This window comes from Klebsiella sp. 141161, from assembly GCF_050600815.1.
Lineage (GTDB): Bacteria > Pseudomonadota > Gammaproteobacteria > Enterobacterales > Enterobacteriaceae > Klebsiella > Klebsiella aerogenes.
Genome location: NZ_JAQIRN010000013.1, coordinates 1 through 57,671, shown reverse-complemented (window position 1 = coordinate 57,671; position 57,671 = coordinate 1). Strand labels below are relative to the sequence as shown.

The following is a 57,671-nucleotide window of genomic DNA, read 5'->3' as shown; positions in this document are numbered from 1 at the left end:
CTATCTGAGATTTCTTCCTTGGCCCTGATTTGCGCAAACCACAACGCCAACACCACCGGCAGTACAACCACCAGTATGATGAAGAATATTCTTAACGCCTTATGCGGCGCGTTACGATTCATTTCCGCTTTTTATCCATGCGATACGCCTCAATCACGGTATAAGGACAAAAACCAGGCATTACCGACTGTTATAAAAAACAGCGAATTTCAGCAACGAACACGTTTATGTAAAAACCTCACACCTAATAATGATGAATCATACTTACTTATAGATGGATCGAGAAACATTCTCGTAATAATTAAGACACTAGCCACTTACTAATTCGGTTTCTCCGTACAATTACTCGTAATAAGTAACAAAACCCGTAGATCAATTATCGGCAGTCCAGGTCCGGTCCTTAACGGCGTCGAAAAACGGCCATCAGACAAGCTGGTACGCATTGCCGCACAATTAACCACATTCATAACATGGTTTTTAAATGTCAAAAAAGGTCATTTTTTGTCTGGTGAATAAATCAACAAATGTGATATAGTTCACACAAGTTGATGAAACAGAACTGTCGTTTCATCACTCCCTGAAGTGCCCCCAGATAGCCAGAGCGTCTCATTATTGATAATCGCGCCAGGTTGTCTAAGGCTCCCGAATTTCTTTGAGAGATAGGATAAGTTAATGGCTTCCATTACTACCAGTGTCGTACTTTTGCGCTGGCCCCTGGTGAGCGCGGTATTGATGTTCCTGGCCAGCTCGCTGAATATTCAATTACGTAAAAGCGACTATGCCGGCTTAGCGATTATTTGTAGCTGTCTGGGTCTGGCTGCCGCCTGCTGGTTTGCCACCGGCTTGTTAGGTATCACCATGGTGGATGTCGCCAAAATCTGGGGCAACATTAAAGATGTCATGGTTGAAGTCATGAGTCAGACGCCGCCAGAGTGGCCAATGATGATGACCTGATAAAAAAGCTTCCTGCGGGAAGCTTTTTTATTTTCAGCAACGATGATGTTCTTCTCTACCCAAGCTAATATTGTCCGCATAACATCGGCCGCAGACGCTCGTTCGGGCAGCGCTTAACCGCACAATACGATTGATAAAGACAAGATTCCGGCTCCGCGACCTCGAAATTATACGGACAGGTTGGCCGCTCTCTTAACGTTTCCCACTGTTTATCGTCATAACACGTGATGTTATAAATTTTTAATGAATGATATTGATCATTAATTAAAACTTTAGATGAATAAAGCTTCATGGTTTCGCCAGGAATTAATAAAAGATCGGCTTCATACCAGATAATAAACTTCAGAAACCGCAGCCCCGATATTGACGAGAATGCAACGCCGGTATGCGGGCAGATAAGGGTGTTAAGAATCGTCCATTTCATCTTCCATCCTTGTAAGTAAAATCTGTTACGGGAAATTTAGTGATAGCACTCCAGGCCGTTATCTGCAAGGTGGCTGATTAATATTGTGATATAGACCAAGCCTGATACATCTCGGCTATACCTCTCTTGAAGTAAGCAAACCCGGGCATTCTACGAATTATGTATTAATACTAAAAAAACAAAACCATGCAAAGACTATAACTAACCTTACAATATATTTTAAATAGCAGACAAAAATATCATTTTGATATTCAAGTGGGCGGAATAATCAATTAGCAATCGCAAAATGAAAATATTTTCTAGTATGAGAAGTGCCTCTGTCCTTTGAATTCTCGCAAACAGGCAAATACCACCTACGCCGAGCAGCACACGAGGGAGGTAGATAGAAAAAGGCACAGGGGCGCGTTTGCATTGACTAAAATATAACCATCCCCCTGCAGAGTGCCGCATCATGAACATCTTCGGTTTTCAACGTCGCCTGGCGATGGTTTCCTGCTGCCTTCTCGCCATACTGTTTGCCTTCTCCGCTTCAGCGGCTTCGACGAGTAAAGCGTCGCCGGCGCATAAGGATAAAGCTGAGCTGACCATCGATATGGATCATATCATGCAGCCACAAAAAGGCGATCTTCCCGATATGATCAATCGGCGGGCGATCCGGGTGCTGACGACCTACAGCAAAACGTTCTTTTTTATCGACAAGGGTACCCAACGCGGCGCCACCCACGATCTTTTCATCGCTTTAGAAAAAGATCTCAATAGCAAGCTGGCAAAAGAGAAGAAGCTGAAGCAGAAACACCTCAAAGTGCGGATCGTTTTTATCCCGGTGACGCGGGATAACCTGTTCAAGGCACTGAATGAAGGCAAAGGGGATATCGCCGCCGCCAATCTCACAATTACTTCATCGCGTCAGGAAAAGGTCGCCTTCACCACCCCGCTCTATAGTGATGTCAAAGAGCTATTAGTTTCGGGGCCATCATCGCCCGAGGTAAAAAGCCTGGAGCAGCTTTCCGGTAAAACCGTGTTTGTTCGACGCTCATCCAGCTATTACGAAAGTTTGCAGGCGCTTAACGCCCGCTTTGCCAAAGCAGCGCTGCCGCCGGTCATTTTGCAGGAAGCACCAGAAGCGCTCGAGGATGAGGATCTTCTCGAAATGCTCAATGCCGATCTGATACCCCTGATCGTGGTGGATCGCCATAAAGCGATTTTCTGGAAACAGGTGTTTCCAAAAATTCAGGTGCATGACGACATTGTGTTACGAGATGGCGGCGACATCGCCTGGGCGGTCCGCAAAGACAACCCGCAGCTTCTCGCGGTGCTGAATAATTTCGTGAAGAATAATCGTCAAGGCAGCACCCTGGGAAACACGATTCTGCTGCGCTACCTGAAAAGCGCGACCTACGTTAAAAACGCCGCAGCCAACAGAGAGCGCGCTAAGTTTTTGCAGATGGTGGAAATTTTTAGAAAATATGGCGAACGCTATGATGTCGACTGGCTGCTGATGGCCGCCCAGGGATATCAGGAATCGCGGCTCAATCAATCAGTACGCAGCCACGTTGGCGCAATCGGCGTGATGCAGGTCATGCCCGCAACCGGCAAGGAACTAAAAGTTGGCGATATTAAGAAAATCGATCCCAACATTCATGCCGGCGTGAAGTATATGCGCTGGATGATTGATCATTACTATGGCGATCAGCCAATGACGCCGCTTAATAAAGCGCTGTTTTCGTTCGCGTCCTACAATGCGGGCCCGGCGCGTATCGCGCGTCTACGTACGGAAACCCAAAAACGCGGTTTTGATCCGAACATCTGGTTTGGCAACGTTGAGAATCTCGCGGCGGAAAAAATCGGCGCTGAGACGGTGACCTATGTCAGCAATATCTATAAATACTACATTGCCTATCGACTGATAATGGATGATATCGCCCGTAAACAAAAAGCGACCGCCACCCCGCTACCCGAGCCAGGAACAGGTAAGCTTCAACCAGACGCGGCTCCGCCAACCGCTCCTGAAGCTTCGGCCCCGGCAGCCTGAGAGCCTGAAATGAAAAAAGCCCCGAACAATCGGGGCTTTTTGTTGGTTTACTGCACAGGCAGTACGTAATAAGGAAAACCTTAGAACGGGATGTCGTCGTCGAAGTCCATCGGCGGTTCGTTAGATGGCGCTGCCGGGGCCTGCTGCTGCGGACGAGACTGCGCGCCGCCGCTGAACTGGTTGCCGCCCTGCGGCTGCTGAGGCTGACCCCAACCGCCCTGCTGCTGGCCGCCGCCTGCCGGTGCGCCGCCGCCCTGACGGCCGCCCAGCATCTGCATGGTGCCGCCGACGTTTACCACGATTTCAGTGGTGTACTTGTCCTGGCCTGACTGATCGGTCCATTTACGGGTACGCAGCTGGCCTTCGATATAAACCTGAGAACCTTTACGCAGGTATTCGCCCGCGACTTCCGCCAGTTTGCCGAACAGCACAACGCGGTGCCATTCAGTCTGCTCTTTCATTTCGCCGGTTTGCTTATCGCGCCAGGATTCGGAAGTTGCCAGCGTGAAGTTGGCGACAGCGCCGCCACTTGGCATGTAGCGTACTTCCGGGTCCTGCCCCAGATTACCGACGAGAATCACCTTGTTTACGCCTCTGCTGGCCATGATCGAATCTCCTGAATAATACGTTTTGTATAAGTGTAAACCGGGAATTCTAACACCACAAAGGGGCAATTTGATAGCTGCGAAGCCAATTCCAGAAAACATGCCGCTGCTATGCAAATTTTCACCCTCTTACTGCAGCGCCATTCCAATACTGTATATCCAGACAGGTTAAATTGTGTCATAATTAGCCGTTTCTGCCGTTTGTCCTTTAAGCAAACCAGGCAATCCGTGTATCTACCTACCGGGAAAGGTGAATGGATAAGATCGAAGTTCGGGGCGCCCGCACCCATAATCTCAAAAACATCAACCTCGTCATTCCGCGCGACAAACTTATTGTCGTCACCGGGCTTTCTGGGTCTGGCAAATCCTCACTCGCTTTCGACACCCTGTACGCCGAAGGCCAGCGTCGCTACGTCGAATCGCTCTCCGCCTACGCGCGACAGTTCCTGTCGCTGATGGAGAAACCGGACGTCGATCATATCGAAGGGCTGTCGCCGGCGATTTCTATCGAACAGAAATCGACCTCCCACAACCCGCGTTCGACGGTAGGTACGATTACTGAAATCCATGACTATCTGCGCCTGCTGTACGCCCGCGTCGGTGAACCGCGCTGTCCGGACCACGACGTGCCCCTGGCCGCGCAGACCGTCAGCCAGATGGTCGATAACGTGCTCTCTCAGCCGGAAGGTCAGCGCCTGATGCTGCTGGCGCCCATCATTAAAGAACGTAAAGGCGAGCACACCAAAACGCTGGAGAACCTTGCCAGTCAGGGCTACATCCGCGCGCGGATCGATGGCGAAGTCTGCGATCTTTCGGATCCGCCGAAATTAGAGCTGCAAAAGAAACACACGATCGAAGTGGTTATCGACCGCTTTAAAGTGCGCGACGATCTGGCGCAGCGTCTGGCGGAGTCTTTCGAAACCGCACTGGAACTCTCCGGCGGTACCGCCATTGTTTCCAACATGGATGACAGTAAAGCGGAAGAACTGCTGTTCTCGGCCAACTTCGCTTGCCCGATTTGCGGCTATAGCATGCGCGAGCTGGAGCCGCGTCTGTTCTCCTTCAACAACCCGGCAGGGGCCTGTCCAACCTGCGACGGCCTTGGCGTTCAACAGTATTTCGATCCCGATCGAGTGATTCAGAATCCGGAGCTCTCGCTGGCTGGCGGCGCCATCCGCGGCTGGGATCGCCGCAACTTCTACTACTTCCAGATGCTGAAGTCGCTGGCCGATCACTATAAGTTTGATGTTGAAGCGCCATGGGGCACCCTCAGCGCTAATGTGCATAAAGTCGTGTTGTACGGTTCTGGTAAAGAGAATATTGAATTCAAATACATGAACGACCGCGGCGACACGTCAGTACGCCGCCATCCGTTCGAAGGCGTGCTGCACAACATGGAGCGCCGTTACAAAGAGACGGAATCCAGCGCGGTGCGCGAAGAGCTGGCGAAATTCATCAGCAACCGTCCGTGCGCCAGCTGTGAAGGCACGCGTCTGCGTCGCGAAGCGCGCCATGTATTTGTGGAAAACACGCCGCTGCCAACCATTTCCGATATGAGCATCGGCCACGCGATGGACTTCTTCAATAACCTGAAGCTGTCTGGCCAGCGGGCGCAAATCGCCGAGAAAGTGCTGAAAGAGATTGGCGATCGCCTGAAGTTCCTCGTCAACGTCGGCCTGAACTACCTGACGCTCTCTCGTTCGGCGGAGACGCTCTCCGGCGGTGAAGCGCAGCGTATTCGTCTGGCGAGCCAGATTGGCGCGGGGCTGGTTGGCGTGATGTACGTGCTGGATGAGCCCTCCATCGGCCTGCACCAGCGTGATAACGAACGCCTGCTCGGTACGCTTATCCACCTGCGTAATCTGGGCAACACGGTCATTGTCGTTGAACATGACGAAGACGCCATTCGCGCCGCCGACCATGTTATCGACATCGGCCCCGGCGCTGGCGTGCACGGCGGCCAGGTGGTGGCCGAAGGGCCGCTGGACGCCATTATGGCGGTACCAGAATCCCTCACCGGGCAGTACATGAGCGGTAAACGCAAAATAGAAGTGCCGAAACAGCGCGTCGCCGCCGATCCGGAAAAAGTGCTGAAGCTCACTGGCGCGCGCGGCAACAACCTCAAGGATGTGACGCTGACGCTGCCTGTCGGCCTGTTTACCTGCATTACCGGCGTTTCCGGTTCCGGTAAATCAACGCTGATTAACGATACCCTGTTCCCCATCGCCCAGCGCCAGTTGAACGGCGCGACGATTGCCGAACCGGCGCCATATCGCGATGTCCAGGGGCTGGAGCACTTCGATAAAGTCATCGATATCGACCAGAGCCCGATTGGCCGCACGCCGCGCTCAAACCCTGCAACCTATACCGGCGTGTTCACGCCGGTGCGCGAACTGTTTGCCGGAGTGCCGGAATCACGTTCACGCGGCTATACACCGGGCCGCTTCAGTTTTAACGTCCGCGGCGGCCGCTGCGAAGCCTGTCAGGGCGACGGGGTGATCAAAGTTGAGATGCACTTCCTGCCGGATATCTACGTACCGTGCGACCAGTGCAAAGGCAAACGCTATAACCGCGAAACGCTGGAAATTAAGTACAAAGGCAAAACTATCCACGAAGTGCTGGATATGACCATCGAAGAAGCGCGCGAGTTCTTTGATGCCGTTCCGGCGCTGGCGCGTAAGCTGCAAACCCTGATGGATGTTGGCCTGACCTATATTCGTCTTGGCCAGTCGGCAACCACGCTCTCCGGCGGTGAAGCCCAGCGCGTGAAGCTGGCGCGCGAACTATCCAAGCGCGGTACCGGCCAGACGCTGTATATCCTTGATGAACCGACTACCGGTCTGCATTTCGCCGATATCCAGCAGCTGCTGGACGTGCTGCATCAGCTGCGCGATCAGGGCAATACCATCGTGGTCATTGAGCACAATCTCGACGTAATTAAAACCGCCGACTGGATTGTCGACCTCGGCCCGGAAGGCGGTAGCGGCGGCGGAGAGATTCTCGTTTCCGGCACGCCGGAAACCGTTGCCGAATGTGAAGCCTCGCACACGGCGCGCTTCCTGAAGCCCTTGCTGAAGTAATCTCTCAGGCCTCTTCCCGCAGTGGAAGAGGCCTCATTTCATCTCATTTCATCTCATTTTTTTACGCTGAGACTTCGTGATTTGCCCAGCGCCTCATTCTGGCGTCTGATAGCCGCTATCGCCCACCGATACCGGGAAAACTATGCGAGTACCACGCCTCATTCCGTTATTTATCATCGCCGCCGCGCTATGTGCGTTAAGCGCCTGCTCGTGGGTTGGCCGCTACAGCGATACGGCCTATCAGCATTTGCTCACACTCAAGCAGTTGCATTTGCAGTTCATCGCCACCGCAGCCACGGATGACAATCAACAATTGACTGATGAAGATGAACAGATTCGCCAGCAGTTTGTGCAGGCGATCGCCCAAAGCGACGCGCTGCGCCAGGAAAACTTCAGGCTACTTGAAGGTAACTATTTACGCGTTTACGCCCATCGCCAGATGCGGGGTGCGCCCTTTACCCCTGCCGAAGCGCAATATTTAACGCGGCAGACCCTTTATCTTTATCAACAGGCTATCGCTGGCGAATGTCAGCGAACAGGGAGGGAATAATGCCGACAACCATGGAAATTCGCACGCTGTTGTCCGCTTGCGCGATTGATAGCGCCGAATGGATGCCATTACTGAATAAAGTACTTGGCGATGAGCAGCGCGAAGTACGCGATAGCGCCATCTTTTTACTGCAGGCATTACAGCAAAAAGCTCAGGGCTGGCTGACCGAAGATGATCTACGGCTACTGCTGGAAGGTCAGCGCGATATTGCCCGCATTCGCGCCAACAACCAGAGCATCGCACGCCAGGCGCAGCTGCAGTCGACGTTATTAAAGCTGTTCGATATCGCGCTGCTGGCGCTGGCAGGCGGGCTATAAGCTACGCTAACTGCCGCCGCTTATCTTCCGGCAGCAGGTCGACCGCCTGCTGATAAGAGGCGTCCACCAGGTAGTAAATCTGCGAATCCGGCAGGGAGCCATCAAGGAAGACCGTGCTCCAGTGAGCTTTATTCAGATGCCTGCTGGGGCGAACATCGCGATGCTGTTCGCGCAGCAGTTCGGTAAGCTCGGGACTCGCTTTAAGCGCAACGGCCGGCCGCTTATCCTCCACTTCTTTCACCATGGCGAATAGCACGTCTGCGACCTTGATTTGCGTCGCTTTCCAGTCGCTATGAACGCTTTGTTCCGCGCCCGGCTTCGCCATGCAGTACTGTAGTAGATCCGATATGGTCATTTTTTATTCTCCCATAAGCGTTGCGACGATATGCCGCGAGCCGCCGTGAATACGATGCTCCCCCAGCCAGATCCCCTGCCAGGTCCCTAATATGACGTTGCCGTTCTGCACCGGCAACATCAGAGAAACGCCCAGCAGCGATGATTTAATGTGCGAGGGCATATCATCAGGACCTTCATAATCGTGTTCATACGGCGCGTTGTCTGGTACGGCGTTGAGAAAATGCTGTTCCATATCAAAACGGACCGTGGGATCGCAGTTCTCATTTAACGTCAGGGAAGCGGAAGTATGCTGGAGTAACAGATGCAGCAGGCCAACCTTGATATGCGAGAGTTCGCGAATTTGACCAATAATTTCATTGGTCACCAGATGGAAACCACGAGATTTCGGGCCTAATGTCAGGGTTTGCTGATGCCACATAAACGACTCCTGTAATGTGTGAATCCTTCTAAGTTTGCAGCAAGAAGCGAAAAGGTAAAACCTCAAACGCTGAAATTCGTACAAAAAAAAGACAGCCTGCGGCTGCCTTTTTCATGTTCAGAAGCGCCGTGTTCCGCACGCCTTAATATTCTGAATTCACAATCACCTCTTCCCCTTGCGAGCCGGCCATCGGCAGCGGTTTGTAGGAGGAGTTTGCCGCGCGCAGCACGCGAATTCCGCGCGCATCGGCGTCGCGGGCCGCCGAGATGTCGTTGTCAGAGTCACCGTAGAAGACTTTGATATTCTTCTCCCGTAACCACTGGGTTTTGGTGTTCTGGCCTGGCTTATCGCCGGCAAAAATCACCGGGTTCATGTTAGCGCCGGGGATGAGGAAATCATCCTGCAGGGTTTTAGAGACGGTCTCAGTTTTGGTCTGGCTGCGGCCGGTCACGAAGTAAATGCTGTCGCCGCGCTTAATATGCATCGCGATCAGCTGGCGGCCCACTTCTTTCGGCATACTGAACTCGTCCCAGCCGTTATTCATCTTTTCCCAGAACTCGGGGTTCTTCAGATAGGCTTCGCTGCCCGGAGAATAGGTTTTCTGCCCACGCCAGAAACCAGGGCTGGAGAACAGCACGGTATCATCGATATCGAACCCCACCGCCATCGGCGCGCGGCCAAGCAGGCTATTTTCGATTTGCGCTACGGATACCCAATGTATCGGCGCCTGTTCGGCAAGTTTCGCGACATTCGTCCCTTCCCAAATGGGCTGCGGGGTGGAAGCGCGCGCGACAACGGAGCTATTAAGAGCGAACAACAGACAGGTGGCGCTAATGGCCAAAGTTAACTTACGCATATTTATCCCTTCACCCGTCGTACACAGGGCGGCTGAACCTGCGTTACTCAGGATTGCAAATTCAATTCGTTGTTATTTTTAATAATGAGTGAGCTTATAAATGCACCAAGACCTTAACGCCTGCCCACACAGATAGAAAGGATTTTCTGCTCAGATGTCATATAAAAAGAGCATGATCACACTTCGGGGTATATTCCCCCTCGCCTTAACGCTGGCGAGGGAGATTTAGTAAGTGAGCACTTACATTACAGCAGCAAACGCCTGAGCCACGCGCTGGACGTTACGCGAGTTAAGTCCTGCCACGCACATCCGGCCGCTGGCAATCAGGTAGACGCCAAACTCTTCGCGTAGACGATCCACCTGTGCCGCGCTTAAACCGGTGTAACTAAACATACCGCGCTGCTTCAGCAGGTAGTCAAAGTTCTTGCCGGGAACGGCCTCTTTCAGCGCCTCTACCAGCGTCTGGCGCATCGCCAGGATGCGGGTACGCATCGCTTCCACTTCCGCCAGCCATGAGGCTTTCAGCGCCGCGTCGTTCAATACTGCCGCGACCACCTGCGCGCCAAAATTCGGCGGACTGGAGTAGTTACGACGCACCGTCGCTTTCAACTGGCCCAGCACGCGGCCTGCCGTTTCCGCATCATCGCAGACAATGGACAGACCGCCGACGCGTTCGCCATACAGGGAGAAGATTTTGGAAAACGAGTTGCTGACTAGCATCGGCAGGCCAGCGCTGGCAATCGCGCGGATAGCGTAGGCATCGTCTTCCATACCGGCGCCAAAGCCCTGATAGGCGATATCGAGGAAAGGAATTAAATTGCGTGCTTTCAACACCTTAACGACTTCATCCCACTGCGCGTTGCTCAGATCGGCGCCCGTCGGGTTGTGGCAACACGGATGCAGCAGCACGATATCGCGCTCAGGGAGCGTCTGTAGTTTGGCGAGGAAGGCTTCAAAACGCACGCCGTTGCTCTCATCATCGAACCAGGGGTAAGTACTTACTTCGAATCCAGCCCCTTCAAATATGGCGATGTGGTTTTCCCAGGTCGGGTCGCTAACCCATACGTGCGACTGCGGGAAGTAGCGCTTGAGGAAATCGGCACCAACCTTCAGCGCGCCGGAGCCACCCAGGGTTTGAATTGACGCTACGCGATTTTGTTTCAGCACCGGATGGTCGGCGCCAAATAACAGCGGCGCAATGGCGTGGCGGTAGCTATTGAGCCCTTCCATCGGCAGATACAGCGAAGCGCCGTGCGGCTGAGCATTGAGTTGTGCTTCGGCATCCGCCACGGCCTGTAGTTGCGGAATAATGCCGTCTTCGTTGTAGTACAAACCGATGCTGAGGTTCACTTTGTCACTACGCGGATCTTCTTTGAAACGCTCCATCAAGGAGAGAATGGGGTCGCCGGCGTAGGCGTCAACTTTTTGAAACACGAGATGTATCTCCAGGTTTACGAAAGCAGGTATTTACACAATAAACCGGAAGTTGGGGAAGGTCGAGGGGATGTTGGTAAGTTATCGGCAAAGATCGCTGCAAACATGGGCGACGCCGCGCGCCGCCCCTGCTCATTACCCCGATAAGCGTAGCGTAATCGGGGAAATATGCCACTGACCGTAGTTAGTCGAGGTAACGAATTGCCAGCCTGGAGGTCAGTCGGGTAATAAGTTCGTAAGCACTCACTTTCGTTATTTCCGCGATGCGCTCAACGGGGAGCCCTTCTCCCCATAACACAACCGGATCGCCGGATTTATCCTGCGCCTGAGGACCGAGATCGACGCAAATCATATCCATCGCCACGCGACCGACAATCGGCACTTCGCGGCCGTTGACCAGCACCGGCGTGCCGGAGGGCGCGGCGCGCGGATAACCGTCGCCATAACCCATCGCCACTACCCCAAGGCGAGTATCGCGCTCGCTAATCCAGGTGCCGCCATAGCCCACCGGCTCCCCGGCTTTATGCTCGCGCACCGCAATCAGGCTGGAGGTCAGCGACATCACCGGCAGGCAGCCGAAATCCTCACCGGTAGAGTGGTTCTCCAGCGGCGAAACGCCGTAGAGAATGATGCCCGGCCGCGCCCAGTCGAAATGCGACTGCGGCCACAGCAGGATCCCGCCCGAGGCGGCAATAGAACGCAGCCCTGGTTTCCCTTCGGTAAAGGTGGTGAAAATATCCAGCTGACGCTCGGTCGCGCCGCATTCCGGCTCATCGGCACGGGCGAAATGGCTGACGATATTCACCGGCTGGCGAACATTTTTGCACCGGCTTAGCCGCTGATAGAACGCTTCTGCCTGTTCCGGCAGAACGCCAAGGCGATGCATACCGGTATCCAGCTTCATCCAGACGGTAACCGGTTCGGCCAGTTCCGCTTGTTCGAGCGCCGCCAGCTGTTCCGGGCTATGTACCACGGTATGCAGTTGCTGCGCGGAAATCAGCGCCAGATCCGCCGCTTCAAAGAAGCCTTCCAGCAGTAATATCGGTTGGGTAATGCCCCCTTCACGCAGGCGCAGCGCCTCTTCCAGGCGGGCGACGCCGAAGGCGTCGGCGTCGGTCAGCGTTCGCGCGGTCTCAAGGAGGCCGTGTCCGTAGGCGTTCGCTTTCACCACCGCAACCAGTTTGCTGGCAGGAGCCAGTTCACGCAGGCGTTGCAGGTTGTGTCGCAGAGCGCGGCGGTTGATAACTACAGTTGCCGCTTGCATTTGAATTCCTTAAAAAAAGACAGACGGAGGTTTACTCATCGTCATACTGAGGGCCGGCATAATTATCGAAACGCGACCACTGGCCGTTAAAGGTCAGTCGTACCGTACCGATCGGGCCGTTACGTTGTTTACCAATGATAATTTCAGCAATACCTTTTAAGTCGCTGTTCTCGTGATAAACCTCATCACGGTAGATGAACATGATTAAGTCGGCATCCTGTTCAATAGAGCCGGATTCACGCAGGTCGGAGTTGACCGGACGTTTATCGGCGCGCTGTTCCAGAGAGCGGTTCAACTGCGACAGCGCCACCACCGGCACCTGCAGCTCTTTTGCCAGCGCCTTCAGCGAGCGGGAGATTTCGGCGATCTCCAGAGTACGGTTGTCGGAGAGCGACGGTACGCGCATCAGCTGCAGGTAGTCGATCATGATAAGACCGATACCGCCGTGCTCACGGGCGATACGGCGGGCGCGCGAACGCACTTCGGTCGGCGTCAGGCCGGAGGAGTCATCGATATAGATATTACGTTTTTCCAGCAAGATACCCATCGTGCCGGAGATCCGCGCCCAGTCTTCATCGTCCAGTTGACCGGTACGGATACGGGTTTGATCGACGCGCGATAGCGAGGCCAGAGAACGCATCATGATCTGCTCGGAGGGCATCTCCAGACTGAAGATCAATACCGGCTTATCTTGCAGCATCGCTGCGTTTTCCACGAGGTTCATCGCAAATGTCGTCTTACCCATCGATGGACGCGCGGCGACGATAATCAGATCCGAAGGCTGTAACCCAGCGGTCTTTTTATTGAGGTCGTCATAGCCGGTATTCACCCCGGTGACGCCATCATGCGGCTGTTGGAACAGCTGTTCAATACGGGCGACGGTGGCATCGAGCACATCGGCGATGTTCTTCGGCCCTTCGTCTTTATTGGCCCGGCTTTCGGCAATTTTAAATACCCGGGATTCCGCCAGATCCAACAGGTCCTCGCTGGTGCGCCCCTGGGGGTCGAAACCGGCTTCGGCGATCTCGTTGGCCACCGAAATCATTTCACGCACCACCGCGCGTTCGCGCACGATGTCGGCATACGCGCTGATGTTCGCCGCGCTTGGCGTATTTTTAGAGAGCTCGGCCAGGTAGGCGAAGCCGCCGACGCTATCCAGTTGCCCCTGACGCTCCAGCGACTCCGCGAGAGTGATCAGGTCAATCGGGCTGCCTGACTCTTGCAGGCGCGCCATCTCGGTAAAGATATGACGATGCGGACGGGTATAGAAATCTTCCGACACCACCCTTTCGGCGACGTCGTCCCAGCGCTCGTTATCCAGCATTAAACCGCCCAACACCGACTGTTCCGCTTCAATCGAGTGCGGCGGGACTTTCAACCCGGCGAGCTGCGGATCGCGTTCGCGAGGTTCTGTCTGTGGTTTGTTGAAGGGTTTATTTCCTGCCATAACTTAAGAATTCACCGATACGCAATTGAGCGTGACAGTATAGCGGCAAACGTGTTGCCGCAATAGAACTGCTGTTTTCGGAAAGAGGAATTGATGGATGAACGCTATCATCCATAATGGAAAGCCATCGTAACCAATAGCGCCATCGCCACACAGACAAAAATAAAAAATTTTCTGTGGTTATTGGACTTTAACGACAACAACATCAAACACACCATCGCTGCCGCTACCACTAACGTCATAACCATCAAGGTAATAATGTAGTCAAAATTATAATTCAGCATAAACGCTCCATGTCCTTCACTCCTGCGCCCGCACAACAGCCGCAAGCTATCCTTGTACGCCTCCTCAAATCCGCGGCAATAAAATCCCTCACCTGTGCAGCGGACTGTTAAGCTTATTCAATAACATCAGAACAGCACAGGAGCAAACATGGCAACACGAATTGAATTTCCCGCGCACGGAGGCCCCGAGGTTCTGCATGCGGTCGAGTTTACCCCTAACGATCCTGCCGAGCACGAAATCCAGGTAGAAAACAAAGCTATCGGTATCAACTATATCGACACCTACATCCGCAGCGGCTTGTATCCACCGCCCTCGCTGCCGAGCGGTTTGGGCACTGAAGCCGCCGGTATCGTTACTAAAATCGGCAGCGGCGTTAAACATATCAACGTTGGCGATCGGGTGGTGTATGCCCAGTCCGCGCTTGGCGCTTATAGTTCGGTGCATAACGTACATGCCGATAAAGCGGCGATTTTGCCGAATGCGATTTCCTTTGAGCAGGCCGCCGCCTCGTTTCTTAAAGGGCTGACCGTCTGGTATCTGCTGCGCAAAACCTATGAAATAAAAGCCAATGAAACCTTCTTGTTCCACGCGGCGGCGGGCGGCGTGGGGCTGATTGCCTGCCAGTGGGCGAAAGCGCTTGGGGCGAAACTTATCGGCACCGTCGGCAGCGAGCAAAAAGCGCAGCGCGCCCGGCAGGCCGGCGCCTGGGAAACCATTAACTATCGCGAAGAAAATATTGCCGAGCGCGTCAAAGCGCTAACCGGCGGTAAAAAAGTCGCCGTGGTTTACGATTCCGTGGGTAAAGATACCTGGGAAGCCTCGCTCGATTGTCTTCAGCGGCGTGGTCTGATGGTCAGCTTCGGCAATTCATCTGGCCCGGTAACCGGCGTGAATTTGGGTATCCTCAATCAGAAAGGCTCACTGTATGTGACCCGCCCTTCTCTGCAAGGCTACATCACCAACCGGGAAGAGCTGACGGAAGCCAGCAACGAGCTATTTTCGCTGATCGCCAGCGGCGTGATCAAAGTCGATGTGGCGGATAATCAGAAATACGCCCTGCGTGACGCCAGACGCGCGCATGAGATCCTGGAAAGCCGGGTGACCGAGGGATCGAGCCTGCTGCTACCGTAACGGGATGAGATCGCCGGAAAAGTTTAGGGCCTCCCGAAGGAGGCCCTGACTTTTTTTGTTCGGCTGTATGTAGGGTACAGCGCGATGAATTCGTTATCGCGCTAATAGTGACAGATTTAATACGCAATGCCTACGCTGTTTTATGCAAAATTACTCAGGTTGTGACACACCGCTCAATCCCCAAAATGATGGCTTAGTAGCGCCAGCGATCTTCGCGGCGATAGCGGGTTGTGGTCGGCGATTTTATCGCCCGAATGACCCATACGACGGCCACCGCCAGCAGCAACCAGGGTAGCAGCTTAAACATTAATGCGAACAGGCCGCCAAAGAACATCAGCGCGGTGGCGACGACCAGCGCGGCAATAATGCCAAGCAGCGAGATGCCGGTGACCAGCAACATGACAAAAAAGCCAATAACAAATAAGAGTTCCAGCATGGTCTTCTCCCGAAATAAATAACCAGATAGCTGATTGGCTATTTCAAGAATCGTGCCAGATATAACTCATTGAATTAAAACAAAACGCCCCACAGCAGTGCTGTAGGGCGTGGCGAAATAGACCAGTTTTTAGCGAAAAGTTTAACGCTTATCGGCAACCAGCTTCAGCGCGTGCTCCAGCACGTTAATATCGGCGCCCGCTTTGTGGGCGTTTTCGCTGAGATAGCGGCGCCACTGACGCGCGCCGGGGATCCCCTGGAACAATCCCAGCATATGGCGGGTGATATGGCCAAGATAGGTACCGCTGCTGAGCTCTCGCTCGATATAGGGATACATTGCGCGCACCACCGCCACCGGATCGGCATCCGCGCCGTCGACGCCGAAAATTTCGCGATCCACAGAAGCCAGAATGCCCGGGTTTTGATAGGCTTCGCGCCCCACCATCACGCCGTCCATATGCTCAAGCTGCTGTTTAGCCTCTGCCAGAGATTTAATTCCGCCGTTAATCGCCATCGTCAGATGCGGAAAATCACGTTTCAGTTGCCAGACGCGCGGATAATCCAGCGGCGGGATTTCGCGGTTCTCTTTCGGACTCAGGCCGGAAAGCCAGGCTTTACGCGCGTGAATGATGAACATTTCACACTCGCCTTTGCCGGAAACGGTCTCTATGAAATCGCAGAGGAATTCATAGCTATCCCGATCGTCAATCCCGATACGGGTTTTTACCGTAACCGGAATCGACACCACGTCGCGCATCGCTTTGATGCAGTCCGCCACCAGCGCGGCATTGCCCATCAGACAAGCGCCAAACATCCCGTTTTGCACGCGGTCAGAGGGGCAACCTACATTGAGGTTAATCTCATCATAGCCGCGCGCCTCGGCGAGCTTCGCGCATTGCGCTAACGCCGCAGGATCGCTACCGCCCAACTGCAGCGCTACCGGATGTTCTTCTTCGCTATAGGCCAAGTAGTCGCCTTTACCGTGAATTATCGCGCCGGTGGTGACCATTTCGGTGTACAGCAGAGTATGGCGCGACAGCAGACGCAGGAAGTAGCGGCAATGTCTGTCGGTCCAATCGAGCATGGGCGCGATAGAAAAACGGTGGGCGGCAAAAGCGGTAGACGTGGATTCTGGCATCATGGCGAATAAATAAGCATCCGGGTAAAAAGGGGCGCTACTATAGCACAAACACAAACCACGGCGCATAGCGTCGAACGCCACGCACCATGGTGAAAATGTGGCCTATATTTTACGCGGTTTACCGTCGTGCGGGCCAAAGAACTGCGGAGGGTGATCTACCCAGCGGTCCTGGCGAGTCGCGGCATAACCCGGGTTCAACGGATAGTAGATACGGTTGTGCTTTTTATTCGCTTCGCCAACGACCAGCAGCCGCACCTCCTGCTCGGTATTATTCAGGAAGGTATGACATACGCCAGTTCCCGCCGGAAAACCAACGCTATCGCCCGGCTCCAGCTTCCATAGATAGCCATTGATCCAGACTTCCGGAAAACCTTCCAGCACATAGATAAACTCTTCTTCATCGCTTTCCGCATGCGGATAAGAGGTTCTTCGTCCCGGCGGTAAGCGTTCATGATGGATGCCCAGCCGATTTAGCCGTAGGCCGCGGGCAAGAGGCGCGCCAATAGAAAAAAGCTCGTGACTATCGGGGTAGGTGGAATCATCCGCACCTTCCAGTTCGCGCCAATGTCGAATGCAATCAGGTCGTTTCATCGTTTTCTCCCGAAAATGAGATACATCAGGTATAGCAAAGCTTGCAGGATCTCGGCGTTTTACCTGGTTCGTGATAAAGTAACAGTTTCAACATCACGCAACCAGAGGATGCTCATGGATAACACCACTTCGCAAGAAATGTTAGCGCAGGCTGAAAAGCTTTGCGTGCAACGTGGCGTACGCCTGACCCCGCAGCGTCTGGAAGTGTTGCGTCTGATGAGCCTGCAGCAAGGGGCGATTAGCGCCTACGATCTGCTGGATCTGCTGCGAGAAAAAGAGCCGCAGGCGAAGCCGCCGACGGTCTATCGCGCGCTGGAGTTTCTGCTGGAGCAAGGTTTTGTGCACAAAGTGGAATCGACCAACAGCTATGTGCTGTGCCACCTTTTCGATCAGCCCACCCACAGTTCGGCGATGTTTATCTGCGATCGCTGCGGCGTGGTCAAAGAAGAGTGTGCGGAAGGCGTAGAAGATATCATGCATACGCTGGCGGCCAGAATGGGCTTTGCTCTACGGCATAATGTGATTGAAGCGCATGGGTTGTGCGCGGCCTGCGTGGAAGTCGAAGCCTGCAGCGCCCGCGAACACTGCCATCACGATCATACTATCCAGATTAAAAAGAAAGCCCGCTGAGTCGGGCGACGTCAGCGGGAAGCTACGGCATATCGCTATGCCGTTAGACAGGCATAAACAGGGGGTCAAAACAGAATTCGCTACCAGCGCGTATCGTTCTTACGCTCCCAGTCAGACACCTCTTTTTCGGCCTGATCTTTCGCATAGCCGTAGCGTTCCTGAATTTTACCGACTAGCTGATCGCGCTTCCCTTCAATGACCGTCATATCGTCATCGGTCAGTTTACCCCACTGTTCCTTGGCTTTACCTTTCAACTGTTTCCAGTTACCGCTGATTTCGTCTTTATTCATCATTACGTCCTCATGATTCGGTGGGTTAACAGCCCGTTTTGTTCCGGACATGGTAATAACTATAGATGACAATGCTGACGCCGATTAGTTATTCGGAATTTTTAACCATCATGCCGATTGAAAACGCTGGGGGAATTTTCCCGGCTCGCGCTGCGCTCAGCCGGGATACTTACTTTCAGGAGGGTGAATTAAACCAGGTGCCACGCTGCCAGTGGCGGCGCCAGATGAGCGCCAGCGAAAGCCCGCGCAGCGCGAGGAACACCGCCAGCGCCAGCCATAGGCCGTGGTTGCCGAGCATGGGCACAGAGAGCAACGTTACCGCAAACCCCGCGGCGGCTACCGCCATGCTATTACGCATCTCCGCGCCGCGCGTCGCGCCAATAAACATGCCATCCAGCAGATAACACCAGACGCCAATCACCGGCAGGATCATCTGCCAGAACAGATAGCGGTCTGCCAGCTGCTGCAATGATGGGATAGAGGTCAATAGCGCGACGATATGCTCACCCGCCACGCTATAGATCAGCGCGAACGCCAGCGCGACCATTCCCGATTGCCGGCAGGCCGCGCGCCAGACTTCCAGCAGTTGGCTACCGTCACGCGCGCCGTAGGCCTGCCCGGAATGGGCTTCGACGGCATAGGCAAAACCGTCCAGCGCGTAAGCGGTAAAGGTCAGCATGGTCATCAGTACCGCATTGACCGCCACCACGTCGCTGCCAAGACGGGCGCCGAAGACGGTGATAGCGCCAAAACAGAGCTGCAGCAGCAGCGAACGCAGCATGATGTCGCGGTTAAGCGCCAGCAGGCGCCGCATATTGCCGCGCCACGCCTCTTTCAACATGGCAAACGTCACGCCGCGTAGCGCCAGCACCCGTTTCGCCATTAGCAGGCCGATGATAAAGGTGGCGTATTCCGACAGCGCCGTCGCCAATGCCGCCCCCTGCACGTTCATATGCAGCCCCATCACCAGCCACAGATCGAGCACGATATTCAGCAAATTACCGACCACCAGCAGGATGACCGGGGCGCGAGCGTACTGGACGCCAAGCAACCACCCTAACAGCACCAGGTTGGCCAACGACGCCGGGGCGCTGAGCCAGCGGATTTCAAGGAACCGCCTGGCCTGTTCCAGTACCGCCTCGCTGCCGCCGACGATATGCAGCGCGAAGTCAATGAGCGGCATGCGGAACAGAACGATGAGCAGCCCGGCGGCCAGCGCCAGGATCAGCGGTTGTACCAGCGCGCGCGCCAGCCGCTGCGGATCTTTGGCCCCATAGGCCTGAGCGGTTAAGCCAGTGGTGCTCATTCGCAGGAACAGCAGCAGCATAAAGAGGAAACTGGTCGCCGTCGCGCCGACGGCGACGCCGCCAAGATAGACGGGACTATCGAGATGGCCGACAACGGCAGTATCGACCAGCCCAAGCAGCGGAACGGTAATGTTAGAGAAAATCATCGGTAGCGCGAGGCGCCACAGTGCTTTATCGGCGGCGTTGAGCAGCATGAAGAGGGACCAGACAGAGGAGGAACATCGCAGCGTCATGCATCATGATGACGCTGCGTTAGGACGGGAGTTACAGCCACTCACCGTTACGGATCACGCCGACGGCCAGACCTTCAATGGTGAAGCTCTGCTGGCGCAGATCGACGACGATTGGGGAAAACTCGCTGTTTTCCGGCAGCAGTTCAACGACGTTGCCCTGCTTTTTCAGACGTTTTACGGTGACTTCTTCATCGATACGCGCGACGACGACCTGGCCGTTACGCACGTCCTGAGTTTTATGCACCGCCAGCAGATCGCCGTCGAGGATACCGATGTCTTTCATCGACATCCCGCTAACGCGCAGCAGGAAGTCGGCATTCGGTTTAAACATCGCCGGATCAACCTGGTAGTGACCTTCAATATGCTGCTGCGCCAGCAGCGGCTCGCCCGCGGCGACGCGGCCAATCAGCGGCAGGCCATGTTCTTCTTCCGTCAGCAGACGAATGCCGCGTGAAGCGCCGGAGACGATTTCAATCGCGCCTTTACGCGCCAGCGCTTTGAGGTGTTCTTCCGCCGCGTTCGGGGAACGGAACCCCAAGCGCTGAGCAATTTCCGCACGCGTCGGCGGCATGCCCGTTTGGCTGATGTGATCCCGGATGAGATCAAACACCTCTTGCTGCCTGGTCGTTAACGCTTTCATTCCGCCCCCTGGGTGTATATACAGTTATGCTGTGAGTATATACAGCTAATGGTGATTTTGGAACCACATATCATATAAAAATCAGGAGATTCTTTGCGTTTTGCGAGCGTTGCCGACAAGACTTAGCGGTAATGCGACCACAAAAGCATGGTCCAGGTGATCAACGCGATGATTATCGCCAGCAGTACCGCCGCCGAACCCATATCCTTGGCGCGCCCGGAAAGCTCATGATGCTCAGGCCCGATTCGGTCAACCACCGCTTCAATCGCGCTGTTTAGAATTTCGACTATCATCACTAACAGGACCGAGCCAATGAGCAGGACTCGCGTAATGACATCGACATCCAGCCAGCAGGCTATCGCCACGGCCACAATAGCGGCGACGCCTTCCTGGCGGAAAGCGGCTTCGTTCATCCACGCCGCGCGGAAACCTTTCCAGGAATAACCTGCTGCTTTAATGATTCTGGTTAACCCAGTGGTATTATTGGCCATCAAAAAGAACCTTTTAATGTAAATGACGTCGCTGAGTGTACGTGTTTGCCGTGTGACAACGGAAATTTTGTACGCTTTCTGTTATTCTTGCCGCGCATTTGCATGATTAACCAGAGGCTTCACATCGTTTATGTCCGGCTGGCAACGAATTTACTATAAATTACTGAATTTACCATTACGGGTGCTGGTAAAAAGCAAGTCTATTCCGGCAGAACCTGCTCAGGAATTAGGGCTCGATACCTCGCGTCCGATAATGTACGTCTTGCCTTATAACTCCAAGGCGGACCTGCTTACCCTGCGCGCCCAGTGCCTGACGCATGATTTACCCGACCCTTTTGAACCGCTGGAAATCGACGGCACGCTGCTGCCGCGCTACGTTTTCATCCACGGCGGTCCGCGCGTGTTTACCTACTACACGCCGAAAGAAGAGTCCATCAAGCTGTTCCACGACTACCTGGATCTGCACCGTAACCATCCCGACCTCGACGTGCAAATGGTACCGGTGTCAGTCATGTTCGGCCGCGCGCCGGGTCGTGAAAAAGGCGAAGAGAATCCGCCGCTGCGGATGCTTAACGGTATTCAGAAATTCTTCGCCGTCTCCTGGCTTGGCCGCGATAGCTTCGTGCGTTTCTCGCCTTCTGTCTCTCTGCGCCGCATGGCGGATGAGCACGGGACCGATAAAATCATCGCCCAGAAGCTGGCCCGCGTGGCGCGTATGCACTTTGCCCGTCAACGTCTGGCCGCCGTCGGCCCGCGCCTCCCTGCCCGCCAGGATCTGTTCAACAAGCTGCTGGCATCGAAAGCTATCGCCCGCGCGGTAGAAGATGAAGCGCGCAGCAAGAAGATTTCTCACGAGAAGGCCCAGCAGAACGCCATCGCGCTGATGGAAGAGATTGCCGCTAACTTCTCTTATGAAATGATCCGCCTGACTGACCGTATTCTGGGCTTTACCTGGAACCGTCTGTATCAGGGGATTAACGTGCATAACGCCGAGCGCGTACGCCAGCTGGCGCATGATGGCCATGAGATTGTCTATGTGCCCTGTCACCGTAGCCATATGGACTACCTGCTGCTCTCTTATGTGCTTTATCATCAGGGGCTGGTGCCGCCGCATATCGCCGCCGGCATAAACCTCAACTTCTGGCCGGCCGGGCCGATTTTCCGCCGCCTGGGCGCTTTCTTTATTCGCCGTACCTTTAAGGGCAACAAGCTCTACTCCACGGTATTCCGCGAATATCTTGGCGAGCTGTTCAGCCGTGGTTATTCGGTGGAATACTTTGTCGAAGGCGGGCGTTCCCGTACCGGCCGCCTGCTGGATCCGAAAACCGGCACCCTGTCGATGACTATCCAGGCGATGCTGCGCGGCGGTAGTCGCCCCATCACCCTGGTACCGATTTATATCGGCTACGAGCACGTGATGGAAGTCGGTACCTACGCCAAAGAGCTGCGCGGCGCGACAAAAGAAAAAGAGAGCCTGCCGCAGATGGTGCGCGGCCTCAGCAAGCTGCGTAATCTCGGCCAGGGCTACGTTAACTTCGGCGAGCCGCTGCCGCTGATGACCTACCTCAATCAGCACGTGCCGGAATGGCGCGAAGCCATCGATCCTATAGAAGCCGTCCGCCCTTCCTGGCTGACGCCGACGGTGAATAATATCGCCGCCGATCTGATGGTGCGCATCAACAATGCCGGGGCGGCCAACGCCATGAACCTGTGCTGTACGGCGCTTCTGGCGTCGCGTCAGCGTTCTTTGACCCGTGAGCAGCTGACCCAGCAGTTGGATTGCTACCTCGACCTGCTGCGTAACGTGCCGTACTCCACCGATTCGACCGCGCCGACGGCTTCCGCCAGCGAGCTTATCGACCACGCGCTGCAGATGAACAAGTTCGAAGTCGAGAAAGACACCATCGGCGATATCATCATCCTGCCGCGCGAGCAGGCGGTGCTGATGACCTACTATCGCAACAACATCGCCCATATGCTGGTGATGCCGTCGCTGCTGGCCGCTATCGTGACCCAGCATCGCCGCATCTCCCGTAGCGAAGTGCTGCGTCATGTCGAGATGTTCTATCCGTTCCTGAAAGCCGAGCTGTTCCTGCGCTGGGAAAAAGCAGAACTGGCGGGCGTTATCGATGCGCTGATGGCGGAAATGCAGCGTCAGGGCCTGGTGGTACTGAATGGCGATGAGATGAGCGTCAACCCGGCGCACTCTCGTTCCCTGCAGCTATTGGCCGCCGGCGCGCGCGAGACGTTACAGCGCTACGCGATCACCTTCTGGCTGTTGAGCGCCAACCCGTCCATCAACCGCAGTACGCTGGAAAAAGAGAGCCGCACCATGGCGCAGCGTCTGTCGGTACTGCACGGTATCAACGCGCCGGAGTTCTTCGATAAGGCGGTGTTCAGTACCCTGGTGCTGACCCTGCGTGACGAAGGCTACATCAGCGATACCGGCGATGCCGAGCCGGCAGAGACCCTGAAGGTCTACCAGATGCTGGCGGATTTGATTACGTCAGATGTACGTTTGACGATTGAGAGCGCCGCTCAGGACGACGCATAATATTGCGGCTTCTGTTCCCCGGCTCGCGGCGCGAGTCGGGGAAAGAAGGATTTACTGCAGGTAACTCATCGCCAGACCGAGAAACAGCACCAGCCCAACGTAGTTATTATTCATAAACGCTTTGAAGCAGTTATCGCGTTCGCGCTTGAAGATAAGCTTCTGCTGCCAGACAAACAATCCTGCCGCAATAAACAGCGACCAGTAGAATTCCCAGTTCAGCCCATTCAGCCAGCCCACCGCACCCATCAATACCAGCACGGCAACCTGCAGAATACCGATAATCAAACGATCGTTTTCACCGAACAGGATCGCCGTCGACTTAATGCCAATTTTGACATCATCGTCGCGATCGACCATCGCATACTGGGTATCGTAAGCGACCGCCCACAGAATATTAGCGAGGAACATCAGCCAGCAGCTGAGCGGCAGCGCTTCACTCACCGCCGAGAAAGCCATCGGGATCGACCAGCCAAAGGCCGCGCCCAGCACCACCTGCGGCAGATGGGTATAGCGCTTCATAAAAGGATAGACCCAGGCTAGCGCCAGCGCCGCGACCGACAGCAGGATGGTCATGGTATTGAGCGTCAGCACCAGCAGGAAGGAGAGCCCTACCAGCACCGCGAATAATATCCGCGCTTCTTTTTCCGTGACCTCACCACTTGGTAGCGGGCGACGAGCCGTACGCTTAACGTGACCATCAAATTTACGGTCGGCATAGTCATTCACCACGCAGCCGGCGGCGCGCATCAACCAGACGCCAGCGACAAACACCGCCAGAATCCACAACGGCGGCACCCCGGGTGAAGCCACCCATAACGCCCACAGCGTCGGCCACAGCAGCAATAGCGCGCCGATTGGTTTGTCAGTACGCATCAGGCGGTGAAACGCCAACAGCTTATTCTGCGTCAGACTCCACTCCATTTTCTCTTCCTCTTAATACAATGGCGATGCAGGCAGAAAAAGCTCTGTCAGCAGCAGCGGTTTGCCGCTCAGCCGGAGACGGGAACGTCGCCCCCACAGCTGTGCACTACGACCAATCTCAATAAAATCACGGGTTAACGTCGACGATGTAAACAGATACCGGCCCAGCGGCGTCTGCCCCAGCTGCTGCAGGGCTAATTCCGGGCCGCATAGCGTCGATTCCGGCACGAGGGTACGACCGGCAAGCCAGGGTTCGCCATCGGCGCAAAGAATGATCTCCCGCAGCCAATAACGCGCTTCTTCCGGCAGCAGGGATTCTTCGCCAGCCAGCGCGTCGCGCCCGACGAAACCTTCGTTAATCATGGTCACGGTGACCTTTTTCCCTTGTTGCTCAAAGCGTTTGGTCATTGAGTCTTCCAGCAACAGCCAGTCGCGCAGCGGCGCGTCCAGCTCGGGTATGGCGGCAAAATAGCGCAGCGCACGCAGTTGCGTAAGCGCAGGATGTGGCATGCCTGATTCTCCGGTACAAAACGTGCAGGCATTGTATCGCAGAATAGCGTTTTGAGGGCGGGCAAACGTCAATATACGATCATCCGCGCAACAGGCATGCAACAGTTGCCGCTGCGCGATAAAAAAAAGTGCGTCCAGGCGGACGCACCTAAAGGCTGTGCCTAAACATCAGCATTGTGGGGAGACGGTCACCCCTTGCCTTTTACACTGCTGATAAAGGTGGAACGAGCAGATTTCGAGCCGAGGCGCTCAGCTTCGTTCATCAATTTCAGGGCTTTGTCGATATCGCCTTGTTTCACCGCTTTCTTGATACCGTTGTTGAAGTAGGTTTCGGTATCGTCAAGCATCGGTTCGCTTTTCGCCGCTGGGGCGGCAGCAGCCGGCGCGACAACAGGCGCAGCGGCCGGGGCGTTATAGACCGGCGCCGCGGTATTGCCGACGGTCACCGGGCCAGGACCGGAAGATCCAAACAGCGGGCCCACCAGCACGCTGGAACTCGAAGACGTTTTCACCTTCAGGCTCAAGGTGCCGTCAGTGGTATGTTTAGCGATCGGATCCGGAATGTCCGGCACCGCGTTACCGGTGCCTTTCGCGTAGGCTTTCGCCGGGTCGATTAATTTAGTGGTCTGCTGCAGATCCTGAGGAGTGGTAAACACCAGCACATAAATTTTCTGCTGTCCCAGCGCCGGCGTCAGGCGCATTACTCCTTCCAGGCGGTCGGCGCTCATTACGCCCGGCTCCAGATAGGTAAAATAGCTGCTCGGGAAGAAGGCGGACGGCGTCATGCTCTGATCGAGGATCAGCACGTTTGGCGCGTAGACGCTGGTCTGTTTGTCGACTTCGCTGGTCAGCGTCAGGGTTAACTCGCCGATATTGGCCGGTACGCTATAGGCCACCACCGGCCCGGCGATACCGGGGACATTCAACGTTTGTCCGGCGATCGCCACTTTGGAGGTTTGGGTTTTCGATTGATCGACCGGCGTCCAGGTCAACTGCTGCAGCGAGGAAGCCGGGATTGACGGCGCGGCAGAGGTATTCTGCGGCACGAAATTGACATCAGCAAAACTGACTGCGGGTACGCTGGCCAGCAGGCCGGCGGACAGGCAGAGGGCAACGAGACTTTTCTTCATATTCATTGTTATCACCTCAATTCCTATGGCCGAGCGTTAGCCAGGCAATAGCGCGCTGGGCCGAAAACAGAGGGGCTGCCGCCCCTCTTTACTCATCATGATGCGGATTGCATTACCACCAGATTTCCATCTGGGCGCCGAAGGTCCACTCATCGTTGTCGCCGCGGCTGGAAGTGTTGATGCCGGTACCAGAGGTATCGCGCATAGCAACACCGCTATCGGTGTAACCCCACTTCTCATCCCACTTCGCGTAGGTGGCGAACAGACGAATTGCCGGACGGGACCAGATGCTGTCGCCCGCCTGCCACTGTTGCGCCAGGGTGATTTTGTACTGGTTGTTGCTGTCGCCGGTTTTCTGCGATTTGACGTTATCGTAGCCGACTTCCAACAGGGTGCTCATGATCGGCGTCCATTTGTACATAGGACGTACGCCGACGGTCCACCATTTGGTACCGTTGTTGTTGTCCAGGTTGACGTCCTGGTACATGGCGACGTACATCATGTCCCAATCGTCCGCCAGAGAGACCGCGCCGTGGTCAAGCACACGCCACATGGAACCATCGTTATTGATGCTGCCGCCCTGCGGTACGCCTTTACCGTTGGAGGTCATGGCGTCGGTCGCGTACTGCAGAACAAATTTGTTGTAGCCTTTCAGGATGCTCTGGGTATGTTCAGCGGTGAACATCCAGCCATCTTTCGATGCATCCGGCTGCAGGTAGTAGTCATCCGGCACGTTGGTGTGACCATAGTCCACGCCCAGCTCCAGCGTACCGCCTGGGTTGGTTTCCATCTGCGCTAAACGCACATCGAAGACGTCGTTCGGTACCAGATGATCATAAACGCGTTCGCCAGTCAGCGGATCGCGGTCAGCATAGGTTGCCGAGCCGCCGGATTCAGAAGAACGAGTGGCGGCCAGAGAGAGTTTACCGAAGCCCAGATCGATGTTTTCGATACCGGCGCCAGGACCGGAGATATCCCAGTAGTAGAAGTCGATCATGTGAACGTCATGACGCTGATAGAAGCGCTTACCGGCCCACAGGGTTGATCCCGGCAGCCAGTCGATCAGGTTTTTACCCTGCACGTTAACTTCACGGAAGGCCGGGCTGGTAGATTCCCAGTCGTTCTGCTGCGATACCGAGTAGGCAACGTTGGTATCGAAGTAGAAGCTCTTATCGCCCTCTTTCCACACTTCCTGGCCCAGTTTCAGTTCAGCGTAAGTTTCACATTCGTTACCGAGACGGTATTTACTTTGAGCGCCGGTGGCCTGGAAGCACTGCTGTTCGCCGCCGCTGCCGGTCCAGCCAATACCGGAACGGGCGTAGCCGTGGAAATCGACAGCCAGCGCCTGGGCAGACATCACGCCCGCCGCAACGGCTACCGCCAGTGGAAGTTTGCGCAGAGTAATCATCATTCTATCTCCTGAGATCATTGCTTTTCTTTGAACACTTCCCCGTCGGCCGCCGCATGGTTGGCTGCGCGCTGGGTTCGCGTCTTCTTTTAATGGGGAACCTTATACGCCCGGCTCTTTATGCAACCGACGACAAGCGGTGCCATCCTCACGGAATAAATGGCAGCGCTCCGGCGGCAAACCGATGGCGAATGTGGCTCCCTCTTCTACCAACACCACGTCATTCTGGCGGTACACCAGGTTCTGACGGATGGCGGGGATCTGGATATGAATTTGCGTTTCGTGACCAAGCTGTTCGACCACCTGCACTTCGCCCTCGAGGGTGACATCGGCGATGTCGCTCGGCAGCAGGTGTTCAGGGCGGATACCCAAAGACATATTGGCGCCGACCTGAACGTGAGCGCTGTCTACCGGCAGCCAGACCTGCTGGCGGTTCGGTAGTTCGACCTGTACCTGTTCGATGGCGGTCGCGGTGACTTTGACCGGCAGGAAGTTCATCTTCGGCGAACCAATAAAGCCCGCGACAAAGCGGTCTGCCGGATAGTGATAGAGTTCCAGCGGTTTCCCGACCTGCGCGACGCGGCCGGCATCCAGCACCACGATTTTGTCGGCCAGGGTCATGGCTTCCACCTGATCGTGGGTGACGTAAATCATCGTGCGGCCAAGGCGCTTATGCAGACGGGAGATTTCGATACGCATCTGCACGCGCAGTGCGGCATCAAGGTTGGACAGGGGTTCATCAAGCAGGAAAACCCGCGGCTCGGCGACCAGGGTACGGCCAATGGCCACGCGCTGACGCTGGCCGCCGGAGAGCGCTTTCGGCTTACGCTCCAGCAGGTGCGCCAGCTGTAACACTTCGGCGACCTGAGTCACGCGCTGGTTAATCACCTCTTTTTTCGCCCCGGCCAGCTTCAGGCCAAAAGACATGTTTTCGGCAACGGAAAGGTGGGGATAGAGCGCATAAGACTGGAATACCATGCCGATACCGCGCTCGGCGGGCGGCACATCGTTCATTCGGGTATCGCCAATAAACAGATCGCCGCTGGTGACCGTTTCCAGTCCGGCAATCATACGCAGCAGGGTGGATTTGCCGCAGCCCGACGGTCCTACAAACACGACGAACTCCCCATCCTGGATCTCGAGATTGATATCTTTAGATACCACCACGTCGCCCCAGGCTTTCGTTACATTTCGTAGCTGTACGCTCGCCATGCCCTTCTCCCTTCGTTACAACCTGTCACTTAAAGACACATTCAAGATGGGCTGACTATGCGGCATTCATTGCGTTGGCAAATCCTCCACCCCCCGGGTTTTTGATGGGGGAGGAGACGGGAGGATGAGAAATTTCCTCTCGCCGCCGGAAGTTCCCGGCAAAGGGTCATTTCGTGATCGAAGCGACAAAAACGGTGGCTTTTTTATGTGCTCCAGGGCCCATTACCGGCATTTCTGCAATGCGGATCACATAAACAGCGGGCGGGGCGTAGACATAGGGAGGATGGAAAGAGGTTGTTAAAAAAGGAAACTCATCAGCGTTAAACCACTCAAGTGTATCCACGAGCACATCACCAAATAGGACGGGTATATGAAAATCAAAACTGGCGCTCGCATCCTCGCGCTGTCTGCATTGACGACGATGATGTTTTCCGCCTCTGCCCTCGCAAAAATTGAAGAAGGTAAGCTGGTTATCTGGATTAACGGCGATAAAGGCTATAACGGCCTCGCTGAAGTGGGTAAAAAGTTCGAAAAAGATACCGGCATTAAAGTTTCCGTAGAACATCCGGATAAGCTGGAAGAGAAGTTTCCGCAGGTTGCGGCGACCGGCGACGGCCCGGATATCATCTTCTGGGCGCATGACCGTTTTGGCGGCTACGCGCAGTCCGGTCTGCTGGCGGAAATCACCCCGGATAAAGCGTTCCAGGACAAACTCTATCCGTTCACCTGGGATGCCGTACGCTACAACGGCAAACTGATCGCTTACCCGGTGGCAGTGGAAGCCCTGTCGCTGATTTATAACAAAGACCTGGTCCCGAACCCGCCGAAAACCTGGGAAGAGATCCCTGCGCTGGATAAAGAGCTGAAGGCGAAAGGTAAGAGCGCGCTGATGTTCAACCTGCAAGAACCGTACTTCACCTGGCCGCTGATTGCCGCCGATGGCGGATACGCGTTTAAGTTTGAAAACGGCAAATACGACGTGAAAAACGTCGGCGTCGATAGCGCCGGGGCAAAAGCCGGTCTGACCTTCCTGGTCGACCTCATCAAGAATAAACACATGAATGCCGACACCGACTACTCCATCGCGGAAGCGGCGTTCAACAAAGGCGAAACCGCGATGACCATCAACGGTCCGTGGGCGTGGTCGAACATCGACAAAGGTAAGGTTAACTACGGCGTTACTCTGCTGCCGACCTTCAAAGGCAAACCGTCTAAACCATTCGTTGGCGTACTGAGCGCCGGGATTAACGCCGCCAGCCCGAATAAAGAACTGGCGAAAGAGTTTCTTGAAAACTACCTGATGACCGATCAGGGCCTGGAATCGGTGAACAACGATAAACCGCTGGGCGCCGTGGCGCTGAAATCCTTCCAGGAGAAGCTGGAAAAAGACCCGCGTATCGCCGCCACCATGGCTAACGCGCAGAAAGGCGAAATCATGCCGAACATTCCGCAGATGTCTGCATTCTGGTATGCCGTCCGTACCGCGGTTATCAACGCCGCAAGCGGCCGTCAGACCGTCGATGCCGCACTGAAGGATGCACAGGGCCGTATCACCAAGTAATACCGTCGCACACGTGCCGGATGGCGGCATCAATGCCTTATCCGGCCTACGCACCCAGTAGGTCTGATAAGCGCAGCGCCATCAGGCACTTTTGTCGACAGATATTTAACGTTGTAGAGGATGATCCCCATGGATGCCGTTAAAAAGAAACACTGGTGGCAAAGCCCGCAACTCACATGGTCTGTGATTGGTTTGCTGTGCCTGCTGGTGGGTTACCTTGTTGTTTTAATGTACGCCCAGGGGGAGTACCTGTTCGCCATCATGACGCTGATTTTAAGCTCGGTTGGCCTGTATATTTTTTCTAATCGCAAGGCTTACGCCTGGCGCTATGTTTATCCGGGTCTCGCCGGGATGGGGCTGTTTGTTCTGTTTCCGCTGATCTGTACCATTGCCATCGCCTTCACTAACTACAGCAGCACCAACCAGCTCACCTTCGAACGCGCCCAGCAGGTACTGATGGACCGTTCTTTCCAGGCCGGCAAAGCCTATAACTTCTCACTCTACCCGGCGGGCGATGAGTGGCAGCTGGCGCTGACGGACGGTGAAAGCGGTAAAAATTATCTCTCCGAAGCCTTTAAATTTGGCGGCGAGCAGAAGCTGGCGTTAAAAGAAGCCGATGTCCTGCCGCAAGGCGAACGCGCGAATTTACGCGTAATCACCCAGAACCGCGCCGCGCTGAACCAACTGACCGCCGTGCTGCCGGATGAAAGCAAAGTGATTATGAGTTCACTGCGCCAGTTCTCCGGTACCCAACCGCTGTACGCGCTGGCCAACGACGGCACGCTCACTAACAACCAAAGCGGCGTAAAATATCGCCCTAACGCCGACATCGGCTTTTATCAATCCATCAATGCCGATGGCAGCTGGGGCAATGAGAAGCTGAGCCCGGGTTATACCGTTACCATCGGCTGGGATAACTTCACCCGCGTTTTCCAGGATGAAGGGATCCAGAAACCGTTCTTCGCCATTTTCGTCTGGACCGTGGTGTTCTCGGTGCTGACGGTGATTTTGACCGTCGCCGTGGGAATGGTGCTGGCCTGCCTGGTGCAGTGGGAAGCGTTGAAGGGCAAAGCGATTTACCGCGTGTTGTTGATTCTGCCGTATGCAGTGCCGTCATTTATCTCAATACTGATTTTCAAAGGGCTGTTTAACCAGAGCTTTGGTGAAATCAACATGATGCTGAGCGCGCTGTTCGGCATTAAACCAGCCTGGTTTAGCGACCCAACCACCGCACGCACGATGATCATCATCGTCAACACCTGGCTGGGCTACCCGTACATGATGATTCTGTGCATGGGGCTGCTGAAGGCGATTCCGGACGATCTGTACGAGGCGTCGGCGATGGATGGCGCGGGCCCGTTCCAGAACTTCTTTAAAATTACGCTACCGCTGCTGATCAAACCGCTCACGCCGCTGATGATTGCCAGCTTCGCCTTTAACTTTAACAACTTCGTGCTGATTCAACTGTTAACCAACGGTGGCCCGGACCGTCTCGGCACCACCACGCCGGCCGGTTATACCGACCTGCTGGTGAGCTACACCTATCGTATCGCCTTTGAAGGCGGCGGCGGTCAGGACTTCGGCCTGGCGGCGGCTATCGCCACGCTTATCTTCCTGCTGGTTGGGGCGTTAGCGATTGTGAATCTGAAAGCCACGCGCATGAAGTTTGATTAAGGGAGATAACGACAATGGCTATGGTCCAACCCAAATCGCAGAAGCTACGTTTATTTACCACGCATCTCCTGCTACTGATTTTTATCGCCGCGATTATGTTTCCGCTGCTGATGGTTATCGCTATCTCGCTGCGCGAAGGCAACTTCGCGACCGGCAGTCTGATCCCGGATACCATCTCATGGGAGCACTGGCGTCTGGCATTAGGCTTCAGCGTCGAACACGCCGATGGCCGGGTAACGCCGCCGCCGTTCCCGGTACTGCTTTGGCTGTGGAACTCAATTAAGGTCGCCGGGATTACCGCGATCGGCATCGTCGCCCTCTCCACCACCTGCGCTTACGCTTTCGCCCGTATGCGCTTCCCGGGTAAAGCGACGCTGCTCAAAGGGATGCTGATTTTCCAGATGTTCCCGGCGGTGCTGTCGCTGGTGGCGCTGTATGCGTTGTTCGACCGCCTCGGTCAATATCTGCCTTTCGTCGGCCTCAACACTCACGGCGGGGTGATCTTCGCCTATATGGGCGGTATCGCGCTGCACGTCTGGACGATTAAGGGCTACTTCGAAACTATCGATGGTTCACTGGAAGAAGCGGCCGCGTTGGATGGCGCCACTCCATGGCAGGCTTTCCGCCTGGTGCTGCTGCCGCTGTCGGTACCGATTCTGGCGGTCGTGTTTATTCTGTCGTTCATCGCCGCGATTACCGAAGTGCCGGTGGCCTCGTTGCTGCTACGCGATGTAAACAGCTATACCCTGGCTGTCGGGATGCAGCAGTATCTCAATCCGCAGAACTACCTGTGGGGTGACTTCGCCGCCGCGGCAGTACTGTCGGCGATTCCGATTACCGTCGTCTTCCTGCTGGCTCAGCGCTGGTTGGTTAACGGCCTGACGGCGGGCGGGGTGAAAGGTTAAGTTTCATCATGTTAGTCCCTTGTTTTATCGCCCCAAATTTCAGAGAGGGTGGGATGTGGTACGCGACCCCAACCGGGTACGGCAGCCCACCTCTCCCTGAAAAAGTAGGGCAAATGCCACTGCAATCCTCTACTGGACCCTACATAAATTTCATTTGTGATTGTCGGTCAAGCGGCCCTGGAGGCCGCTTTTTTTATTCCCGTTTCAGACGGTTGGAATTACACAACCACAGGGTAATCACCAGGATAAGGATCGCCGCAGAGTAAATCAGCACCGCCATCGGCGACTCATGGTCGACGATAATAAGCCGCACAATCGCGGTAATACCGATATAGACGAAATAACGCAGCGGGAAGTGAAAACCGGACTCAAAGTATTTCACAATCAGCGCGATAAACTCGAAGTAGAGAAAATAGACCACCAGCCCTTCAACCAGCTTGTACTTACTCACCGGCTCCGGCGTAAACAGCACGTGCGCCAGATGCAGGGTCTCCTTTCCCAGGAACACCACCAGAATAATTCCCAGACACAGCAGCGCCAGGTTCAGCACGGCCTGCATGGCCTTCGCAACAAAATTAACCAGCGGACGATATACCGACGGCATAGTGACACCTCAAATGCATGAACGTTGTTGATCTGTATAGCGCAAAAGTGTGATCCAGATCTACTTCGCTTTGCGAGCAGCATCGGTCCTTCAACGCGGTAAATGCAACTAAGAGAAAATTTTACTTCCCGCAACGCTGTGAGCAAGTTAACCAAATCATCCGTTACGCTTAGGACACAACCAAATAACCAACTGAAATTTAAAACATTTACCATTTGAAACAGTTATATCTTAAAATCTGCCACAAGATAAAATTTTTCTCTAATCCGCATTATTTATATGGCTATTAGGGTAAGATTTTTCTCATCCTTTGTCTTAGCATTATCGCAGTTGAATAAAATTTAATTTTGGACATTAAATCATTATGAACTCCGATAACGCTTCCCTGTACGTAAAATGGCTCAAACAAGAAGTTGCCCCGGCTTTAGGTTGTACTGAACCTGTCGCTATTTCCTTCGCTGCCGCCTACGCCGCACAATATTTAGAAAACCCTTGTACTAACATTAGCGGTTTTATTTCCGCCAATCTCTATAAAAACGCGATGGGCGTCACTATTCCCGGCACCACCGTTTGCGGTGTAGCGCTGGCCGCCGCAATTGGCGCATTTGGCGGCAACCCGCAAAAGGGATTAAAAACGCTGGAAGATATCACCCCGCTACACGTCGAAATGGCGCAGAAACTGATCGCCAATCATGCCGTTGATATTGCCGTCGAAGAGACCCCGGACTTTATTCATCTGGATCTAACTCTCTCAGATCACGAGAATACCTGCCGCGTCGTGGTGAAAGGAACCCACACCAACGTGGTCGAGCTTTATATTAATGGCCAGCCGCAGCCACTAAGCGAAAAAAAGAATGCGCGCGCCCGGCACGAAACGCTGCCCACTTTTTCGCTACAGCAGGCTTACGAATTTATTAATAGCGCCGACTTTAATGATATTCGCTTTATTCTTGAAGCCGCGCGCTTAAACTCCGCGCTGGCGGCAGAAGGCAAAACCAAAAAATATGGCCTGAACATTAACGGTACCTTTTCTGACGCCGTGAAAAACGGCCTGATGAGCAACGATCTGTTAAGCAAGGTGATCATCAACACCGTCGCCGCTTCAGATGCCCGCATGGGCGGCGCGCCGGTGGTCGCAATGTCTAACTTCGGTTCGGGCAATCAGGGCATTACGGCAACCATGCCGGTAGTGGTGGTTGCAGAGCATCTCGGCGTCGATGAAGAGACCCTGGCGCGCGCTTTGTCTCTATCTCATCTCACCGCCATCTCAATTCATTCTCGTTATACGCGCTTATCTGCGCTATGCGCGGCCTCAACCGCCGCCATGGGCGCAGCTGCCGGGATGGCCTGGCTGTTTACCCGCGATATCAACACCATTAACACCGCGATTATTAATATGGTCAGCGATATTACCGGTATGATTTGTGATGGCGCCTCTAATAGCTGTGCGATGAAAGTCTCGTCCGTGGTATCCAGCGCGTTTAAGGCGGTACTGATGGCGATGCAAAATAGCTGCGCTGGCGCCAATGATGGTATTGTCTGCGCCGATGTCGAGCAGACTATTAATAACCTGTGCCGCCTGGTGATTAAACCAATGACCCTCACCGATAAAGAAATTATTAGCATTATGGTCGCTAAATAATAATATTTAACGGGCCTGAATATTCAGGCCCTGATTAACCTACCCTACCCACATTATTATTTATAAATTAGCAGGTATAGCAGATGAATAAAAAAGTCATCTTCCGTGGCGCCAGCGCCATTATGCCGCTGTGCATCGGCGACTTTCCATTTTCATTTATTGTCGGCGCATTAAGCGTCAGCGCCGGAATGAGCGTCTGGCAGAGTACGGCGTGGTCGGCGATTGTTATTGCCGGTTCCGCGCAAATGCTGGCATTAAATATGCTAAAAACCGGCGCCACGCTCGGGGTTATTATATTCACTACATTAATAATTAACCTACGTCACGTACTGTACAGCGCCTCTATTTCCGGTACCGTCCGTGAAGCATCGTTCTTTAAAAAATGCTTTATGTCCTACGCGCTGACCGATGAAGTGTACGCCACCACCGTCAAAGAGATGGAGGGCAATAAGCAGGATAAATATCTGTTTTATGGCTCGGCGATGATCACCTTCTGGGCGATTTGGGTACTGGCCGATTTCCTCGGCGCGCTGGTCGGCGCTTCCTTCCCGAATATTGAAAAGTATGGTCTGGATTTCGCCATGGTCGCCGCCTTTATCGCCATCGTGGTGCCGCAAATAAAAAGCCAGGCCTGTACCGTCGCCGCCGTGGTGGCCGCCGTCTCCGGCGTGCTGTTGGTCATCCTGCCCTACTCCCTGGGTATTGTCGTCGCCTCAGTACTTGGCGTGCTCGCCGGGCTGTGCGTCGACCTGGCTGAAGAACGTAAACAGGTAGCGATTGCCGAATCCGACATGCCGCTCGTGGAGGCGCTGGAACATGAATAATAGCTACTTTATCGCCCTGACTTTGGGTATGGCCGCCGTGACCTTCCTGATCCGATTTTCGTTTATCGGCCTGGCCGGAAAAATCCAGATGTCCGAACGGGTGACGAAAACGCTGCGCTTCGTCCCGGTCACCGTCCTGCCGGCCATTATCACCATTCAGATCCTGAGCGTGAATTCCAGCATGGAGTTTGACTTAAAGAATCCGAAGGTGATTGCCGCCATTATCTGCACGCTCGCCAGTTTCCGTTTAGGCCTGGTATGGGTGGTAGTGAGCGGCGTCGGCTCGCTGGTGCTGTTGAATTATTTTATGTAACCGTTTGAAGGATAAACCGTATGATTATTACCACCGCTGACGCGCCTGCCGCTATCGGCCCGTACGTGCAGGGCGTCAATCTCGGCGCGATGACCATCACCTCCGGTCAGCTGCCGATTAATCCGCTGGACGGCACCATGCCCAGCGATATCGCCGAACAGGCGCGGCAATCGCTGGAAAATGTGAAAGCCATCGTTGAAGCTGCCGGACTCACGGTGGGGCAGATTGTTAAAACCACGGTGTTTGTCAAAGACCTGCAGGATTTTGCCGCCATCAACGCCGCTTATGAGGCCTTCTTTACCAAGCATCAGGCCGCCTTCCCGGCGCGTTCCTGCGTGGAGGTCTCAAGGCTGCCGAAAGACGCCGGCGTCGAAATCGAAGCCATCGCCTTCGCTCGTTAATCACCCGGCTGGGGGAAACCTCCAGCCTCCTTCCCCACCGTTTTTCGCCGTTCCTCATTGCTCATTTTGCAGGCACTATACGATGAGATCCGAACGAGGAATGCAGCATGTCGAATGAGCCAAATATTCCCCCTTTTACGCTTCGCGATACCGGCGTTCGCAACGTCATCTGCGGCGAAAACGTGGTCATATACCAGCCCGCCAACCTCTATGATTGCCAGCTCGGCGATAACGTCTTCGTCGGGCCGTTCGTCGAGATTCAGGGGCATACGCGCATCGGCGCGGACAGCAAAATCCAGTCCCACAGTTTTATCTGCGAGTACGTCACCATCGGCCAACGCTGTTTTATCGGCCACGGCGTGATGTTCGCCAACGACATGTTCCGCGATGGCAAACCGAATGCCGACCGCGACAGTTGGGGGCGCATTGAAATCGGCAATGACGTGTCTATCGGCAGCGGCGCCACCATTCTGGCGGTGAGTATCTGCGATGGCGTGGTCATCGGCGCCGGGAGCGTGGTGACAAAATCCATCACCGAGAAAGGCATTTGGGCGGGCAACCCGGCGAGGCTGCTGCGGCGGCTATAAATAAAAATGCCGACCCGCGGGTCGGCATTCAGGCTTAATTGCGCAGCGCTTATGCGCGCCAGGCTTTATAGCGGTTAATCAGACCGTTGGTAGAGCTGTCGTGGCTGCTAACGTCCGCGCCATCTTTCAGTTCCGGCAGGATGCGGTTAGCCAGCTGTTTACCCAGCTCAACGCCCCACTGATCGAAGGTGAAGATGTTGAGGATCGCGCCCTGGGTGAAGATTTTGTGCTCATACAGCGCAATCAATGCGCCCAGGCTGAACGGGGTGATCTCACGCAGCAGGATCGAGTTGGTCGGACGGTTGCCTTCGAACACTTTGAACGGCACCACGTGCTCAAGCTGAGCCGGATCTTTACCCTGATCGCGATATTCCTGCTCAACCACTTCGCGGGATTTACCAAAGGCCAGCGCTTCGGTCTGAGCGAAGAAGTTAGACAGCAGTTTCTGATGGTGGTCAGACAGCGGGTTATGGGTGATAGCCGGGGCGATGAAATCGCACGGTACCATTTTGGTGCCCTGGTGGATCAGCTGATAGAACGCGTGCTGGCCGTTAGTCCCCGGCTCGCCCCAGATGATTGGGCCAGTCTGGTAATCCACAACGTTGCCGTTACGGTCAACGTACTTACCGTTGGATTCCATGTTGCCCTGCTGGAAGTAAGCGGCAAAGCGGTGCATGTACTGATCGTACGGCAGAATCGCTTCGGTTTCGGCGCCGAAGAAATTGTTGTACCAGATGCCAATCAGCGCCAGCAGTACCGGCAGGTTTTTCTCAGCCGGGGTGGTGGAGAAGTGTTTGTCCATGGCGTGGGCGCCGGACAGCAGCTGGACGAAGTTATCGAAGCCAACGGACAGAATGATAGACAGGCCGATGGCGGACCACAGGGAGTAACGACCGCCAACCCAGTCCCAGAATTCAAACATGTTAGCCGTATCGATGCCGAACTCGCCAACCGCTTTACCGTTGGTGGAGAGCGCCGCGAAGTGTTTCGCCACGTGTTTCTCGTCGCCCGCGGTCGCCAGGAACCAGTCACGCGCGCTGTGGGCGTTGGTCATGGTTTCCTGAGTGGTGAAGGTTTTGGAAGCCACCAGGAACAGCGTGGTTTCCGGATTCACCGCTTTCAGCACTTCGGCGATATGAGTGCCGTCAACGTTAGAAACGAAGTGCATGTTGAGATGGTTTTTATACGGGCGCAGCGCTTCGGTCACCATGAACGGGCCGAGGTCTGAACCGCCGATACCGATGTTCACCACGTCGGTGATCGGTTTACCGGTGTAGCCTTTCCAGCTACCGGAGATAATCGCTTCTGAGAAGGCTTTCATCTTCTCCAGCACCGCGTTGACTTCCGGCATGACATCTTTGCCATCAACCACAATCGGCGTATTGCTGCGGTTGCGCAGCGCGACGTGCAGTACCGCGCGGTCTTCGGTACGGTTAATTTTTTCACCGGAGAACATCGACTTGATAGCACCGGCCAGATCGGTCTCTTTCGCCAGATCCTGCAGCTTAGACAGCGTCTCTTCAGTGATGCGGTTCTTGGAGAAGTCCACCAGCATCAGATCGTCAAAAGTGGCGGAGAATTTAGAGAAACGATCGCTATCTTTGGCGAAAAGCTCGCTGATAGTGACGTCTTTCATTTCATCGAAGTGTTTCTGTAATGCCTGCCATGCAGCGGTCTGCGTTGGGTTGATATTTTTCATTAGCAATACTCTTCTGATTTGAAAAATGTGACTTCGGTCGATTGTAGCCTCAGCGGCGGAAAATTGTGATGATTTTTGTGTTATGCCGTTGACGGGGGTCAGAAATAGGGTAAAGAGCTCCCATATTATAGCGATCATTAGGCTTTTTTCTGTTATCCGCCGATGCATGAAAAATCCGCATAACCCTGTCGTTGACATACCCGTCCGGAAGCCTTTATATAGCTGAACTGCCTACGGAACCGTAGGTATGTATTGCTCGCGCATTTCACGCTACAGCGAAGAGTATCGTTGGGGGGTATAATGACCAGTCTCTCCCCAGGCATAGTGAAAGACGTCAGTAATTGCCAGAAGAGGTGCGTTGCCCAGGTAACCGTATTGGAGGAACCAGTCCGGGGAAAATACGTGAGGGGGAGCAACGCCGAGGCGCACAGGCATCTGGTTAAGTCTGTCGCCGGCCACAGGGGCTGAATCCCCTGGGTTGTCACCAGAAGCGTTCGCAGTCGGGCGTTTCATACTCGCGAACCGATGCGCGTCATCGGCGAACGGGTCTACAAGGTGGAGCACTTCTGGGTGACATCGTAGTTTGTTTATCGCTCTGCGCCCACCCTACTTTTCGCTCTTCCCTTGTGCCATGGCTGAGTTAATTTGGCCTGGCTTATTAAGACATTTTGTAGCGCTCCGGTTATTTCCAGCCCGAACCAGGAGCGGTTGTTCAGGAATCGTTTTAATAAGTCAGGCCCCCTGACACGAGGTTGTTATGACAGATTTAGTTGTTGCTAAGTTCGGCGGCACCAGCGTGGCCGATTTCGACGCGATGAATCGTAGCGTCGACGTCGCGCTGCTGGATGCGAATACCCGCGTAGTGGTGTTATCCGCATCGGCTGGCGTTACCAATATCTTAGTTGCTTTAGCGGCAGGGCTGGAACCCACCGAACGTTTCGCTAAGCTCGATGAAATGCGCCAAATCCAGTTCAATATTCTGGAGCGTTTACGTTATCCCAACGTTATTCGCGAAGAGATCGAGCGTCTGCTGGAAAACATTACTACCCTGGCGGAAGCCGCCTCGCTGGCCAGCTCGGAAGCCTTGACCGATGAACTGGTGAGCCACGGCGAACTGATGTCCACCTTACTGTTCGTTGAGATCCTACGCGAGCGTGGTATTGCGGCGCAGTGGTTCGACGTACGTAAAGTGATGCGCACCAACGATCGTTTCGGCCGCGCCGAACCAGATATCGCCGCGCTGGCGGAACTGACGCAGCAACAACTAACGCCACGGCTGGAAGAAGGCCTGGTGATTACCCAGGGCTTTATCGGCAGTGAAGCCAAAGGCCGCACCACCACCCTTGGCCGCGGCGGTAGCGACTACACCGCCGCGCTGCTCGGCGAAGCCTTAAACGCCAGCCGTGTCGATATCTGGACCGATGTCCCTGGGATCTACACAACCGATCCGCGCGTCGCGCCAGCGGCGAAACGCATCGATGTGATCGCTTTCGCTGAAGCCGCGGAGATGGCCACGTTCGGGGCCAAGGTATTGCATCCGGCCACCCTGCTGCCGGCCGTACGTAGCGATATCCCGGTATTCGTCGGCTCCAGCAAAGAACCTAAAGCCGGCGGCACGATGGTCTGTCATAAAACCGAAAATCCACCGCTGTTCCGCGCGCTGGCGCTGCGTCGTCGTCAAACGCTGCTGACCCTGCACAGCCTGCATATGCTGCACTCCCGCGGCTTCCTTGCAGAAGTGTTCGGTATTCTGGCGCGGCATAATATTTCCGTCGATCTGATCACCACCTCGGAAGTGAGTATTGCGCTGACCATGGACACCACCGGTTCAACCTCCGCTGGCGACACTCTGCTCACCCAGGCGCTGCTGACCGAGCTCTCTTCACTGTGCCGCGTCGAAGTGGAAGAAAATCTGGCGCTGGTCGCCCTGATCGGCAACGAGCTATCGAAAGCCTGCGGCGTCGGTAAAGAGGTGTTTGGCGTACTGGAACCATTCAATATCCGCATGATCTGTTACGGCGCATCCAGCCACAACCTGTGCTTCCTGGTGCCTGGCGACGACGCGGAGAAAGTGGTGCAGAAGCTGCATCATAATTTGTTTGAATAATATTCTTTTGCGCGATAAAAAATACCTATAGCCGGGCTCGAACCCGGCTTTTTTATAACAACACCAACACAACAAACGCTGTCGCAAGGAATACACTATGCTCGCCACGCTTACGCGGCTGTTCCCGTTATGGGCGCTGCTGCTCTCCGTATTGGCTTATTACACGCCAACCACTTTTACCCCTATCGGCCCGTGGGTCACCACGCTGCTGATGCTGATTATGTTCGGCATGGGCGTCCATTTGAAGTTGGACGATTTTAAGCGCGTGCTGTCACGACCGGCGCCGGTCGCAGCGGGAATTTTTCTGCATTACCTGGTGATGCCGCTCGCCGCCTGGGTACTGGCGCTGCTGTTCCACATGCCGCCAGAGCTCTCCGCCGGGATGGTGCTGGTCGGCAGCGTCGCCAGCGGAACCGCTTCCAACGTCATGATCTATCTGGCGAAAGGTGATGTCGCGCTGTCGGTAACTATCTCTTCCGTTTCTACGCTAGTTGGCGTGGTCGCCACGCCGCTTCTGACGCGCCTGTACGTTGATGCGCACATTCAGGTCGATGTGATGGGTATGCTGCTAAGCATCCTGCAAATCGTGGTGATCCCAATCGGCCTCGGTCTGATTGTTCATCACCTGTTGCCAAAAGTGGTGAAGGCGGTGGAGCCGTTCCTTCCCGCCTTCTCCATGCTGTGCATTCTGGCGATTATCAGCGCCGTGGTCGCCGGTTCGGCATCGCATATCGCCTCGGTTGGCCTGGTAGTCATCGTGGCGGTCATTCTGCATAACGCCATCGGCCTGCTCGGCGGGTACTGGGGCGGGCGCCTGTTCGGTTTTGATGAATCCACCTGCCGCACCCTGGCGATCGAAGTGGGTATGCAAAACTCCGGCCTCGCCGCGGCCCTCGGGAAAATCTACTTCGGCCCGCTGGCCGCCCTGCCCGGCGCGCTGTTCTCGGTATGGCATAACCTTTCCGGCTCGCTGCTGGCGGGTTACTGGTCCGGTAAGCCGACGACCAAAAAAGGCAACCAGCGCTAATCGGTATACGTCCGGGCCATATGCCCGGACGTGTCTTCCCTCCCCTTGCATTCTCGCAAGGGTAAGCTATCGGTAATTCACCTATTGCCGTACACTGGACTCTCTGGTCTGATTGAGGGCACCACCATGGCACTCCCCCGCATTACACAAAAAGAGATGACCGAGCGCGAACAGCGCGAATTGAAAACGCTGCTGGACCGCGCGCGTATCGCGCACGGCCGCCCGCTGAGCAATGCGGAAACGAACAGCGTAAAAAAGGAATATATCGATAAGCTGATGGCGCTGCGCGAAGCGGAAGCGAAGAAAGCCCGCCAGGCGAAAAAACAGCAGGCTTACAAAGTAGACAAAGAAGCGACATTTTCGTGGTCGGCGAATACGCCGACCCGCGGCAGGCGTTAGCGGCCTTTCTTTTTACGTCCCGGCTGAGCGAAACGTTTACCGTTCGAGGCCGGGCGGCCTTTATCGTTGGTTTTTTCCATCTTCACCACCGGGCGCTTGATCCCGGCGGTCGCCGCTTTGGCCTTCGGTTTAGCTTTTGGCTTCGCTTCGGAAGAGGAGTTTTCAATCAGCTTGAACAGGTCGATCAGCTCATCATCGGTTAAATCGCGCCACTCACCCAGCGGAATACCCGTCAGGCTAACGTTCATAATACGCGTCCGCTCCAGCTTCATGACTTCATAGCCGAAATGCTCGCACATACGACGGATCTGGCGGTTTAACCCCTGAACCAGCGTGATGCGGAAAACGAACGGCGCTTCTTTCCTGACCTTACATTTCTTGGTCACGGTACCGAGAATCGGTACGCCCGCTCCCATGCCCCGAATGAACTCATCGGTAACCGGCTTATCAACGGTAACCAGATACTCTTTTTCGTGGTCGTTGCCAGCGCGCAGGATTTTGTTCACCAGATCGCCGTGGTTGGTCAGGAAAATTAACCCCTGGGAGTCTTTATCGAGACGGCCAATCGGGAACACGCGTTTACTGTGGTTCACGAAGTCGACGATATTATCGCGCTCGCCATCTTCGGTGGTGCTGACAATACCTACCGGCTTATTCAGCGCAATCAACACCAAATCATCGGCTTCTCGCGGCTCAATCAGCTGACCGTTCACTTTCACCACATCGCCAGGCTTCACCTGATCGCCAATGGCGGCGCGCTTGCCGTTGATAAAGACGTTGCCTTGTTCAATAAAGCGGTCCGCTTCGCGGCGCGAGCAAATCCCGCTTTCGCTGATGTATTTGTTTAATCGAGTAGATGAGTCGGTCAGCATAGTTTCTCCTTTGACAGCGAAATATACCTCACCTTACTGGCGATAAAAAACAGGGATGGCGTTATTCATTACCCCATTGATTGAGGAAATTGGCGATATCGTCGATACGCTGTTCGGCAATGCCTGCTTCACGGGCCATCTCCTGCTGCGCTTCCTCGCTGATCTCATCGTTATTCATTAAGCGCGTAATCAGCAGTTGAAAGTAATGCGCCAGACAATCGCGCTCGGACTCTTTTACCGCTTCTGCGCACTCCGTCGAGTACTCATCCACGATGTCATAATATTTCAGCGGTATTTCATTGTTCATAGGTCGTCTCCGGGGGAGTTAGCGTCTGCGTTTTTCGGCCCCGATAATAACATTCAGCTTGCCTGCACCGTGAGCCATATCAGCGCCCCGACGCCGGGCCAATGATAGAATCTGCGTCAAATGACATGCTTACACAGGATGAAAAGATGGAACTGCTGTTACTGAGTAACTCTACGCTGCCGGGCAAAGCCTGGATGGAACATGCGCTGCCGCTGATTGCCGGCCAGGTCAAAGGCCGCCGTTCGGCGGTATTTATTCCCTTCGCCGGGGTGACGCAAAGCTGGGATGATTACACCGCCAAAGCCGCCGCAGTCATGGCGCCGATGGGCGTCAGCGTGACCGGTATCCACAGCGTCGCCGACCCTATCGCCGCCATTGAAAGTACCGAGATGGTCATCGTCGGCGGCGGAAACACCTTCCAGCTTCTGAAAGAGTGTCGCAGCCGCGGGCTGCTGGCGCCGATTGTCGATGTCGTCAAACGCGGGGCGTTGTATATCGGCTGGAGCGCGGGTTCTAACCTCGCCTGCCCGACCATTCGCACCACCAACGATATGCCAATTGTCGATCCTCAGGGGTTTGACGCGTTAGGGCTGTTCCCGCTGCAGATTAATCCACACTTCACCAACGCGCTGCCGACCGGGCATCAGGGTGAGACCCGTGAGCAACGTATTCGCGAATTGCTGGTCGTGGCGCCGGAATTAACGGTGATTGGCCTGCCGGAGGGGAACTGGATTCAGGTCAGCGACGGACACGCCACGCTCGGCGGCCCGAACCCGACGCTGTTGTTCAAAGCGGGAGAAGAAGCGGTAACCCTGGCTACGGGCCACCGTTTCTAGGCTGGTTGGCGAACATTACCCGGATAGCGGCGCGTTGCGCCTTATCCGGGTTACCCAGCGTACATTCAGCTAATAATCATCCCGCTCGTCGTCTTCATCCGGCTGCTCCATCACGCTATAGGCAACAGCGCAGAACAGCGAGTTCAGACGCTTCATATCGCCCAACAGCGCCAGATGCAACGTACTGGTTTCGATACTCTGCACGTTTTGCTGATGCAGGCGGTCAACGTGCGCGTGCGAGTAACGGCGGTTAAGAATACGAAAACGGTGCTTACTGCGGCGCAACCGACGGGCGCTCGGCACGTCGCCGGAAAAGAAGACCGACATTGCCAGCTGTAGGTTACTGAGCAGTAGCTCGTATAACGCATCCAACTCTTTTAGCCCCTCGACGGAAAATGCGCGCCGCGCCGCCAGAGATTTATCGGCGATTTCGCTGCCCATTCGCTCGACGATGTCAGACGCCTGCTCCAGGTTGAGCGACATCTCGATAATTTCCGCCCAGCGGCGAGACTCCTCTTCCGCCAGCTCGTCCTTCGGCATCCGCGCCAGATAAAGCTTAATCGCCGTATACAGAACGTTGATATCGTCCGCCATCCGTCGCAGCTCTTTCTCTTCGCGCGGCTCGCCGTGCATCACCTTGCGCAGGCTTTCCAGCATCTGCTCCATGGCGTCGCCGATACGCAGGGTCTCACGGGCGGCATTGGCCAACGCCAGCGCCGGCGTATCCAGCGCCGAGGGATCCAGATGCTTCGGCTTGAGATGGTTATCCAGCTCCGGCTCATCGCGGATCAGGCGTTTACACAGGTTCGCCATCGGCCCGGCGAATGGCACCATCGCCACGCAGCGAATCAGGTTGTAGAAGACGTGGAAGTAGATGACCAGCTCCGACTCTTCCAGCGGCAATTTGTGCATGACATCCGCCAGTACGTGCACAAATGGCAAAATTATCAAGCTCCCCACCAGCTTGAACAGCAGGCTGCCGAGCGCCACCCGCCGCGCCGCCGCATTGGCGCCGCTGTTGTTGAGCATCGCCAGCAGGCCTGAGCCGAGGTTAGCGCCGATGACCAGGCATAGCGCCACCGGGAAAGAGATCACCCCGGTGCCGGTTAACGTTGCGGTCAGCAGCACGGCCGCCAGGCTGGAGTAACTGATAATGGCGAACACGGCGCCAATCAGCGCATCCAGCATGATATCGCCGGTCAGCGAGGCGAAAATCACCTGAACGCCGTTGGCCTGGGTAATCGGATGCACCGCCTGGACGATGAGCTCCAGCGCCAGCAGAATAAGCCCGAGGCCGATACCCACCCGCCCAAGCTGACCCGCGCGCGTCTGTTTACGCCCGAGGAAGAAAATAACGCCGATAAATATCAGCAGCGGCGATAGCCAGGAGAGGTCGAAGGTCAGTACCCTCGCCATCAGCGCCGTCCCCACATCCGCACCCAGCACCATGACCAGCGCTGGCGCCAGCGCGACCAGATCCTGGGCCACAAACGACGTCACCAGCATGGTGGTGGCGTTACTGCTCTGCACCAGCGCGGTGACGCCAATCCCCGCACAAAAGGCGAGCGGTTTTTTCTCCACGCTACTGCTGAGCACGGTACGCAGGCGTGCGCCAAAGACGCGCATCACGCCAGTACGCACAATATGGGTCCCCCACACCAGTAGGGCTACGGCGGAAAGTAGGTGTAGCAGCGTTAACACAGAATCAGCTTCTCCTTATCGTTATAAGTGTTCCTGAGGTTTAAACCTCCCTTCAGTATAAGGGGTTAACTTCAATAAAGAGACAAGGCGCTCAAAGAGCGCCCTGTCTGACTGCTGGCAAAGAAGGAAAAAGCGTGGTTTTTCCTTCTTTGTGGTTATCAGCCGAAAATCAATAAATTGATTTTCCATGTTTTTTATCTGGCGCAATCGGTAAGTCCAACGGTTGCATGAGGCTTGTCATCAACCTCAAGGCGCTCAAATAGCGCCCTGTTTGTTGTAACGAAACATATTTCGTTAGTCGGCATCATAACCGAGGTTAGGGGCGAGCCAACGCTCAACTTCGGCCGCCGTCATCCCTTTACGCAGGGCGTAATCTTCCACCTGGTCGCGCTGGATCTGCGCCACAGCGAAGTACTTACTGTCCGGATGGCTAAAGTACCAGCCGGAAACCGATGCGCCAGGCCACATGGCGAAGGACTCGGTGAGCTTCATGCCAGTACGCGCTTCCACATCCAACAGTTCCCAGATGGTCGCTTTCTCGGTGTGTTCCGGGCAGGCCGGATAACCGGGCGCCGGGCGGATCCCCTGGTAGTTTTCGCGGATCAGCTCTTCATTGCTGAGATTCTCATTGGCCGCATAGCCCCAGTAAACCTTACGCACCTTCTCATGCAGATACTCGGCGAAGGCTTCCGCCAGGCGGTCGGCGATGGCTTTGACCATGATCTTGTTATAGTCGTCGTGCTGCGCTTCATAGGTTTCCGCCAGCGCGTCTTCTTCCAGCCCGCCGGTCACCGCGAAAGCCCCGATATAGTCCGCTTTACCGCTCAGCTTCGGTGCGACAAAATCGGCGAGGCAGTAGTTCGCGAAGCCGACTTTTTCGGTTTGCTGGCGCAGGTGATGGCTGACCGTCAGCACGTGGGTGCGGGTTTCATCACGATAGATTTCCACGTCGTCGCCAACGCGGTTGGCCGGGAACAACCCGACCACACCGCGCGGGTTGAGCGTTTTTTCGGCGCTGAGTTTATCCAGCAAATCGTTGGCGTCTTTAAACAGGCGTTGCGCCTCTTCACCCACCACTTCATCTTCCAGGATACGCGGATATTTACCCGCCAGCGACCAGGTCATAAAGAACGGCGTCCAGTCGATGTAGTTACGCAGCGTTTCGATGCTGGCTTCCACCTCCTGCACGCCCAGACGATGGGCTACCGGCGGAGTGTAGCTCTCCCAATCAAACGCCAGATCGTTTTCCCGCGCCGCCTGCAGAGTCACCGGCGGCGTGCGCGGCTTTTTGCGCCCGTGCTGAATACGCACCGTTTCATACTCTTTACGCGTACGGGCGACAAAATCATCGCGCTGGGTTGCCGACAGCAGGGCTGAGACCACCCCTACGGTACGCGAGGCGTTCTGCACGTAGACCGTCGGGCCACTGTAGTTCTGTTCGATTTTCACCGCGGTATGGGCTTTCGAGGTCGTCGCCCCGCCAATCAGCAGCGGGATGGTGAAGCCCTGACGCTCCATCTCTTTCGCCACGTTGACCATTTCGTCCAGCGACGGCGTGATAAGCCCGGAGAGGCCAATCAGATCGGCGTTTTCTTCGCGCGCGGTACGCAGGATTTTCTCTGCCGGCACCATCACGCCGAGATCGATAATTTCGTAGTTGTTGCACTGCAGCACTACACCGACGATGTTTTTACCAATATCGTGCACATCGCCTTTCACGGTGGCGATCACCATCTTACCGTTGCTGGAGCCCTGTTCTTTGCTGGCTTCGATGTAAGGTTCGAGGTAGGCCACCGCCTGTTTCATCACCCGCGCGGATTTTACCACCTGCGGCAGGAACATTTTGCCTTCGCCGAACAGGTCGCCGACCACGTTCATGCCGTCCATCAGCGGCCCTTCAATCACCTCAATCGGCCGTTCGGCCTGCTGGCGCGCCTCTTCCGTATCCTGCTCGATAAATTCGGTAATCCCTTTGACCAGCGAGTATTCAAGACGTTTTTTCACGTCCCAGCTGCGCCATTCCGCCTGCTGAGCGTTAGCGCCGTCGTCCACTTTGCTGCCGCGATATTTTTCCGCCAGCTCAAGCAATCTTTCGGTGCTGTCATCGCGGCGGTTAAGAATCACATCTTCAACCGCGTCGCGCAGCTCGCCAGGCAGATCGTCGTATATCGCCAGTTGACCAGCATTGACGATACCCATGTCCATACCGTTGCGGATAGCGTAGTAGAGGAAGACGGCGTGGATCGCTTCACGTACCGGATCGTTACCGCGGAACGAGAACGACACGTTGGAGACGCCGCCGGAAATCAGCGCATGCGGCAGCTCGCGTTTAATGTCTTCGCAGGCGCCGATAAAGTCCTGAGCGTAGTTATTGTGCTCTTCAATACCGGTGGCGACGGCAAAAATGTTGGGGTCGAAGATAATATCTTCCGGCGGGAAGCCGACCTCTTCGGTGAGGATTTTGTAGGCGCGACGGCAAATTTCGATTTTGCGCTCGCGGGTATCGGCCTGGCCCACTTCATCAAAGGCCATGACCACCATTGCCGCGCCGTAGCGGCGAACCAGCTTAGCGTGATGAATAAAGAGTTCGACGCCCTCTTTCATCGAGATCGAGTTAACGATGCCCTTGCCCTGAATACACTTGAGCCCTTTTTCGATGACTTCCCACTTGGAGGAGTCGATCATAATCGGCACGCGGGCAATATCCGGTTCACCCGCTATCAGGTTGAGGAAACGCACCATCGCCGCTTCGGCATCGAGCATCCCCTCATCCATGTTGATATCGATAATCTGCGCGCCGCTTTCCACCTGCTGACGCGCCACGTCCAGCGCTTCGCTGTATTTCTCTTCTTTGATTAAGCGCTTAAATTTAGCGGAGCCGGTAACGTTGGTCCGCTCGCCCACGTTGACGAACAGACTATCGTCGCCGATGTTCAGCGGCTCCAGGCCCGACAGACGGCAGGCAACCGGGAGTTCAGGCAGCTGGCGCGGCGGCAAGCCCTCTACCGCCCGGCTCATGGCGGCGATATGTTCCGGGGTGGTGCCGCAACAGCCGCCGACAATATTAAGGAAACCTGCCTGCGCCCATTCGCGAATTTGCGCCGCCATGGTGTCGGCATCCAAATCATATTCGCCGAAGGCGTTCGGCAGGCCGGCGTTCGGGTGCGCGGTAACGTAGCATTCGGCGATCCGCGAAAGCTCCTGCACGTACTGGCGCAGCTCATCTGGCCCCAGCGCGCAGTTCAGGCCGAAGGTCAGGGCATCGGCGTGGCGCAGCGAATTATAGAACGCTTCGGTCGTCTGCCCGGACAGTGTACGTCCGGAGGCATCGGTGATAGTGCCGGAAATCATAATCGGCAGCTCGACGCCAAGCGCCTCAAATTCTTCTTTGACCGCGAAAATCGCCGCTTTGGCGTTCAGGGTGTCAAAGACCGTTTCAATAAGAATGAGATCCGAGCCGCCTTCCACCAGCGCTTTGGTGGATTCACGATAGGCGGCCACCAGCTGATCGAACGTAATATTCCGAAATGCCGGATCGTTGACGTCCGGAGAAATAGAAGCGGTGCGGTTGGTCGGCCCGAGCACCCCCGCCACATAGCGCGGTTTTTCCGGCGTACGCGCGGTCCATGCATCGGCGCTGGCGCGAGCCAACTTCGCGGCGGCAAAGTTGATTTCTGCCGACAGGGATTCCATCTGGTAATCCGCCATCGCGATGGTTGTCGAGTTGAAGGTGTTGGTCTCGATAATGTCCGCGCCGGCGGCGAAATAGGCGTCGTGGATCTCGCGGATGACCTCAGGCTTGCTGAGCACCAGCAGGTCGTTATTGCCTTTCAGGTCGCACGGCCAATCGGCAAAGCGCTCGCCGCGGAAATCCTGCTCACTCAGACGATAGCCCTGGATCATGGTGCCCATGCCCCCGTCCAGAACCAGAATGCGTTCTCTTAACTGCTGATGTAATTGTTCTACTTTGTTACTCACACAGACTCCCGACAGCGCTCAACTCAGACCAAAAAGCCAACAAACCATACTGGCATAAACCAACCTGCCGGAAAAGGAAACCTGCAGCAACATGAGACAAGTTCAACTTCACTCCTCCGATCAGTCTGGTTGTGATTGCATTATCGCCAAATAAAACGAAAATCATTTCCACGATACAGAAAAAAGGAGTTCATCATGGCTACCCCGGTTCCCGCCAAACGCGGCAGAAAACCCGCCGCTGCCGCCCCTGCCGCTCAGGCTGGCGGGCAAGTGCAGTCGCTTACCCGCGGTCTGAAACTGCTTGAATGGATTTCTGAATCGCATAGCAGCGTCGCGCTCACCGAACTGGCGCAGCAGGCGGGGCTACCTAACTCCACCACCCATCGTCTGCTTACCACCATGCAGCAGCTCGGTTTTGTGCGCCAGGTCGGCGAGCTGGGGCACTGGGCGATTGGCGCGCATGCGTTTGTCGTCGGCAGCAGCTTCCTGCAAAGCCGCAATCTGCTGGCCATCGTCCATCCTATTCTGCGCCAGCTGATGGAAGATTCCGGCGAAACGGTCAACCTGGCGGTACTGGATAAAAGCGATCATCAGGCGATTATCATCGACCAGGTGCAATGTACGCAGCTGATGCGCATGTCGGCGCCGATTGGCGGCAAATTGCCGATGCACGCGTCAGGCGCCGGAAAAGCGTTTCTGTCGCAGTTGAGCGAAGAAGAGGTCACCACGCTGCTACATCGGAAAGGGCTGCATGCTTACACCCACGCCACCCTGGTTTCTCCGGTACATTTGAAAGAGGATTTGGCCCAGACGCGTAAACGCGGCTATTCATTTGACGATGAAGAACATGCGCTGGGGCTGCGCTGTATTGCTTCCTGCATTTACGACGAACACCGCGAGCCGTTCGCCGCAATCTCCATCTCCGGGCCGATTTCACGCATGACCGATGATCGGGTGACCGAGCTTGGCGCGCTTGTCATTAAGGCCGCCAAGGAAGTCACGTTGGCATACGGCGGGGTTAAATAATAAAAATGCCCCAGAGGGGCATTTTAAGTAGGCCTGATAAGCGTAGCGCCATCAGGCAGATCGGCGCACCTTGCCGGATGGCGGCGTAAACGCCTTATCCGGCCTACTGTCGGCGCCATAGCGCACGCTAAAACGCTGCTTACGCCGATAAGCGTAAACATCTTCCACGTGCCCGTTTTTAATTCGCGTCTGTAATTCGCGCCAGTAATCGGCACGCAGCAAATCCGCGTGCATCTCCTCCAGTAGCGGCCCGATCCGCGGATCGGCGCACAGCCAGTGACGGAACTCTTCCGGGAAGACATCGCCAGGGGACACGCTATACCAGGGTTCACTGGCCAGCTCATCTTCCGGATAGCGCGGCGGCGGAATGTCGCGGAAATTCACCTCGGTCATATAGCAAATTTCATCGTAATCGTAGAATACCACCCGCCCGTGGCGCGTGACGCCGAAGTTTTTGAACAGCATGTCGCCGGGGAAGATATTGGCGGCCGCCAGTTGGCGAATGGCATTACCGTACTCTTCTACCGCGTCGCGCAGCGCCTGGCCTTCCACCTGCTCCAGCCAGATATTGAGCGGCACCATCCGTCGTTCAATATAAAGATGACTGATGGCAATGCGATCGCCGAGGTCGATCAACTTATTCCCCGCTTCCGCCTGCAACAGCGCCATCAGCTCGGGCGCAATTTGTCGCTTATCGAGCACAAAGTTTTCAAATTCCTGAGTATCCGCCATTCGCCCGACGCGGTCGTGTTCTTTGACCAGCTGATAGCAGGCACGAACGTGGGCGGCGGTCATCTCTTTTTGCGGCGCAAAGCGGTCTTTAATCACCTTAAATACCCGGTCGAATCCCGGCAGGGTAAAGACCAACATCACCATCCCACGGATGCCAGGCGCTTCGATAAATTGCTCATCACTGCGGGTAACATAGTGCAGGTACTCGCGATAACTTTCCGTTTTAGCATGCTTCTGACAGCCTATCGCCATATACAGCTCGGCGGTAGTTTTTCCCGGCAGAATCTCGCGCAGCCATTCAACCAGCGCCGCGGGCAGCGGCGCGTAGACCATGAAATAGGAGCGGGCGAAACCAAAGACGATACTCGCCTCGGCGTGAGTCGTCAGACAGGCATCAACAAACAGCTGCCCGTCATCGCTACGATGTATCGGCAGCAGGAACGGCAGCGTCGCCATCGGCGTGATCAATTTCCCCACCAGCCAGGCGGCTTTATTACGATAAAAAAGCTCATTCGCCACCTGCAGATGCGACTGCGACAGCAACTCGCCACCGAGAGCTTCGCGTAAATGACTGACGATATAACCGATATCACGCCCTTTGTTTTGCCACGGCAGGCGCAGCGGCAAATCGGCAAGCAGGTTATGCATCAGGTATTCCCAGCCGCGTTCGGGATAAAAGTCCTTCGCCAGCGGTCGCGAAATCGTGCGAAAACGACGTTCCGGCTGGGAGCTAAAAATAAAGAGCCGCTCGGGGGTCAGCGAGCGGTGGTCAAACAGTCGGCAGTAGACCGAGTTGAAAAAGCTCTCCGCAATTTCAAAGCGAGGGTAATCCGGCAACAGTTGGGTGTACTGCTGTTTCACCCGCAGAAGAAAATCGACGTCGGTACTTTTCCCTTCGGTAATGCAGCGCAGCTGTTCTACCACCAGACCCACGTGGTGATCGTAGAGGTGGATACGCTGCTTCATCGCCTGCTGCACGGCGTGCCAGTCCGCTTGTTCGAAGCGCTGCTGTGCGCCGGAAGTGACTTCCAGAAAACGCCCGTACTGGGCGTCGAATCCCTGTAAAATGGTTTGGGCAATCAGTAGTTCCAGGCCACGCGTCATCGCTTTCCCCCATCCGGCACAACATCATGCCGGATGGCGCGTTAGCTTATCCGGCCTACACCTTTGTAGGCCCGGTAAGCGCAGCGCCACCGGGCATTGCTTAAAACTGTGATTCTTCGGTCGAGCCGGTCAGCGCCGTTACCGACGAGGTCCCCCCCTGGATAATGGTGGTCACTTTGTCGAAGTACCCGGTACCCACCTCCTGCTGATGCGAGACGAAGGTGTAGCCTTCCGGCCCGGCGGCAAACTCCGGCTGCTGAACCTTTTCGACGTAGTGACGCATGCCTTCGCCCTGCGCGTAGGCGTGAGCCAGGTCGAACATGTTGAACCACATGCTGTGGATACCCGCCAGGGTAATGAACTGGAATTTATAGCCCATATCCGACAGCTGCTGCTGGAAGCTGGCGATGGTTTTATCGTCGAGATTTTTCTTCCAGTTAAAGGATGGCGAGCAGTTATAGGCCAGCAGCTTGCCCGGGAAGCGGGCGTGGATCGCCTCGGCGAAACGGCGTGCCTGTTCAATGTCCGGTTTGGAGGTTTCACACCATACCAGGTCAGCGTAAGGGGCGTAGGCCAGGCCGCGGCTGATTGCCTGTTCGATTCCGGCATGGGTGCGATAGAAACCTTCGCTGGTGCGATCGCCGGAGATAAACTCGCGATCGTAAGGATCGCAATCCGAGGTAATCAGGTCAGCGGCATCGGCGTCGGTACGGGCGATAAGCAGCGTCGGCACGCCCATCACATCCGCCGCCAGGCGTGCGGCGACCAGCTTCTGAATCGCTTCTTGCGTCGGCACCAGCACCTTGCCGCCCATATGTCCGCACTTCTTCACCGACGCCAGCTGATCTTCGAAATGCACGGCCGCTGCACCGGCCGCAATCATCGATTTCATCAGCTCAAAGGCGTTCAGCACGCCGCCAAAACCGGCCTCCGCATCGGCGACGATCGGCAGGAAATAGTCGATAAAACGCGGATCGTTCGGCTCAATCCCCGCCGCCCACTGGATCTGATCGGCACGACGGAAGGTGTTGTTGATCCGATCAACTACCGACGGCACCGAGTTAGCCGGGTACAACGATTGATCCGGGTACATACTGGAGGCCAGGTTGGCGTCGGCGGCGACCTGCCAGCCAGACAAGTAGATGGCTTCAATGCCCGCCTTCGCCTGCTGCAGCGCCTGGCCGCCGGTTAACGCGCCAAGGCTATTGATATAACCCTTTTTCGCTTCACCATGCAGCAGACGCCACATTTTCGCCGCGCCAAGCTGCGCCAGCGTGCATTCCGGGTTCACCGAGCCGCGTAACTTCACCACCTCTTCCGCGCTATATGGGCGGGTAATGCCTTCCCAGCGCGGGTTCGTCCACTCTTTGTTTAATTCTTCGATTTGTTGGGTACGGGTTTTCATGTGCAGATGCTCCATATTGTGATGGGGTGAATTACGCCAACAGGCGGTAACCTGGCAGAGTCAGGAAGTCGATCAGTTCGTCGGAAGTGGTGATTTGCTCCATCAGCCGCGCCGCATCGTCAAAGCGACCGTGGCTGAAGCGGTGTTCCCCCAACTCTTCCTGAATCACCATCAGCTCTTCAGCCAGCCACTGGCGGAACAGCGCCTTGGTAACCGGTGTGCCGTCATTCAGGGTTTTCTGGTGATGGATCCACTGCCAGATAGAGGTACGCGAAATCTCAGCCGTCGCCGCATCTTCCATCAGGCCGTAAATCGGTACGCAACCGTTGCCGGAGATCCAGGCCTCAATGTACTGCACCGCTACGCGGATATTGGCGCGCATGCCGGCTTCAGTACGCTCACCCTCGCAGGGAGCCAGCAGCTGCTCGGCTGTAATCGGCGCGTCGTCATTGCGGGTAACAAACAGCTGGTTAGGATGTTCACCCAGTACGCGGTTAAAGACGTTCATCGCCGTATCCGCCAGTCCCGGATGCGCAATCCAGGTGCCATCGTGGCCATTGTTAGCCTCCAGCTCTTTATCGGCGGTGACTTTATTCAGCACCTGACGATTGCGCTCGGCGTCTTTGCTCGGGATAAACGCCGCCATACCGCCCATCGCGAAGGCGCCGCGCTTATGGCAAGTCTTAATCAGCAGGCGTGAATAGGCGCTCAGGAAAGGTTTATCCATCGTCACCACCTGGCGATCCGGCAGGACACGGTCGGGGTGATTTTTCAGCGTCTTGATATAGCTGAAGATATAGTCCCAGCGCCCGCAGTTCAGGCCAACAATATGGTCGCGCAGCGCATGCAGGATTTCATCCATCTGGAATACTGCCGGCAGCGTCTCAATCAGCAACGTGGCCTTAATGGTGCCCCGCGGCAGCTCAAAACGATCCTCGGTGAAACTGAAGACTTTGCTCCACCATGCCGCCTCTTGCCAGGACTGGGTTTTCGGCAGATAGAAATAGGGGCCGCTCCCTTTCGCCAGCAGCGCCTGGTAGTTGTGGAAGAAATAGAGCGCAAAATCGAACAAACTGCCGGGAATCGCCTCACCACGCCAGGTAACGTGCTTCTCCGGCAGATGCAGGCCGCGAACGCGGCAGACCAGTACCGCGGGATCGGGCTGCAACTGATAAATTTTCCCCGCTTCGTTGGTGTAGCTGATGGTGCCATTGACCGCATCGCGCAGATTGATTTGGCCATCAATCACTTTGTGCCAATCCGGCGCCAGCGAGTCTTCGAAATCAGCCATAAAGACTTTAACGTTAGCATTCAGGGCGTTAATTACCATCTTGCGTTCAACCGGACCGGTGATTTCTACGCGGCGGTCCTGCAAATCGGCCGGAATACCGCGTATCTTCCAGTCACCATTACGAATGGAAGCCGTTTCCGAAATAAAATCAGGAAGATTACCACCATCAATGGCCTGCTGTTGCAGGACGCGTGCCGCCAACAGCTGATTACGCTCAGGCATAAAACGGCTCACCAGTTCCGTCAGGAACTCCACCGCTTCCGCAGTCAGAATTTGCTTCTCCTGCTCGCCATAAGGCTGGCTGAAGGCCAGTTCATCGGTCATTGTCGCCTGGTGCGTCATTGTGCAGCTCCTCTTGGTTGATCCTGGTAGCGCGAGCGAAAGATCGTTGTCTGCTTTTCGCTCAGCACAATTAAGACTACTCAAGAATTTTTCAAAATCAAAAACAATTTCCATTTTTAATTTAAAATCAACTCAACACTTTGATAACAAAGAAATTAAAGTTTAAATAGAAGGGGAAGTGATTTTCGGAAATAAAAAAGGCACCCTAAGGTGCCTGAGGCGAGATGCTGAAACGCTTTAGGATCGTACGCGCTGGTAGATTAATCCAGCGTTGGATTCATATGACGCAGATCGTATGGTGTGATTTGGTAGACGTAATAGTTAAGCCAGTTAGCAAACAGGAGATTGCCATGGCTGCGCCAGGTCGCACGCGGTTTATTGTTTGGATCGTTATTCGGGAAGTAGTTGTCCGGAAGCTGTGGCGCTAAACCAGCCTCCAGATCGCGGAAGTATTCACTTGCCAGGGTATGCGGATCGTATTCAGGGTGACCGGTAACAAAAGCGATACGTTTATCTTTGCTGGCGAAAAGATAGGCATCGCCATCTTCGGTTTCAGCAAGAATGTCGAGGTCGGTGTAATCACGAATCAGCCCGGCCGGGAAGTCGGCATAGCGCGAATGAGGCGCAAGGAAGGTGTCATCAAACCCGCGAGTCAGCAGCGCATGCGGGTGCAAAATATGGTGTTCATAAACGCCAGAGATCTTTTCGGTACGAGTTTGCTTGGGGATACCATAAAGAATATTCAACGCCGCCTGTACCGCCCAACAGACAAATAGTGTTGACGTGACGTGATCCTTAGCCCACTCCAGTACCTGTTTGATCTGTGGCCAGTAGGCGACATCGTTAAATTCAACCAGCCCCAACGGCGCGCCGGTAACAATAAGACCATCGAAGTTCTGCTCGCGAATGTCGTCAAAGTTGCAGTAAAAGTTATTCAGATGCTCCGTCGGCGTATTACGCGACTCACGCGCATCGATGCGTAGCAGTTGGATATCGACCTGTAGCGGCGAGTTCGACAGCAGCCGCAGGAACTGATTCTCCGTCTCGATCTTCTTTGGCATTAGATTGAGAATTAACACCTTCAGCGGGCGGATTTCCTGAGTGGTGGCACGCGATGTCGTCATCACGAAGACGTTTTCATCGCGCAAGAAATTGACGGCCGGTAGCTCGTCCTGCACCCGAATTGGCATAGCTGTATCACCCCATTACATACGTATAAACGTTTAGACATCCAGATAGCTGACAATAACCAGGAATAAGCAAAATGTCGAGTCTGCAAGTGGAAGGTGAGAAAGTTTCAAGGAGGATTTAAAAGGTTGGATCTCACGCAGGCAGTGCAGGCCGGGGAAGTATTGATATGGTCGCTTTCCCCGGGGGCGGCGCGAGGCACCTTTCCCGGGCTACGGGTTGCTACGCGGTCTGTAGCCCCGGTAAGCGCAGCGCCACCGGGGAGATGGCGGCGCGTCTGGCCGCAAAACACAAAAACAAAAGGCCCGGTCTTCCGACTGAGCCTTTCGTTTACGTTGGTATGACAGCGCCTTTCCCGGGCTACGGGTTGCTACGGGGTCTGTAGCCCCGGTAAGCGCAGCGCCACCGGGGGGATAGACGCCACACAGCAAAAAACCCCGCACCTTTCGGTACGGGGTTCTTCTTATTTGATGCCTGGCAGTTCCCTACTCTCACATGG

At 55.2% G+C, this 57,671-nt stretch carries 52 protein-coding genes and 1 riboswitch (1 of these 53 running past the window's edge); of the genes, 21 read left to right on the top strand and 31 right to left on the bottom strand.

The annotated features are described in order from the left end of the window. Positions 1-122, bottom strand: partial view of an EAL domain-containing protein gene (locus PGR79_RS23185; RefSeq protein WP_113375004.1) — the 5' portion only. It extends 1,483 nt beyond the left edge of the window; 122 of the gene's 1,605 nt are visible here — the first part of the coding sequence; the start codon lies at positions 120-122; its stop codon lies beyond the left edge, outside the window. A gap of 550 nt (positions 123-672) precedes the next feature. Between PGR79_RS23185 and PGR79_RS23180 the strand changes: the two genes are divergently transcribed. Continuing rightward, positions 673-954 (top strand): YjcB family protein, encoded by a 282-nt coding sequence (locus tag PGR79_RS23180; RefSeq protein ID WP_015704055.1) that lies wholly within the window; start codon positions 673-675, stop codon positions 952-954. A 64-nt stretch (positions 955-1,018) separates the two neighbouring features. On the opposite strand, the gene iraM is transcribed toward PGR79_RS23180, so the two are convergent. After that, on the bottom strand, positions 1,019-1,378 hold the full coding sequence (iraM, locus tag PGR79_RS23175) for an anti-adapter protein IraM (protein ID WP_213317916.1): 360 nt from the start codon (positions 1,376-1,378) through the stop codon (positions 1,019-1,021). 451 nt (positions 1,379-1,829) lie between these two features. Here iraM and PGR79_RS23170 point away from each other — a divergent pair, with 451 nt between their 5' ends. Next, a complete protein-coding gene (locus PGR79_RS23170) occupies positions 1,830-3,410 on the top strand; it encodes a transglycosylase SLT domain-containing protein (protein WP_430922586.1) in 1,581 nt (526 codons plus the stop codon). An 80-nt stretch (positions 3,411-3,490) separates the two neighbouring features. On the opposite strand, the gene ssb1 is transcribed toward PGR79_RS23170, so the two are convergent. Next, positions 3,491-4,015 (bottom strand): single-stranded DNA-binding protein SSB1, encoded by a 525-nt coding sequence (gene ssb1 / locus PGR79_RS23165; protein ID WP_015368746.1) that lies wholly within the window; start codon positions 4,013-4,015, stop codon positions 3,491-3,493. A 254-nt stretch (positions 4,016-4,269) separates the two neighbouring features. Between ssb1 and uvrA the strand changes: the two genes are divergently transcribed. The 3 genes from uvrA (at position 4,270) to PGR79_RS23150 (ending at position 7,962) form a co-directional block, all read left to right on the top strand. After that, positions 4,270-7,095, top strand: coding sequence for an excinuclease ABC subunit UvrA (uvrA, locus tag PGR79_RS23160; protein ID WP_045396741.1), 2,826 nt, complete (start codon positions 4,270-4,272; stop codon positions 7,093-7,095). A gap of 142 nt (positions 7,096-7,237) precedes the next feature. Continuing rightward, on the top strand, positions 7,238-7,645 hold the full coding sequence (locus tag PGR79_RS23155) for a hypothetical protein (protein ID WP_411326027.1): 408 nt from the start codon (positions 7,238-7,240) through the stop codon (positions 7,643-7,645). Next, the gene (locus PGR79_RS23150) at positions 7,645-7,962 is read left to right on the top strand and encodes a hypothetical protein (protein WP_411326028.1); all 318 of its coding nucleotides are present in this window, start codon (positions 7,645-7,647) and stop codon (positions 7,960-7,962) included. The genes PGR79_RS23155 and PGR79_RS23150 overlap by 1 nt, the downstream gene beginning before the upstream one ends. 1 nt (position 7,963) lies before the next feature. Here PGR79_RS23150 and PGR79_RS23145 read toward each other — a convergent pair whose 3' ends face one another. The 6 genes from PGR79_RS23145 to dnaB all read right to left on the bottom strand — a co-directional run bounded on the left by PGR79_RS23145 (position 7,964) and on the right by dnaB (position 13,738). After that, on the bottom strand, positions 7,964-8,317 hold the full coding sequence (locus PGR79_RS23145; RefSeq protein ID WP_411326029.1) for an MmcQ/YjbR family DNA-binding protein: 354 nt from the start codon (positions 8,315-8,317) through the stop codon (positions 7,964-7,966). Between the two features lie 3 nt (positions 8,318-8,320). Then, entirely contained in the window at positions 8,321-8,737 is a 417-nt protein-coding gene (locus tag PGR79_RS23140) for a secondary thiamine-phosphate synthase enzyme YjbQ (RefSeq protein ID WP_113374999.1), read from the bottom strand. Positions 8,738-8,879: 142 nt separating this feature from the next. Beyond that, on the bottom strand, positions 8,880-9,593 hold the full coding sequence (gene aphA / locus PGR79_RS23135; protein ID WP_015368752.1) for an acid phosphatase AphA: 714 nt from the start codon (positions 9,591-9,593) through the stop codon (positions 8,880-8,882). Between the two features lie 240 nt (positions 9,594-9,833). After that, the gene (tyrB, locus tag PGR79_RS23130; protein WP_411326030.1) at positions 9,834-11,027 is read right to left on the bottom strand and encodes an aromatic amino acid transaminase; all 1,194 of its coding nucleotides are present in this window, start codon (positions 11,025-11,027) and stop codon (positions 9,834-9,836) included. A gap of 184 nt (positions 11,028-11,211) precedes the next feature. Then, entirely contained in the window at positions 11,212-12,291 is a 1,080-nt protein-coding gene (gene alr, locus PGR79_RS23125) for an alanine racemase (protein WP_271032795.1), read from the bottom strand. A 31-nt stretch (positions 12,292-12,322) separates the two neighbouring features. Beyond that, entirely contained in the window at positions 12,323-13,738 is a 1,416-nt protein-coding gene (dnaB, locus tag PGR79_RS23120; RefSeq protein ID WP_015368755.1) for a replicative DNA helicase, read from the bottom strand. A gap of 432 nt (positions 13,739-14,170) precedes the next feature. Between dnaB and PGR79_RS23115 the strand changes: the two genes are divergently transcribed. After that, positions 14,171-15,154 carry a quinone oxidoreductase gene (locus PGR79_RS23115; RefSeq protein ID WP_213794922.1) on the top strand — a complete coding sequence of 328 codons (984 nt, stop codon included), beginning with the start codon at positions 14,171-14,173 and terminating at the stop codon, positions 15,152-15,154. Positions 15,155-15,347: 193 nt separating this feature from the next. Here the strand turns inward: PGR79_RS23115 and pspG are convergent, their stop codons facing one another. The 3 genes from pspG to PGR79_RS23100 form a co-directional block, all read right to left on the bottom strand. Beyond that, positions 15,348-15,590: an envelope stress response protein PspG gene (gene pspG / locus PGR79_RS23110; RefSeq protein ID WP_045396775.1), complete on the bottom strand. Its 243-nt coding sequence runs from the start codon at positions 15,588-15,590 to the stop codon at positions 15,348-15,350. A 141-nt stretch (positions 15,591-15,731) separates the two neighbouring features. Continuing rightward, on the bottom strand, positions 15,732-16,730 hold the full coding sequence (dusA, locus tag PGR79_RS23105; protein WP_087858839.1) for a tRNA dihydrouridine(20/20a) synthase DusA: 999 nt from the start codon (positions 16,728-16,730) through the stop codon (positions 15,732-15,734). Positions 16,731-16,832: 102 nt separating this feature from the next. Beyond that, a complete protein-coding gene (locus PGR79_RS23100; protein ID WP_015368759.1) occupies positions 16,833-17,321 on the bottom strand; it encodes a cupin domain-containing protein in 489 nt (162 codons plus the stop codon). A gap of 114 nt (positions 17,322-17,435) precedes the next feature. Between PGR79_RS23100 and zur the strand changes: the two genes are divergently transcribed. Continuing rightward, positions 17,436-17,951: a zinc uptake transcriptional repressor Zur gene (gene zur / locus PGR79_RS23095; RefSeq protein WP_045379090.1), complete on the top strand. Its 516-nt coding sequence runs from the start codon at positions 17,436-17,438 to the stop codon at positions 17,949-17,951. An 80-nt stretch (positions 17,952-18,031) separates the two neighbouring features. On the opposite strand, the gene PGR79_RS23090 is transcribed toward zur, so the two are convergent. The 4 genes from PGR79_RS23090 to PGR79_RS23075 form a co-directional block, all read right to left on the bottom strand. Next, a complete protein-coding gene (locus PGR79_RS23090) occupies positions 18,032-18,241 on the bottom strand; it encodes a CsbD family protein (RefSeq protein WP_015704042.1) in 210 nt (69 codons plus the stop codon). Between the two features lie 175 nt (positions 18,242-18,416). After that, positions 18,417-19,742 carry an MATE family efflux transporter DinF gene (dinF, locus tag PGR79_RS23085; protein WP_430922582.1) on the bottom strand — a complete coding sequence of 442 codons (1,326 nt, stop codon included), beginning with the start codon at positions 19,740-19,742 and terminating at the stop codon, positions 18,417-18,419. Positions 19,743-19,812: 70 nt separating this feature from the next. Beyond that, positions 19,813-20,421 carry a transcriptional repressor LexA gene (gene lexA / locus PGR79_RS23080; protein WP_015704040.1) on the bottom strand — a complete coding sequence of 203 codons (609 nt, stop codon included), beginning with the start codon at positions 20,419-20,421 and terminating at the stop codon, positions 19,813-19,815. A gap of 122 nt (positions 20,422-20,543) precedes the next feature. Beyond that, entirely contained in the window at positions 20,544-20,912 is a 369-nt protein-coding gene (locus PGR79_RS23075) for a diacylglycerol kinase (protein WP_113374994.1), read from the bottom strand. A gap of 130 nt (positions 20,913-21,042) precedes the next feature. Here PGR79_RS23075 and plsB point away from each other — a divergent pair, with 130 nt between their 5' ends. Continuing rightward, the gene (gene plsB, locus PGR79_RS23070; protein ID WP_430922580.1) at positions 21,043-23,466 is read left to right on the top strand and encodes a glycerol-3-phosphate 1-O-acyltransferase PlsB; all 2,424 of its coding nucleotides are present in this window, start codon (positions 21,043-21,045) and stop codon (positions 23,464-23,466) included. Between the two features lie 51 nt (positions 23,467-23,517). Here the strand turns inward: plsB and ubiA are convergent, their stop codons facing one another. The 5 genes from ubiA to malK all read right to left on the bottom strand — a co-directional run bounded on the left by ubiA (position 23,518) and on the right by malK (position 28,647). Beyond that, the gene (gene ubiA, locus PGR79_RS23065) at positions 23,518-24,387 is read right to left on the bottom strand and encodes a 4-hydroxybenzoate octaprenyltransferase (RefSeq protein ID WP_045396790.1); all 870 of its coding nucleotides are present in this window, start codon (positions 24,385-24,387) and stop codon (positions 23,518-23,520) included. A gap of 12 nt (positions 24,388-24,399) precedes the next feature. Next, positions 24,400-24,897, bottom strand: a complete 498-nt coding sequence (gene ubiC / locus PGR79_RS23060) for a chorismate lyase (RefSeq protein WP_087858843.1) — start codon at positions 24,895-24,897, stop codon at positions 24,400-24,402. A gap of 188 nt (positions 24,898-25,085) precedes the next feature. Further along, a complete protein-coding gene (gene malM, locus PGR79_RS23055) occupies positions 25,086-26,033 on the bottom strand; it encodes a maltose operon protein MalM (protein ID WP_047066997.1) in 948 nt (315 codons plus the stop codon). Positions 26,034-26,139: 106 nt separating this feature from the next. Continuing rightward, positions 26,140-27,438: a maltoporin gene (locus PGR79_RS23050; RefSeq protein WP_015368769.1), complete on the bottom strand. Its 1,299-nt coding sequence runs from the start codon at positions 27,436-27,438 to the stop codon at positions 26,140-26,142. 99 nt (positions 27,439-27,537) lie between these two features. Then, positions 27,538-28,647 carry a maltose/maltodextrin ABC transporter ATP-binding protein MalK gene (gene malK, locus PGR79_RS23045; RefSeq protein WP_015368770.1) on the bottom strand — a complete coding sequence of 370 codons (1,110 nt, stop codon included), beginning with the start codon at positions 28,645-28,647 and terminating at the stop codon, positions 27,538-27,540. 370 nt (positions 28,648-29,017) lie between these two features. Between malK and malE the strand changes: the two genes are divergently transcribed. The 3 genes from malE (at position 29,018) to malG (ending at position 32,787) form a co-directional block, all read left to right on the top strand. After that, positions 29,018-30,208: a maltose/maltodextrin ABC transporter substrate-binding protein MalE gene (gene malE / locus PGR79_RS23040; protein ID WP_087858845.1), complete on the top strand. Its 1,191-nt coding sequence runs from the start codon at positions 29,018-29,020 to the stop codon at positions 30,206-30,208. A 129-nt stretch (positions 30,209-30,337) separates the two neighbouring features. Beyond that, positions 30,338-31,882 (top strand): maltose ABC transporter permease MalF, encoded by a 1,545-nt coding sequence (gene malF, locus PGR79_RS23035; protein ID WP_113374990.1) that lies wholly within the window; start codon positions 30,338-30,340, stop codon positions 31,880-31,882. 14 nt (positions 31,883-31,896) lie between these two features. Continuing rightward, a complete protein-coding gene (gene malG, locus PGR79_RS23030; protein WP_015368774.1) occupies positions 31,897-32,787 on the top strand; it encodes a maltose ABC transporter permease MalG in 891 nt (296 codons plus the stop codon). Between the two features lie 193 nt (positions 32,788-32,980). On the opposite strand, the gene psiE is transcribed toward malG, so the two are convergent. Continuing rightward, entirely contained in the window at positions 32,981-33,391 is a 411-nt protein-coding gene (psiE, locus tag PGR79_RS23025) for a phosphate-starvation-inducible protein PsiE (protein ID WP_015368775.1), read from the bottom strand. A 364-nt stretch (positions 33,392-33,755) separates the two neighbouring features. Between psiE and PGR79_RS23020 the strand changes: the two genes are divergently transcribed. The 5 genes from PGR79_RS23020 to PGR79_RS23000 all read left to right on the top strand — a co-directional run bounded on the left by PGR79_RS23020 (position 33,756) and on the right by PGR79_RS23000 (position 37,158). Continuing rightward, on the top strand, positions 33,756-35,033 hold the full coding sequence (locus PGR79_RS23020; RefSeq protein ID WP_213317905.1) for a serine dehydratase subunit alpha family protein: 1,278 nt from the start codon (positions 33,756-33,758) through the stop codon (positions 35,031-35,033). An 83-nt stretch (positions 35,034-35,116) separates the two neighbouring features. After that, positions 35,117-35,857 (top strand): AzlC family ABC transporter permease, encoded by a 741-nt coding sequence (locus tag PGR79_RS23015; protein ID WP_430922577.1) that lies wholly within the window; start codon positions 35,117-35,119, stop codon positions 35,855-35,857. Beyond that, positions 35,850-36,170: an AzlD domain-containing protein gene (locus PGR79_RS23010; RefSeq protein WP_015368778.1), complete on the top strand. Its 321-nt coding sequence runs from the start codon at positions 35,850-35,852 to the stop codon at positions 36,168-36,170. The genes PGR79_RS23015 and PGR79_RS23010 overlap by 8 nt, the downstream gene beginning before the upstream one ends. Positions 36,171-36,190: 20 nt before the next feature. After that, a complete protein-coding gene (locus tag PGR79_RS23005; protein WP_430922575.1) occupies positions 36,191-36,571 on the top strand; it encodes a Rid family detoxifying hydrolase in 381 nt (126 codons plus the stop codon). A gap of 107 nt (positions 36,572-36,678) precedes the next feature. Further along, a complete protein-coding gene (locus PGR79_RS23000; RefSeq protein WP_430922573.1) occupies positions 36,679-37,158 on the top strand; it encodes an acyltransferase in 480 nt (159 codons plus the stop codon). A gap of 49 nt (positions 37,159-37,207) precedes the next feature. Here the strand turns inward: PGR79_RS23000 and pgi are convergent, their stop codons facing one another. Next, on the bottom strand, positions 37,208-38,857 hold the full coding sequence (gene pgi / locus PGR79_RS22995; protein WP_020079879.1) for a glucose-6-phosphate isomerase: 1,650 nt from the start codon (positions 38,855-38,857) through the stop codon (positions 37,208-37,210). Positions 38,858-39,197: 340 nt separating this feature from the next. After that, positions 39,198-39,431: riboswitch (Lysine riboswitch) on the top strand. A 183-nt stretch (positions 39,432-39,614) separates the two neighbouring features. Between pgi and lysC the strand changes: the two genes are divergently transcribed. From lysC to PGR79_RS22980, 3 genes are all read left to right on the top strand, one after another. Then, on the top strand, positions 39,615-40,964 hold the full coding sequence (gene lysC / locus PGR79_RS22990) for a lysine-sensitive aspartokinase 3 (RefSeq protein ID WP_087858850.1): 1,350 nt from the start codon (positions 39,615-39,617) through the stop codon (positions 40,962-40,964). A gap of 97 nt (positions 40,965-41,061) precedes the next feature. Further along, positions 41,062-41,991 carry a ketopantoate/pantoate/pantothenate transporter PanS gene (gene panS / locus PGR79_RS22985; RefSeq protein WP_015368789.1) on the top strand — a complete coding sequence of 310 codons (930 nt, stop codon included), beginning with the start codon at positions 41,062-41,064 and terminating at the stop codon, positions 41,989-41,991. Between the two features lie 126 nt (positions 41,992-42,117). Next, the gene (locus tag PGR79_RS22980) at positions 42,118-42,390 is read left to right on the top strand and encodes a DUF3811 domain-containing protein (protein WP_020079883.1); all 273 of its coding nucleotides are present in this window, start codon (positions 42,118-42,120) and stop codon (positions 42,388-42,390) included. On the opposite strand, the gene rluF is transcribed toward PGR79_RS22980, so the two are convergent. Both rluF and PGR79_RS22970 read right to left on the bottom strand, forming a co-directional pair. Continuing rightward, entirely contained in the window at positions 42,387-43,262 is an 876-nt protein-coding gene (gene rluF / locus PGR79_RS22975) for a 23S rRNA pseudouridine(2604) synthase RluF (protein WP_430922571.1), read from the bottom strand. The two genes, PGR79_RS22980 and rluF, sit on opposite strands and share 4 nt — an antisense overlap. A 61-nt stretch (positions 43,263-43,323) precedes the next feature. Then, positions 43,324-43,569 (bottom strand): YmjA family protein, encoded by a 246-nt coding sequence (locus PGR79_RS22970; RefSeq protein WP_430922569.1) that lies wholly within the window; start codon positions 43,567-43,569, stop codon positions 43,324-43,326. Between the two features lie 146 nt (positions 43,570-43,715). Between PGR79_RS22970 and pepE the strand changes: the two genes are divergently transcribed. Beyond that, the gene (gene pepE / locus PGR79_RS22965; protein ID WP_308958242.1) at positions 43,716-44,405 is read left to right on the top strand and encodes a dipeptidase PepE; all 690 of its coding nucleotides are present in this window, start codon (positions 43,716-43,718) and stop codon (positions 44,403-44,405) included. A 69-nt stretch (positions 44,406-44,474) separates the two neighbouring features. Here pepE and PGR79_RS22960 read toward each other — a convergent pair whose 3' ends face one another. Together PGR79_RS22960 and metH are read right to left on the bottom strand one after the other, a co-directional pair. Then, a complete protein-coding gene (locus PGR79_RS22960) occupies positions 44,475-46,106 on the bottom strand; it encodes a Na/Pi cotransporter family protein (RefSeq protein WP_015368796.1) in 1,632 nt (543 codons plus the stop codon). Between the two features lie 294 nt (positions 46,107-46,400). Continuing rightward, the gene (gene metH / locus PGR79_RS22955) at positions 46,401-50,084 is read right to left on the bottom strand and encodes a methionine synthase (RefSeq protein ID WP_213317897.1); all 3,684 of its coding nucleotides are present in this window, start codon (positions 50,082-50,084) and stop codon (positions 46,401-46,403) included. A 195-nt stretch (positions 50,085-50,279) separates the two neighbouring features. Here metH and iclR point away from each other — a divergent pair, with 195 nt between their 5' ends. Further along, positions 50,280-51,110: a glyoxylate bypass operon transcriptional repressor IclR gene (gene iclR, locus PGR79_RS22950; RefSeq protein WP_020079887.1), complete on the top strand. Its 831-nt coding sequence runs from the start codon at positions 50,280-50,282 to the stop codon at positions 51,108-51,110. 51 nt (positions 51,111-51,161) lie between these two features. Here iclR and aceK read toward each other — a convergent pair whose 3' ends face one another. The 4 genes from aceK to metA all read right to left on the bottom strand — a co-directional run bounded on the left by aceK (position 51,162) and on the right by metA (position 57,174). Further along, positions 51,162-52,946, bottom strand: a complete 1,785-nt coding sequence (aceK, locus tag PGR79_RS22945) for a bifunctional isocitrate dehydrogenase kinase/phosphatase (protein ID WP_430922567.1) — start codon at positions 52,944-52,946, stop codon at positions 51,162-51,164. 100 nt (positions 52,947-53,046) lie between these two features. Then, complete coding sequence (gene aceA / locus PGR79_RS22940) at positions 53,047-54,351, bottom strand: isocitrate lyase (RefSeq protein WP_015368800.1); 1,305 nt, start codon at positions 54,349-54,351, stop codon at positions 53,047-53,049. 31 nt (positions 54,352-54,382) lie between these two features. Next, entirely contained in the window at positions 54,383-55,984 is a 1,602-nt protein-coding gene (gene aceB, locus PGR79_RS22935) for a malate synthase A (RefSeq protein WP_087859663.1), read from the bottom strand. A gap of 260 nt (positions 55,985-56,244) precedes the next feature. Further along, a complete protein-coding gene (gene metA / locus PGR79_RS22930) occupies positions 56,245-57,174 on the bottom strand; it encodes a homoserine O-acetyltransferase MetA (RefSeq protein WP_045396850.1) in 930 nt (309 codons plus the stop codon). Between the last annotated feature and the right edge of the window lie 497 nt (positions 57,175-57,671).

Bases quoted from the DNA above. Each gene is read 5' to 3' on its own strand.
- PGR79_RS23180 (WP_015704055.1), top strand. From the start codon at position 673: ATGGCTTCCATTACTACCAGTGTCGTACTTTTGCGCTGGCCCCTGGTG.
- iraM (WP_213317916.1), bottom strand. From the start codon at position 1,378: ATGAAATGGACGATTCTTAACACCCTTATCTGCCCGCATACCGGCGTT.
- PGR79_RS23170 (WP_430922586.1), top strand. From the start codon at position 1,830: ATGAACATCTTCGGTTTTCAACGTCGCCTGGCGATGGTTTCCTGCTGC.
- ssb1 (WP_015368746.1), bottom strand. From the start codon at position 4,015: ATGGCCAGCAGAGGCGTAAACAAGGTGATTCTCGTCGGTAATCTGGGG.
- uvrA (WP_045396741.1), top strand. From the start codon at position 4,270: ATGGATAAGATCGAAGTTCGGGGCGCCCGCACCCATAATCTCAAAAAC.
- PGR79_RS23155 (WP_411326027.1), top strand. From the start codon at position 7,238: ATGCGAGTACCACGCCTCATTCCGTTATTTATCATCGCCGCCGCGCTA.
- PGR79_RS23150 (WP_411326028.1), top strand. From the start codon at position 7,645: ATGCCGACAACCATGGAAATTCGCACGCTGTTGTCCGCTTGCGCGATT.
- PGR79_RS23145 (WP_411326029.1), bottom strand. From the start codon at position 8,317: ATGACCATATCGGATCTACTACAGTACTGCATGGCGAAGCCGGGCGCG.
- PGR79_RS23140 (WP_113374999.1), bottom strand. From the start codon at position 8,737: ATGTGGCATCAGCAAACCCTGACATTAGGCCCGAAATCTCGTGGTTTC.
- aphA (WP_015368752.1), bottom strand. From the start codon at position 9,593: ATGCGTAAGTTAACTTTGGCCATTAGCGCCACCTGTCTGTTGTTCGCT.
- alr (WP_271032795.1), bottom strand. From the start codon at position 12,291: ATGCAAGCGGCAACTGTAGTTATCAACCGCCGCGCTCTGCGACACAAC.
- dnaB (WP_015368755.1), bottom strand. From the start codon at position 13,738: ATGGCAGGAAATAAACCCTTCAACAAACCACAGACAGAACCTCGCGAA.
- PGR79_RS23115 (WP_213794922.1), top strand. From the start codon at position 14,171: ATGGCAACACGAATTGAATTTCCCGCGCACGGAGGCCCCGAGGTTCTG.
- pspG (WP_045396775.1), bottom strand. From the start codon at position 15,590: ATGCTGGAACTCTTATTTGTTATTGGCTTTTTTGTCATGTTGCTGGTC.
- dusA (WP_087858839.1), bottom strand. From the start codon at position 16,730: ATGATGCCAGAATCCACGTCTACCGCTTTTGCCGCCCACCGTTTTTCT.
- PGR79_RS23100 (WP_015368759.1), bottom strand. From the start codon at position 17,321: ATGAAACGACCTGATTGCATTCGACATTGGCGCGAACTGGAAGGTGCG.
- zur (WP_045379090.1), top strand. From the start codon at position 17,436: ATGGATAACACCACTTCGCAAGAAATGTTAGCGCAGGCTGAAAAGCTT.
- PGR79_RS23090 (WP_015704042.1), bottom strand. From the start codon at position 18,241: ATGAATAAAGACGAAATCAGCGGTAACTGGAAACAGTTGAAAGGTAAA.
- dinF (WP_430922582.1), bottom strand. From the start codon at position 19,742: ATGCTGCTCAACGCCGCCGATAAAGCACTGTGGCGCCTCGCGCTACCG.
- lexA (WP_015704040.1), bottom strand. From the start codon at position 20,421: ATGAAAGCGTTAACGACCAGGCAGCAAGAGGTGTTTGATCTCATCCGG.
- PGR79_RS23075 (WP_113374994.1), bottom strand. From the start codon at position 20,912: ATGGCCAATAATACCACTGGGTTAACCAGAATCATTAAAGCAGCAGGT.
- plsB (WP_430922580.1), top strand. From the start codon at position 21,043: ATGTCCGGCTGGCAACGAATTTACTATAAATTACTGAATTTACCATTA.
- ubiA (WP_045396790.1), bottom strand. From the start codon at position 24,387: ATGGAGTGGAGTCTGACGCAGAATAAGCTGTTGGCGTTTCACCGCCTG.
- ubiC (WP_087858843.1), bottom strand. From the start codon at position 24,897: ATGCCACATCCTGCGCTTACGCAACTGCGTGCGCTGCGCTATTTTGCC.
- malM (WP_047066997.1), bottom strand. From the start codon at position 26,033: ATGAATATGAAGAAAAGTCTCGTTGCCCTCTGCCTGTCCGCCGGCCTG.
- PGR79_RS23050 (WP_015368769.1), bottom strand. From the start codon at position 27,438: ATGATGATTACTCTGCGCAAACTTCCACTGGCGGTAGCCGTTGCGGCG.
- malK (WP_015368770.1), bottom strand. From the start codon at position 28,647: ATGGCGAGCGTACAGCTACGAAATGTAACGAAAGCCTGGGGCGACGTG.
- malE (WP_087858845.1), top strand. From the start codon at position 29,018: ATGAAAATCAAAACTGGCGCTCGCATCCTCGCGCTGTCTGCATTGACG.
- malF (WP_113374990.1), top strand. From the start codon at position 30,338: ATGGATGCCGTTAAAAAGAAACACTGGTGGCAAAGCCCGCAACTCACA.
- malG (WP_015368774.1), top strand. From the start codon at position 31,897: ATGGCTATGGTCCAACCCAAATCGCAGAAGCTACGTTTATTTACCACG.
- psiE (WP_015368775.1), bottom strand. From the start codon at position 33,391: ATGCCGTCGGTATATCGTCCGCTGGTTAATTTTGTTGCGAAGGCCATG.
- PGR79_RS23020 (WP_213317905.1), top strand. From the start codon at position 33,756: ATGAACTCCGATAACGCTTCCCTGTACGTAAAATGGCTCAAACAAGAA.
- PGR79_RS23015 (WP_430922577.1), top strand. From the start codon at position 35,117: ATGAATAAAAAAGTCATCTTCCGTGGCGCCAGCGCCATTATGCCGCTG.
- PGR79_RS23010 (WP_015368778.1), top strand. From the start codon at position 35,850: ATGAATAATAGCTACTTTATCGCCCTGACTTTGGGTATGGCCGCCGTG.
- PGR79_RS23005 (WP_430922575.1), top strand. From the start codon at position 36,191: ATGATTATTACCACCGCTGACGCGCCTGCCGCTATCGGCCCGTACGTG.
- PGR79_RS23000 (WP_430922573.1), top strand. From the start codon at position 36,679: ATGTCGAATGAGCCAAATATTCCCCCTTTTACGCTTCGCGATACCGGC.
- pgi (WP_020079879.1), bottom strand. From the start codon at position 38,857: ATGAAAAATATCAACCCAACGCAGACCGCTGCATGGCAGGCATTACAG.
- lysC (WP_087858850.1), top strand. From the start codon at position 39,615: ATGACAGATTTAGTTGTTGCTAAGTTCGGCGGCACCAGCGTGGCCGAT.
- panS (WP_015368789.1), top strand. From the start codon at position 41,062: ATGCTCGCCACGCTTACGCGGCTGTTCCCGTTATGGGCGCTGCTGCTC.
- PGR79_RS22980 (WP_020079883.1), top strand. From the start codon at position 42,118: ATGGCACTCCCCCGCATTACACAAAAAGAGATGACCGAGCGCGAACAG.
- rluF (WP_430922571.1), bottom strand. From the start codon at position 43,262: ATGCTGACCGACTCATCTACTCGATTAAACAAATACATCAGCGAAAGC.
- PGR79_RS22970 (WP_430922569.1), bottom strand. From the start codon at position 43,569: ATGAACAATGAAATACCGCTGAAATATTATGACATCGTGGATGAGTAC.
- pepE (WP_308958242.1), top strand. From the start codon at position 43,716: ATGGAACTGCTGTTACTGAGTAACTCTACGCTGCCGGGCAAAGCCTGG.
- iclR (WP_020079887.1), top strand. From the start codon at position 50,280: ATGGCTACCCCGGTTCCCGCCAAACGCGGCAGAAAACCCGCCGCTGCC.
- aceK (WP_430922567.1), bottom strand. From the start codon at position 52,946: ATGACGCGTGGCCTGGAACTACTGATTGCCCAAACCATTTTACAGGGA.
- aceA (WP_015368800.1), bottom strand. From the start codon at position 54,351: ATGAAAACCCGTACCCAACAAATCGAAGAATTAAACAAAGAGTGGACG.
- aceB (WP_087859663.1), bottom strand. From the start codon at position 55,984: ATGACGCACCAGGCGACAATGACCGATGAACTGGCCTTCAGCCAGCCT.
- metA (WP_045396850.1), bottom strand. From the start codon at position 57,174: ATGCCAATTCGGGTGCAGGACGAGCTACCGGCCGTCAATTTCTTGCGC.